This is a genomic window from Paenibacillus lupini (genome assembly GCF_011761355.1).
Lineage (GTDB): Bacteria > Bacillota > Bacilli > Paenibacillales > Paenibacillaceae > Pristimantibacillus > Pristimantibacillus lupini.
The window spans coordinates 346,029-403,699 of the sequence record NZ_JAASRW010000005.1; the positions used below are offsets into that span (position 1 = coordinate 346,029).

Sequence of the window (57,671 nt, forward strand, 5' to 3'; positions counted from 1 at the left end):
CTCCTCTGCCTGTACCGGCTGGCTGCCGAATCAAGGAACTTATGCCTGGTCGGAAGAGTTGACCGGCCGATGGTCTCCTTTGCAGCATCTGGGGGATGCGACTACGTATGATTCCCAGCCTGCATTTATTGTTCCGATTACAGGAACGGAAAGTGGACAAACCTCTTATTTGTATGTAGGGGACCGCTGGGATCCTTTACATTATCATACCTCTTCCTATGTGTTCCTCCCGCTTAGTTTTCCTTCAGATCTGGAGATGAGGCTTGATTGGGCGGATCAGATCGATATCGATTTAAAGTCGGGTAATTTGAAGGCAGAACAAGGAGCTAGCAGCAATCGTATTCGGATCAAGAGTATCGGGACAGGACAATATCTTGCTGCGGGAGAGCAATTGGAGATTCGTAAATTGGCTTATGGAGATCCAGAGCAGCAATGGACGGTGGAATATGACTCTACTGGGATGGCGAGACTGCGGAGCGCTGATAAGGTGTTGAAGGTGGATGCCGAAGGTATACTGATCCTTGAAGCAGCAGGTGCAGCAGGTAATGATGAATTCCCTTGGCGGTTTACTGCTGCTGATGAAGAGGGATTGTTGATTGGCTGTGGCGAGATTGTTCTAACAGCCTCTTCTGAGCAGAGAAGCAGCAATGGAGAAATAACGCTGGAATCCAAGGTTGTTCATGATCCGCGTAGGGGAGCGAACAAACAGCTCTTTCAACTCATACCAGTAAGATAATCCTTGGAAGGAAAGAGGCATAGCGATGAAGGATTCACTATCAGTGCCTGCTGGATGGTTCCAAGCTGATGAACAAACGCAGCTTGATGCTAATCCTACAGGAGGCTGTCGGATGACAACACCGCCAATTGGTGGTGGTATGACGCTGACACCCGGACATCTTGCTGCTGAAGCATGGGTTAATTATCATTTTGTAAATCTGGAAGTGTATCACGAATGCCATGATGTGCTGGTGTTGTTGTTCAGCTTTTACGATCAAGACAATCGTTCCATTACTTATCATGTAGGTACTCTTCCAGGTGTAAGCACAGTGATCTGCATGCCGCTTGTCCATCTTAATGGAGAGAAGCTGTTTCTTCCACGTTTTCCAGGCGTCATGCAAACGGTACTGCGAGGGGATGCGCAGATTGACCGGGAAAGGATTAGTGGATTCTCAATTTCTACAATTCCATCAACAACAGACAGAAGTGTGGAAATCCGAAGTATATGCTTAAGCAAGATGGAACCGATACCAGATTATAAGGCTGATCCTTATATCGATGAGCTGGGCCAATTAAGAAACAGGGATTGGCAGGGTAAAACGAAACATTCAAAAGAGCTTATGGATGATTTGCAGGCAGAGCGAAAGCAAGTGGTTGATGGTGAAGCAGATAAGTTAGACAACAGAATTAGCCGTTATGGAGGCTGGAGAGGGCTTCAGTTTGAAGCAACAGGTTATTTCCGTACAGAAAATGATGGGAGCAACTGGTGGTTTGTTGATCCTGATGGTTTTGCATTGTTTAGTACAGGGATGGACTGCGTTGGCCCGTCCTCCTCTATGCGAGTAACCGGCATGGAACATCTGCTGCCATCGCTGCCAGATAAGGAAGGAACCTATCGGGATGCATGGTCGAAGGATGGGAAGGAGTTCAGCTTTCAAATTGCCAATCTTATTAGGGCATTTGGTGAAGAGTGGCGTCCAGCTTGGACAACGTTAACCGATTACCGGTTGAGACATTGGGGCTTCAACACGATTGGCAATTGGTCTGACCCCTCTTTTATCCGGAGCACCCAGCTTCCTTATGTATTTCCGATGTCGGATTTTCCGCAAACAGAACAGACAATCTTTCGGGATTTTCCAGATGTATTTAGTGCAGAATATGAGCAGAATGCAAAACGATTCGCTGAACAGCTGCTTCCCTTGCTGGATGATCGCCGTATGATTGGTTATTTTCTGCGCAATGAACCACATTGGGCGTTCGTAGATGGTCTTAACCTGACTGAGCAAATGTTGAAATCGCCAGTGCGATTTGCCAGCAAGGAACGATTTGCCCAGTGGCTGCGAGATAAGTATATGGATGTGGAGAAATTAAATGCAGCTTGGGGAAGTGCATACAGCAGCTTTGAGCAGCTGTTTCAATCTGAGAATAGCATAGTTGATTCTCAACCTGCGCGTAATGCGGATTATGCCTCGTTTAACCGTTTGCTGATTCGCCGTTATGTAGAGATACCTGCAGGGCTGTGCAAGCAAATAGATCCTAACCATCTTAACTTAGGCATGCGATATGCCTGGGTAGGCAGCGATGAAGTGCTCGAAGGCTGCGAATGGTTTGACGTCTTCTCCCTTAACTGTTATCAGTTTTCTCCTGACAGGGACCAAATTATCCAGATAAGCAGTAAACTGAACAGGCCAGTGATGATTGGCGAATTTCACTTTGGCGCAGCAGACAGCGGTATGCTGGCTTATGGGATCCGAGCAGTAGCAACGCAAGAGGAGCGTGGACATGCTTACCGATATTTTGTGGAACAGGCAGCAGCTATTCCGGAGTTGATTGGTGTTCATTATTTTCAATGGAATGATCAGCCTGTACTTGGGCGGTTTGATGGAGAGAATTATCAGATAGGTGTAGTAGATGTATGCAACCGGCCTTATGCCCCTTTTATAAAAGGAGTTAAGCTAGCTCATGATCGGATGTATGATGTACGTACAGGATCAAACCAGCCCTATGACGTAGCACCAGTCGAGATACCTAAAACAGGCTTTTAGTTCCTAATAGAAACCACACTTCATCATGAAGTGTGGTTTCTTACTTTCCGTTTAAATTCGGTTTAAGTAGGCAGGTTATTATAGCTCTATAGCAACGACAAACTAATATAGGAGCTGATTATTATGACAACAATTAACTCACAGAAAAGAATCGCCATTATCGGTGGAGGACCTGGTGGACTTACACTCGCTTTAATTTTGCAGAAGCATGGCATTGCAGCAACGATTTATGAGCGTGGCGGTGTGGAGGGCAATGCTGAGCGTGGTGGTTCACTCGATATTCATGAGGATTCCGGACAGTTCGCATTGAAGGAAGCGGGGCTTCTTGAACAATTTCAGGCCATTGCCCGTTATGAAGGTGAGGATTTCCGGTTGTTTGATAAGTCTGGCAAGGTGTATATGGATGAAGTGGCAGAGGAGGACGGAGGAAGCGGCCGCCCAGAGATTGACCGCGGCGATCTTTGTGATCTGCTGCTGAAGGATCTGAATCCGGAAACGATCCGTTACGGCTACAAGCTGACAGAAGCGATTCCGCTGACTGACGGCAGGCATGAGCTTCATTTTGACAATGGTGAAAAAGAGATTGCCAATCTTGTTATTGGGGCGGATGGTGCTTTCTCTCGTATTCGACCACTACTAACGGATGCCAAGGCAACCTATACCGGGCTTACTATGGTAGAGCTCCATGTGGATACAAATGCACATCCGGATCTTGCTGCCTTTAACGCGAGAGGTAAAGTCTTTGCACTGGACGATCGTAAGGGGATATTGGCTCAGTTAAACGGGGACGGCAAAATCAAAGTGTACTTAACCTTTACGGCTGAGCAGGAATGGATCGATACTTGCGGTATTCCGTTCGAACAGCCTGTAGAAGCAAAGAATCAGCTATTAACGCATTTCGAAGATTGGGACGACATGCTCAAAAATTATATTCGGTATGCCGATGATACGGTTCTGCCTAGACGGATCTATATGCTGCCGCTTGGTTTGCGGTGGGAACGGAAACCAGGGGTCACACTGATTGGAGATGCTGCCCATCTGATGTCTCCATTCGCAGGGGAAGGCGTGAATCTTGCTATGTTTGATGCAGCGACTTTGGCACTTGCCATAGTTGAGCACGAAGATATGGAGCAAGCTATCCAAACTTATGAAGCGAAAATGTATGATTACTCTTCACAATCCGCTCAGGGATCAGATGACAACTTGAAGCTGATGTTCTCGGATAACGCCGCAGCTAATCTTAAGGGTCTGTTTGATGATCTGCATGCTCAGTTTGCTGAGCAATGAAGGTATTATAAAAACGGTCGCGGGGACTAATCCTACACGGCCGCTTTTGCTTTAGTCATGGTGAGTGATTCCTATTTAAGCGATAACATCGTTTACAGTACGAGTGAGATGATTTTTTGTGGGAAATCTTCTTTTGAATCTATTTGTTTATAGGTTTATCTGCAAACGGAGCAATTCGAATGATTCTGTAGAAGCGCTAGCGTTCGCTTTTGCTAGGGGATTCCTACCTTATTTACTGATTCAAGGGAATCCCCTAGCAATGGCGATCGGAAGAACATTCGAATGCGCAGTTGCTGTATAACCCAACTAAATATGTTTCGTTACGAAGAAATATGTTTTTCTCGGTACTGCCCCGGAGTAATCCCCTCCAGCTTGCGGAACGAACGAATGAAGTTTTGCGGATTATTGTAGCAAAGACGTGCGGCAATGTCTTTGATCGAAATATCCGTCTCTCGCAGCCATTTCTTGGCCATGCTGAACCGGTAAGTCGCCAGATATTCGCTGAACGAGCTGTTTGTTTCTTTACGGAAAACACTGCTTAAGTAGTTGGCATTATAATTAAGCCTCGACGCACATTCCTCAAGCGAAAGATCAGTATCGTAATGATGATGAATCAGATCGATAATTTTCTCCGATATATTGTGGTATTGAGCATCCTGCCGATCCCGGAAGATTTGTATCATCGGATGAATCACTCTCGTCCAGAACCACTCCTCGATTTCCGGCACCGTATTCAAATGAAGAAGATCCTCAAATAAAGAGCTTTTGCCGGGATGAATCTGATTAAGGCTAATCCCTGATTCTTGTTTCACAATCAATAAACTATTCAATAATCGAACTAGCGGAAGATGATATTCCTGCGGCGACATCTGATCCGAGAAGACGGGTCCAAGGAAGGAACGGAGCAGCTCCTTCGATTTATCCTTATCTGCTAATTTGATTGCATCAATCAGCTCGTTCTCCAGATGGCTCGGATAGCTGATATTCAAATAATGCTTGCCTTGGTTGACGTTCTCGTACTGAATGACGATGCCTTCCCCTAATTTGAGACGATGCTTCAGTGCGTCCAAGCCTTCTTGATAGGCGAGTGAGATATGCGCTATTGAATCGAAAGGCAAGCTGATCCCGATGCTGACTTTCAGCTCAAGCAGTGTTTGTATTTGCTGCTGCAAATGCTCGGTTAATTCAAATAAGGCGGTCTTGAAGTCGTTTATCTCTACCGTTGCACTGCCAAATAAAGTCGCTACGGTATGATCAATCGTAACTGAGCCAAGCCTGTTGTTTGCAGGAATAAGTTCTTCAATCATATTATGAATGGCGAATAACAGCAGTTCTGTATCGCGTTTCTCATAGCGGGTCCCATCCAGTGAATCGATCTGGAAAGTGACAACAGCCAGCGATTCCCACGCCTGAAGCTGCGTACTGTAACCAAACCTCTCCAGCTGTTCAGTAAGATCGTTGTTTTTAACCTGACCTTGGAACGCCTTGGCTAGGAATAACGTACGAACCTGCTTAAGATGCTGCTGCAGCTCACTCTCGAGCTGGGTTTTAGATTGAAAGAGCTGTTGAATTTGCTCGCCTATTGCTTGGAATTCATTCTTACGGTTCTGACGAATCTCTGGGGTTCGAACGTCCATCTGCTTCAGCAGCATTTGAATAGGGGAATACATCCGCCTTGAACCAATCCATGCAAGCAGCATCGTAACAAGAAGCATAAATAAGCAGACAACAAGCGTGTAAATGCCAATCTTTTGCGATTCTTTCGTCAAGCTGGCAATAGAGGTGAAGGACAGATAGATCCAACCGTTGGTTGGTGATTTATAATAAGTGACCGAGTACTTCTGATCGTTAATGAGTGACATGAATTGCCCGGATTGCTCGTTTAGTTTCTCTGTATCAGTAAATCCGGTAACTGATATGGATTGACCAATCACAGAATGGTCGGGGTGAAGCAGGATATGATGCTTGTCGTCCAAAACCATTGTTGTATCCGATTGCTCGGGATCGTATTGCAGTAAGGTCTGCAGGCTGCAGGAAGGTATGTTAGCCATGATGAGCCCGTACGGATTACGTTCCGTGACTGGCAGTTTTTTGATCAGGCTAATGTTATATTCACACTTGGCGCTGTCTGCGCTTTCTTCGCTATAGAACCAGACGGATGGATTCATAGACCAAGCTGTATCCTCGTTGGATTGAATAAGGCTTGTTAGCTGTTCATGGTAAGCGTATTGATCAAACCGATATAGACCGGAATTTTTGATCATCCAGTTATGGCGGCTGTTGATTAGCACGACGTCCTCCAGCTTCGTATCAAAGGATTGCATATGTAGAAGCTCATCACGCAAGTTGTCATAAAGTGTGAAATCGCTTACATTTAAAGGGCTGTTCATCGCTTTTTTTAAGACGTTGGAGTTGATGACCTGATTTAAAGTATGGTTGACAGTTGTTAGGATTTGATCTACATTGGCATTAATTTGAACAAGTAGTTGGTATTTTCCTTTATTTACATCTTTTTGGATTTCGTTTGATGAAGTGACGTATGAAAAGATGCCGATGAATAATACGGGCAATGTGCTTAACAAGAAACCGAAGACGGTCATTTTGGTTAGGAAACTAAAAGAGCGCATCAATTACCAACACCTTATCCTCTTTATATGTCTATATTGTAGGTCATTTACCATCGATTGGACAATAATCATTAGAGCCTAGAGTAATCATTATTGCAGATTCAGGGGGGATTTCGATGTTTCTAAAGGATGTAATCAGCAGAAAGAAGCGAATCTGCGGAATTGTGATGGCAGCGATTTTCCTTAGTTCATGCAGCAATCAGACCGGATCAGAAGTATTCGAGAAGAGTCAATCACGGCCTGTCATCACGATAATGGCTCCGCTTCATTTTCCGCAGGGTCCAGATTCTTCGCTTGTTCAGCAGCTTGAAGAAATGACGGGTACCACGCTCATGATCGACTGGGTTCCCGACGAAATTTATACGGATAAAATGAATGCGGCATTAACGATGAATTCACTCAAGAAAGCGACGTTCGTCAAATATACGGATTACATATTTCTAAAGAGCGCGATCCGCTCCGGCATGTTCTGGGAGGTTGGGCCATACTTGGATGAATACCCTAATTTGAGGCGGTTAAATGATAACATCTTAAGCCAAACAGCTGTTGACGGTAAAATATACGGCTTGTATACGGAACGTCCATCTTCTCGGCAAGGTGTTATTCTAAGGGAGGATTGGCTGGAAAATCTCCAGCTTGAAGCTCCAAAAACAGTTGACCAGCTCTATAACGTATTAAAGCAGTTTACAGTCAAAGATCCGGACCAGAACGGAAAAGATGATACTTTTGGGTTAACGGACCGGAATGATCTTGTATTTGGGGCCTTTAAGACACTTAGTTCCTATTTTGGCACCCCTAATAACTGGATTGCTCAAGATCATCAAATTATTCCTGAGTTCGAGACAACGCAGTATAGAGATACGATGAACTTTATGAAGAAGCTGTATGATGAGAAGCTCATTAACCAGGATTTTGTCGTGACCAGTAAGGATATCCAGCGAAATATGCTCATCAGTGGAAAAGCTGGTGTTTATATCGGCAGTATGACGGATGTACAGCGGCTATCGAATGAAGCAAAGCAGTTTAATCCTGAGGCGCGCTTTACAGTCGTAAACCGGATTGAAGGACCTGAAGGCTACAAGGTATGGTCAATTCCGAATTTCAATGGGCTGTTCCTGTTCTCGAAGAGCGCGATTAAGACGGAGAATGAGCTGAAGCAGGTTCTTAATTTTTTTGACCGAACGATGGAAGCAGATGCCGCAAACTTGATGAAATATGGAATAGAAGGAAGGCACTATACACTGGCAGGCAAAGAAGTGCAGCTTCCCGTAAAGAATGAACAGCTTCGTATTGACGAAGTTAGTCCGTTGTATTCTCTGATGATTGCCGATTTGAGCAATCCCAATCTGATGCAGGTCGCACAGGAGGATCCGCTGCTGGCGTTAGCTGAGAAGCTGAGCGTCGATAACGAGAAGTTTATCGTTAAAGATCCAACTGTGAACCTCGAATCCGTTGCTTTTGATGAGCATAGTGAGGATTTGAACCAGATTATCAGCGATGCTACCTATCAATATATTCTTGGTCAAATGGATGAAGCAGGATTTAATCAAGAGATCGAGAAATGGCGGCGCAGCGGCGGCGAGCAGATTATTGAGGAATATACGAAATCCTATTTTGAATAGAAGGGTAAGAAATCCGCCTCGTGTTTGCGAGGCGGATTTCTTTTGTTGTCATTCGAGAGGATCATAATCATTTCTTCAGATCAGCCCAGATGAGCGGTTAAAGTGTACGAATGATTGTATCCGTAATGAATGGGTCGGAGGTATGGTTGATCTGCAGCACATCCAATATCGAGGTGGAGGCCAATGAGCATGAACAAAAAGGGGTTTGCTTTTCTATTAGGTACGGTAATGAGCCTCAGCATGGTTCTTACTGCATGCAGCAGTAATAATAACAGTCCAGCGAATAACGGAGGCAATCAAGCAACACCAACCACAAGTACGGAAGCGTCACCGGAGGCATCGGAACCAGCAGCGGAGGAGCCAACAGAGATTACGATTATGCTCCCGCTTAACGTTGCACAGACACCACCTGACACGATTAAAAATGAGATCGAGAAACTGACGAATACGAAGCTGACGTATCAATTTTTCCCGGCGGACACCTATGAAGATAAACTGAACACGACCTTGGCTACCGGTGGTCTTCCGCAAGTTACGTATTTGAAAAACCAAGCGACCTTCGTTCAAATGAAAGGTGCGATTCGTGATGGTCAGTTCTGGGAGATCGGACCTCTGTTAAGCGAATTCCCGAATCTAAACAAGCTGAAGCCTCTCATCTTGAACAATACGAAGGTAGATGGCAAGCTGTATTCGCTGTATATCGGCAGACCACTTGCCCGCCAAGGCATTATTTACCGTAAGGACTGGGCGGACTCTCTTGGACTGAAGACGCCTGAGACGGTAGATGAAGTGATCGCGATGGCCAAAGCTTTTACCGAACAGGATCCGGATGGGGACAAAAAAGCAAATACGATTGGACTCGCCGACCGGAATGACTTGGTCTATGGTGCATTTAAGACGATTGCCTCCTGGTATGCTACGCCAAATAACTGGGGCGAAAAGGATGGAAAGCTGGAGCCAGACTTCACCTTCCCACAATATACAGCAGCTATGGACGCGATGAAGCAAATCCGTGATGCTGGCGCTATGAACAAAGATTTTGCAGCAACATCCAAAACCGATCAAATCAGCTTGTTTACAAGCGGCAAGGCTGGCCTTTACATCGGCTCCATGTCGGATATCGATTCTTTGAATAAAGACCTGATCAAAAACGTACCAACAGCAGTTGTGGATACATTAGCTCTTATTAAAGGGCCAAACGGAGAGCAAGCTACTTGGGCGATTCCAGGCTACAACAACGTTGTCTTGTTCCCGAAATCAGCAATTAAAGATGAAGAGGCATTAAAGAAAGTACTGGCATTCTATGACAAATTAATGACGCCTGAAGTCGCTAACACCATGTTCTGGGGAATTGAAGGAACGCATTATACCGTTGAAGAAGGCAAGGCAAAGGTGACAGAGGATGGCGATCTGATTGAACGTGAGGTTAAAGGGTTCAAAGATAGTCTGATAGGTGAAGCAGAGACGAATGGCATGTATGAAGGGTTCTATACATTGCCAGGACGTATTAACGCAGAAGCATTTACGAAAGAGAATGAGAAAATTGCCATCATGGATCCTACAGCAGCACTTGATTCCCCGACATATACAGAAAAAGGGGTAGAGCTGCAAACTCTCATTACTGATGCGACTTACAAGTATATTTACGGTGAAATCGATAAAGTCGGCTTTGATAAAGCGGTCGAAGAGTGGAAAAAACGCGGCGGCGACAAAATTATTGAAGAGTTTAATGCGGTGTACAAAAAATAATTCATTCCAAGCAGGGAAAGCCGAAGAGGCTGGCTGATCCGTCAACCGCCTCTTCGATCTACACATGAAGAGAGGAAGAAGCAGGATGCGGGAAGTGATCGTTCACCCGGAGCAAGTGCAGGCGCCTAGAACAGGAAGCGGGATCACGAGGCGTCTTCGCCGCAATATATGGCTGTATGTCATGGTGCTGCCAGGACTCCTCTATTTTTTGATTTTCAAGTATGCGCCAATGTTCGGTTTGATTATTGCGTTTCAGGACTTTAAACCGTTCAAGGGGATAAAGGGAAGTGAATGGGTAGGCTTTGAGCATTTTAACCGTTTATTTACCGAACCCGATTTTCTGAACATTTTGAGTAACACGTTAATCTTGTTTGGCTTTAATTTATTGTTTTATTTTCCAATTCCGATTGTGCTGGCTTTAATGCTGAATGAGCTAAGGATGAATTCATTCAAACGATTGTTCCAAACCCTTATCTATTTACCGCATTTTATGTCATGGGTCATTATCGTGTCGATCAGCTATGTGATGCTGACGATGGATGGAGGGATCGTAAATGCGGTCCTTGAACAGTTCGGATTGGAAAAAATCAATTTTCTGCTTAGCCCGGAATGGTTCCGTCCAACTTATATTCTTCAGGTCATCTGGCGGGAAGCTGGCTGGGGAACCATTATCTATTTGGCGGCTATGGCAGCGATCGACCCGCAGCTGTATGAAGCAGCACGTATGGACGGCGCGGGACGAGTCCAACAAATCTGGCATATTACGCTTCCAGCCATCCGCAGCGTTATCATCGTACTGCTCATTCTGAAGATTGGCGATGTATTGGAGCTTGGCTTCGAGCATGTCTATTTGCTGCTTAATGCGATGAACCGGGATGTGGCGGAAATTATTGATACGTATGTATACACGGCGGGATTAAAGCAAGGGAAGTTCAGCTATAGTACAGCGATCGGACTGTTTAAATCCGTTATTGGGCTTGTCATGGTCATTTCTGCGAACAAGCTTTCCAAGAAATTCGGATCAGAAGGAATCTATTAAGCTATGACCAGGAGGAATCAGCATGATACAGGATCGCACATTAGGAAGCCGGCTGTTTGGCATCGTGAATTTTACGCTGCTCGCGATCTTTTCGCTAGCCACCGTTCTCCCGTTCATCCATGTCGTAGCCGGCTCTTTAACGACAAGCGCGGAGATGGCGGTCAAGAAATTTATTATTTTCCCGACAGATATAAGCTTTGAAGCTTATCGCTTCGTCTTCTCGACGAATACGATATTCCGCTCCATAGCGGTATCGATCGGAATAACCTTAATTGGTACAGCCTTCAGTATGCTTGTTACTTCGATGATGGCATACGGCTTGTCCCGCAAAGATCTGGATGGCCGCAAGGGCTTGATGTTTATGGTCGTATTCACCATGTTGTTTAATGGGGGACTTATACCTACCTTTCTTGTTGTAAAAGAGCTTCATTTAATCGATACGTACGCGGCGCTTATCTTACCGCTCACGATTAGTGCGTTCAACATGATCATTCTCCGCAATTTCTTCCAGAACATCCCGGAAGGGCTGGAGGAATCGGCTAAGATTGACGGCTGCAGCGATTTTGGTATCCTGTTCCGAATCGTGCTTCCGCTGTCAATGCCGGCTATTGCGACCATTTCGCTTTTCTATGCTGTAACCTATTGGAACACGTACTTAAATGCGATTTTATACTTGAACGACAGCAAAATGTGGCCGATTCAGGTGCTTCTGCGTCAGATCGTTGTTCTCGCAAGCGGATTTGATTACAGCTCCAGCCTAGACGGTGCCGTGCCACCACCAGATCAGGCGGTGAAGATGGCGGTTATCGTAGTCGCTACACTTCCGATTCTGGCCGTATATCCGTTCTTGCAGAAGCATTTTGCCAAAGGCGCACTGCTTGGTTCGATTAAAGGGTAACTGAGCCTGAGTATAGAAAGCGAAAAACCTCACTAATAGTGAGGTTTTTCGTGCGTAAGCAAATATATAAGGTACGAGGTAGGGTTCAGTAGTAGTGTGCAGAATTGGCTAATTGTGGTAAAGTCAGCATGTAGCGGCGAATCCCATGAACATGGAGGGATCATTTGAACAAGATAGGCTGTATTCTTTTATTGGTTATCGTTGTTCTTACTGGATGCAATCGTTCCTCATCCTCATTGGAGGAAGTACACTTCAACCATCTGAATAAAGAGGTTAGGGCATTTGTTGATCAGTTCAAAGACCGGAATGGGATCTTCTTATATTCTCGAGTAGGTGAAGATGAGTACTTTATCGTGAACTATGCAACAATTCAGCAAGGTGAGCCGGCGAAATTCCTGAAAGATATTCATGCGGAGATCCGCGGTCAAGTCTTTACGATTATAATGAATGAACAGGACACATCTGATCTTCAGGACCAACGATTGAAGAAATTTTCTATTTATAAGCTTAATAAGAACCATAAGATTGACAGCATACAGGTCATTAAGAATGGGAAAGAAATACCAATTGATATAGTTGGCAGTTGATGATCGTAGGAGGGTTACAACATGGAAGGCAATAATGAGGTAGTCAGCAATGAAAATACAGGTTCAAGCATTTGTGAAGTTCTGCAGATTTTAGGGGCGAAATGGGCTTTCCTCGTGCTTGAGGAGTTGATGAATGGACCACTTCGCTTTAATCAGCTTCAACGGAATATATCGGTCGTGAAGACCCAATCGTTAACGAATACGGTTCGTCATCTGGAGAACAATGGACTTGTTTTCCGCCAAGTGTTCCCGACGGTACCCGTATCCGTGGAATACTCGTTGACGGAGAAGGGCAGAGATTTTCAAGCAGCACTCAGAGAGATGGAGAAATGGGTTCAAAAATGGGGCGACTCACCTCATCCAAGGCTTAGTCGTACTTAAATAAAAGGTTCCTTAAAACCGCAAGAGCTTCGTGCTCTTGCGGTTTTTTGTGTTACAGTCACTTACCAAATGGTTAGTTACTCCAAATAGATGGATTATAGCAAAACAAATTGCGTTCTTACTAAAAGTAAGTTGCTTCGTTATAATCCGAATATAGCAAGCAAATGAAGAGGAAGAAAGGAAGTGCAGTTATGAATCGAATGGTCATTTATGTCTTAATGATAGCGGTATTCTTTACGGCAACCTCGGAGCTCGTGATCGCTGGAATCTTAAATGTATTAGCGGATCAAATGCAAATATCGGTGAGCCTTGCTGGACAGCTTATAACGGCTTATTCGCTCGCTTTTGCTATTGGAACGCCAATTATTATCACACTTACAGCCAACTTTCCGAGGAAAAAGCTAATGCTTATGGCAATCGCCGTTTTTATATTAGGCAATTTGGTTTCAATTGTAAGCACCAGTTTTATTATATTAATGGCTGGACGGATGATTCTTGGAGTGAGCTCAGGTGTATTTATGGTGGCAGCTTTCAGCGCAGCAGCAAAGCTCGTGCCGGTTGAAAAAATCGGCAGTGCAATGGGGACGATCATTCTCGGATTCAGCAGCGCTATGATTCTTGGTGTACCGCTTGGAGTTGCTTTAACCAATATGTTTAACTGGCAGATGATCTTTCTGGTCCTCGGAGCAGGAGGGATTGTGATTCTGATTGGCCTCACTCTTCTGCTGCCGCAGATTGAAGGTGACTCCCCGGTTCCTTTCAAGCAGCAGTTAAGTGTATTAGCTAATCCTGTCATCTTCTTCGCACTGCTGCTTGTTCTATTTAGAGAAGCTGGCAACTCCGTTATGTTTACGTATATCGCTTCATTCCTTAGTTCAATTCTTCATAGAAGTACAACTGAAATTGGCATGATGATGCTGCTGTTTGGTATTGCAGGTGCAGTTGGTGCACGGATTGGTGGCTCGGCTGTAGACAAATGGGGCAGTGCCAAATTAATTCTGATTGGAGTCATGGTCCATGTTTTAGCGCTGTTTCTTCTGCCATTAGCCGTCGATTCCTTCCCGCTCGCCCTTACACTTCTATCCTTGTGGATCATGTCGATGTTTACATTAGGTCCAGCTACTCAAACCTATTTCATCGAGAGAGCACCTCAATCCTCGAATCTCATCATCAGCTTGAATATTTCAGTCACACAGGTAGGAATTGCTGCCGGCGCAGGTGTTGGTGGAATGGTTGTAGATTGGAACGAAACAGTCCTATACAATCCATTAGTAGCAGGCATTGTACTCGTTCTCGCCTTGGTCGCAGCGACAGTGTCCATTAGAAAGAGTGAGCAAAACTTACCCAAATTAAAGCGAAGCAGCCTCTAATGTTTATAAACAAATGGCCGTGCAGGTTTAAACTGCACGGCCACTTCTTTATTCCCCTCTCAAAAAAGACGGTTTAAGCAAGCGGAGCATTTGAATGATTCTGGAGAAGTGTAACGTTCGCTTTTGTGAGGGGATTCCAATCCTATTGGAATTGTTCCAAGGAATCCCCGAGCAATGGCGATCGGAAGAACATTCGAATGCGCAGTTAGCACCTATACCGTCGACCTCATTCGAATGCGCAGCTTGCACCTATACCGTTCACTATCCTCTCCCGTGCAAAGCCTTATACTCCGAAGGCGTACATTTTTTATACGTTTTGAACACGCGATTAAAGGTCGGCAGGCTGCCAAAGCCGGATCTCATAGCCACTTCCATAATGGACAGATTAGGATCAGTAAGCAGCTTCTCGGCATGCATGATACGGTGCTGAATCAGATAGTCGTAATAGGATAATCCCATGTACTGCTTAAACATACGGGTAAAGTGATATTTGCTGAAGCCTGACAACTCGGCAAGCTCATCAACGTGAATATCTTCCGTGCAATGCTCGTTCATATAGTTGCATACCTGCAAAAACTTATCGATGTATTTATGCTGCTTATGACTTTTTGTACGTGGAAAACGACGTTCCTCATGCATGAAGTTACGTCCCAGTGTAACAAAAAAGGAGATAAGCTTTGCGTAGGCAGATGCCTCTTTCAACATCGTATGGCTGTAATATTCGTTCACAAGCTCTAAAAGCATAGGTCGTAACAGGCCATGAAGCACCTTATTCTGTTCAGCAGTAATGAGCAGGTAAGGACGAAGCAAATGGAAGGTGGAATCAAAGCCATTTAACGCATAAAGCATCGAACTGTCAAATTGCAGGATCAGCCTAGTTCCGGAATCCGGTGCAAAAATCTCATGAAGCTCTCCTGGTGGCAGTACTAGAATATCGTTTGGATAGAGGACATGCTTTGTTTCATCAACGATTACCGTGTAGATGTTTTCCAGCGGCATGATGACTTCCACGGCGGTGTGCCAATGAATGGGATAATTCTCGACTTCCTTGTTGAGGAAAACTCGAATTCCGGAATGTTCACCGTATGAGACTGTTTCTTTGGCACCGTTAAGGACTGGGATCATCAATCATTCTTCCTCTCGTTAGTCAGATTGCTACCTATCAGATAATGGCATCCTGTGAACCGAAAAGCAATAAGTCTATCAAAAAAGGCAATATATGAGAAGTGAAAAGCTATATTTACGAAGAGGGAGAAATCAAATAGGGATATAATGAATCCAATGAAAGCGAATACATTTGTCGAAGTATGACATTAAAATGGCATGTATTCATAGTATAGTCCGTTATTCGCTGCAACTTAAATAGTTAAATATAGCTATATTTAAGGGCGGCGTAGACAAAATGGACTAGAGGAGAGTGGAGATAAATGGAAGGCACGAACAAGGCATTGGACGCATCCCCTCTTTGGAGGCATGTCAGAAAAGAATGGAAGCTGTATTCATTCCTTATTATTCCTCTGATCTATTTCATCATCTTCAAATATGCGCCTATGATCGGAAATGTAATCGCTTTCCGTAAGTATCGCGGCGGACCTAACTTCATGGGCTCTGAGTGGGTTGGATTGCAATATTTCAAAATGTTTATGAAAGATCCTACCTTCTGGCGGGCCTTCACAAACAATCTGGTGTTAAGTATTTCCTATCTAATTATCCGTTTTCCGCTAACTTTAATTTTTGCCTTGCTGATTAATGAAATTCGGCGGCTTAAGCTGAAGAAGTTCGTTCAGACCATTTCGTATTTGCCGCATTTTATTTCGATGGTTATTTTGGCAGGTATGGTAAAGGAAATACTATCCGCATCTGGTCCGATTAACGCTCTGCTAGGCCATTTCGGAGTCGAGCCGATTGCGTTTATTTCTCTGCCGCAGTGGTTCCCTAGCATATATGTGACCTCCGGTATTTGGCAAGGTCTTGGATGGGGCACAATTCTATACCTTGCAGCGATGACAGGTGTCAATACCGAGCTGTATGAAGCAGCTCGAATTGACGGAGCCACTCGGTTCAGACAGGCATGGCATGTTACGATTCCAGGTATTCTGCCTACCATTATGACGCTTCTTGTCTTGGATATCGGTGGCATAATGGGCTCTAATTTTGAGAAAATCTTGCTCTTGTACAATCCGCTTACCTATGAAACGGCTGACGTTATATCTACCTATGTATACCGGATGGGGATTACGAATGCTAACTTCAGCTATGCAACAGCTGTCGGCCTGTTCGAAGGGGTTATCGGCTTGATCCTGGTAACGATGGCAAATACGATCTCGAAAAAAACAACGAAATCAAGTTTGTGGTAGGAAGGAGTGCTATAGCGTGAAAGCAACTTCAGGTTCTCGATTATTTAATGGCATCAATGCCTTGATTATGACGCTGGTCGTGCTCTTTACCTTGTATCCGTTTGTTTATCTTATTGCGCAGTCCTTTAGTTCCGAGGCTGCTGTCTATGGGGGAAAGGTATCGTTCTATCCTGTAGATTTCACTACACTTACTTATCAAGTTATCTTGAGTAAGCCGGATTTCTTCCGATACTACGGCAATACGATCTTGTATGCAGCAGTTGGTACTCTTATTTCTGTATCGGCAACGGCTATAATGGCGTATCCGCTCTCGAAAGAAAAACTTCGTCTAAATAAGTTTTTCATCCCATTTGTGCTATTCACAATGTATTTCGGCGGCGGCCTAATCCCGAACTACATTCTAGTGGCCAAAACAATGGATATGCGCAACACGATTTGGGCTCTTGTTATTCCCGGTGCAATTAGCGCCTTTAACGTTATATTGATGAAAACCTTTTTCTCTAGTCTGCCTAACGAGCTGGAGGAATCGGCGAAGGTTGATGGGCTTGATGTATTCGGGATTTTCCTTCGCATTACGCTTCCTTTATCCAAGCCGATTCTGGCAACGATGATCTTGTTTGCTATCGTAGGATATTGGAACAGTTGGTTTGATGCTTCCCTATACCTGCAGTCGAAAGAGAAATGGCCGGTAGCCCTTTATTTACGGCAAGTTATTGAAACGGCTATTAGTCCGGCTGAGCTTGGAGCAAGCGCTGAACAGACGACACAGATTGCCGCTACTGTTAAATCAACTGCGATGGTATTAACTTCATTGCCTATCATCTGTATCTATCCATTTGTACAGAAGTACTTCGTTCAAGGGATGATGATTGGTGCAGTGAAAGGGTAAAAGCGATATTAACGGAGACTGCTACCAAGCAACTTCTGTTATATATAAATAGTAAAAGGGAGGCACGGCATGAAAAGATTCAGTAGAGCAATGGGATTGATATTATCGGTCATCATGGTCATGTTCGTAATGGCAGCATGTAGTGGGAACAACAATGGGAAGTCTGGCAATAACGAGGCTTCACCAACAGCGGGTAATGGTGCAGCTTCACCTGCAGCATCGGATAAACCTGCCGAGGATTACACATTTGGCGAAGACGTAATGTTCCATGCCAATGAGCCGGTTAAGTACTCCATGATGTTCAGTGATAACGAAGGCTATCCTTACAAAGAAGACTGGAGAATCTGGAGCGCAATCAAAGAGAAAACAAACGTTTCGTTTGACCTGTCGGTTGTAGCAAGAACGGAATATGAGAACCAGAAATCGCTCCTAGTAAACAGTGGCGATGCTCCATACATCATCCCTAAAACTTATGATGAAACAGCATTTGTTGCAGGCGGACAAATCGTTCCGATCAGCGACTATGTACAATACATGCCTAACTACCAAAAAGCTGTAAAAACTTGGGGCATGGAAAATGACCTGAAGGTAAAAATGCAAGCTGACGGTAAATACTATGTTCTTCCTGGTATGTGGGAAGCACCAGGCGGCGGTTACTCTTTTGTCATCCGCAAAGATATTTTCGAAAAAGCAGGCGTAGATCTGTCCAAAGAAACGAGCTGGACCTATGAAGATTTCTACGCGGCAATGAAAAAAGTTAAAGAATTCACAGGCAAAAAATATGTATTCTCTGATCAATCCAAAGGCGAATCGACTTTGAATATTGCAGCTGTAGAATACGGCGTAACGGCTGGCTGGGGTAAAGCAAACGGCATGCGCTTCAACCAAGATTCGAAACAATTCGAATTTGCCGATAATACACAAGACTTCAAGGATTATGTTTCGTACTTTAATAAACTGGTAACAGAAGGTCTTATGGACCCTGAATCGTTCACACAAGAAGATGATGCAGCTAAAGCGAAATTCTACAAAGGCGATACCTATGTGATCAACGCCAACTACCAAGTATTTACTGACTTCCAAACAAAGATGGAAGATCCTGGTGCAGAGCTTATGATGATCACGCCTCCAGGTGGTCCTAAAGGCCAGCTGCAAGTTGAAAACTCCCGTCTTGAGAACGGCATTATGATCAGCAAGAACGCACTGAAGGATCTGGGCGAAGAGAAATTTATTGAGATGCTTCGTTTTGTCGACTGGCTCTGGTACTCTGATGAAGGTCAAACACTCAGCCTGTGGGGTGTAGAAGGCGAGACTTATACGAAGGACGCAAGCGGTAAAATTACGCTTAATTCAGATATCACGTACAACGGTATGAACCCTACAGCAACGAAGAAATTAAACGCAGACTACGGCTTTGGCGGCGGCGTATTCGCATACGGCGGTACTACAAAGCTGAGACAGTCGAAGATGACAGAAGGCGAAATCGACTTCAATAACCGCATTCTGAACAACCGTCAAGCTCGCCCTGTTTCACCGCCAATTATGGCAACAGCAGACGAAAGCGAACAGTTGAACCTGATCTCGAAGCCGCTTATGGACTATGTAAGCACGATGACGCTTAAATTCATCACAGGCCAAGAGAAGATGGATAACTTCGACAGCTATGTAAAACAAACACAAGCAAACGGCAGTGACCGTTACTCGCAAATGGCTAACGAAATCTTCGGAAAAACGAAGAGTATCCTCGGTTACTAATAAATGAAAAACAGGGACGCCTCATTAGTCATTTAAATGACAATGGAGTGTCCCTGTTTTACTTATCCGAAACGACCTGTTATATAATCGTTTGTTCTTTGATGAGTCGGATTAGTGAAGATTGTTTCCGTTTTATCGTATTCAACCACATGACCATTTAAGAAGAAGGCTGTCTTCTCCGATACACGTGCTGCCTGATGCATGTTATGTGTCACGATAACGATACTGTAGTCTTGTTTCAGCTCGGAGATCAGCTCCTCGATCTTCGAGGTTGAGATTGGGTCAAGGGCAGAAGCTGGTTCATCCATCAGAATAACATCTGGTTTAACCGCGACTGTGCGGGCAATACATAGACGCTGCTGCTGGCCGCCGGATAAGGCAAGCGCTGATTTGTGAAGACGGTCCTTCGTTTCTTCCCAGATCGCAGCTTTCCGAAGTGATTGCTCAACAATTTCATCGAGCTGTTTTTTATTTTTTATGCCATGGTAACGTGGTCCAAAAGCGATATTCTCATAAATCGATTTGTGAAATGGGTTAGGACGCTGCCATACCATGCCGATTTTTTTGCGAAGCGCAACGACATCTGTATCCGTGCCGTTAATATTGCGGTCATCAATCAAGATTTCACCAGTAACCTTGCAAGATGGAATGAGATCATTCATTCGGTTCAAGCTTCTTAGGAACGTCGATTTTCCACAGCCGGAAGGTCCGATCAGTGCAGTGACTTCCTTTTCTGCAAAATCAAGCGAGACATCATGTACGGCATGCTTCTCACCATAGTAGACATTTAATTTCTTAGCGGATAAGGCGATTTCTCCCATGTTATTGGACCTCCTAAAAAGAATTACCACCCAAATGCCAAGTCTAGGCCATTTGTGGTGATTCTTGCTTCGTAAGCATCAGCTTATTTGGATGCGGTAAATTTATTGTGCATATAACGTCCAAGCGCTCTAGCGCCTAAGTTGAAGAGTAGTACAGTAATAATAAGTACAGCCGAAGCGCCTGCAGCAATTTGTGTTGCATCCGGTGCTAGACCTTCCGAGTTGACCTTCCAGATATGAACAGCTAATGTCTCAGCCGGACGCATCGGATTAAGTGGTGAGTCAGAGTGCAATGGGTTCCAGTCGGAAAAATCAAGGCGTGGGCTGCTCATGCCGGCGGTGAACAGAAGAGCTGCTGCTTCACCGAAGATCCGGCCTGCTGCCAGAATCGAGCCGGAAAGCACGATTGGCAATGCGATCGGCAATTGTACCGAACGAATCGTTTTCCATTTGGAAATACCAAGCGCAAGGCTGGCTTCTTTCTGCTGAACCGGAACACTGCGGAGACCCTGCTCCGTAATACGGACCATCAGAGGCAGATTGAAGATGGTGAGAGCTAATGCACCTGAGAGTAAGGAGAAGCCAAGGTTAAATTTATTAACGATAACAAGAAGGCCAAACAAACCAACGATAATCGAGGGGAAGGAAGACAATACTTCAACGACGAGACGAATAGCGGAAGTAATTTTGCCAGCCTTAGCGTATTCACTCATATAGATACCTGCACCGATACCAAGCGGTACCGTAATAACCATCGTTAAGACGAGCAGGAACAACGAGTTGAACAGCTGCGGTCCAATACCGCCGCCTTTACGGATGGTTTCCGGTGGAGAGGTAAGGAAATGCCAGCTAATATGACCAAGCCCACGGAACAAAATGTAGCCTAGCAAGCCAATTAAGGCGAGCGCGATCAGGCCAGTTATGAAAACAATAACACCGGTTGCGATTTTATCTGCCGTTTTGGCGCTCATAGCTTTTTCCTTCCTTCCAGCCAGCGTATGATAAAGACGAATACAAAGGTCATCATCATGAGAATTAATGCGAGTGACCATAATGCGTTATTTTGAACCGAACCCATTGCCGTATTGCCCATGCTGAGCGTAATGGCACTCGTAAGGGTAGAAGTTGATTCGAACAAGGAATGAGGGATATGCGGAGCATTGCCGATCACCATCTGTACGGCCAGCGCTTCACCAAATGCCCTTGCAATACCTAGAACGATACCTGTCATCTGCGCAGGAAGCGTAGTTGGCAGAACGATGCGATATATAGTTTGCCAACGGGTAGCACCTAGTGCGTAAGAGCCTTCTTTCAGGCCCGACGGCAGAGAGGCTAGCGCATCCGTTGCTATTGTCGTAATGGTAGGTAAAATCATGAAGGCAAGTACAAGCGAGCCTGCTGCTATTCCGACACCTTGACCGGGGAAAATATCGCGGAACAACGGAACGATAACACTGAGACCAACAAATCCGTATACTACGGATGGAATGCCGGCAAGCAGTTCGATCACGGGCTGCATAAACGTACGGCCGATTTTTGGAGAAAGCTCAACCATAAATACTGCTGCACAAAAACCAAGCGGGGCAGCGATAATAGCTGCAAGAATGGATGTGCTGAACGATCCGAAAATAAATGGCAATGCACCAAACAATGGCGTATCGCTGTCTGGTTTCCATTTTAATCCTGTTAACAAATCTTTTACACTTACGCCGTTTACGATAAAGGTGCTAAGTCCTTTTGAAGCGACGAAGTAAACCATCGAAAAAATGGTGATGATAAGAAACAAGATGCAGATGAATGTATATACTTTGCCAACCCATTCTTCCGCAAGATGCGGCGTGGCTACTTCTCGATCATTAGACTTCTTCATCGTGACCACCCTTTACTTAGTTTACATATAGGCATGAAGTCAAGAGACGAGCTCGCCCGTCTCTTGACTTTGCCTTTATTTATATCTGATCCGTTATTTCGTTACAGCACCTGCAGCATCACGTTTAACTTCCATTTTGCTTGCTGGGATGTAGCCCAATTCTACAACGTCACCGTTCTGAACTTCTTCAGAAACCATGTAGTCGAGGAATGCTTTAGTAGCTGCATCAGGCTCGCCTTTTGTATACATGTGCTCGTAAGCCCATACCGGATAAGTGCCTTTTGCTACGTTATCTTCATTAGCGTCAACGCCTTCGTATTTCAGGGATGTTACCGAATCATCCAGGTAGGACAGAGCCAGGTAACCGATTGCGCCAGGAGTTTCGCTTACGAGTTTCTTAACTGTACCGGAAGCATCCTCTTGGATCGAACCTGCAAGATCTTCTGTTTTCGTACCAAGTGCGAATTTCTCGAATGTTGCGCGAGTACCGGAGCTCGATGGACGGTTAACGATTTGGATTTTCTCGTCTTTGCCGCCAACATCTTTCCAGTTCGTAATTTTACCAGTGAAGATATCAACCAGTTGTTGTTTCGTCAGGTTGTCTACGCCTACGTCTTTATTTGTAACAGCAGCCATTGCTACAACAGCTACTTGATGGTCAACCAGTTCAGCTGCTTTTGCAGCGTCAAGCTTCTCTTCAGCAAATACGTCGGAGTTACCGATTTGTGCTTGGCCTTCGGATACTTGCGTCAAGCCAGTACCACTGCCGCCGCCTTGTACTTGAATCGATACACCGCTGTTTTTGTCCATGAATTCTTTCGATACTTGGTCAACAAGTGGTTGAAGCGCTGTAGAGCCAGATGCCAGAATCGAACCGGACAGATCAGCGGATGCAGTGTTATTTGTTGAAGCATTGTTCGTAGCAGCTGCGTTTCCGTTATTAGCACCGTTATTTGTGTTATTGCCGCATGCTGCGAGCGAGAGCGACAATGTTAGTGCCATAGTGACGATCAGAGACTTTTTCATTTTGAGTAGGTTCCCCTTCCAAACTTTCATATTTGTTTTTTCCTTACAAGAGTCATTGTAGTAGAGCTACGTAAACAGAAAACCCGAATCATGTTAACGCAATGTAAATTTTTTTGAGCGTTGTAAAAATTGCTCCATGGGGATCAAATCCTCTATAGTAGGAATGAAAGTTCCTATTGAAATGAGGGATCTAATAGATGAAGGAATTCCAGTTGAAGCATGTATGGGATCAAGTGGAGGAACGGCAGGATGAATTGCTTGCTTTGCTGGCCGATCTGGTCGCATTTCCGACTGTAAGCCCGCCAGCGCGCAATACGATGCAGGCGCAGCAGTTTATGGAGGAGCAGCTAAGCAGTCTTGGCTTTGAGACTGAACTGTGGGAGGTATATCCGGGTGATCCCAATGTGACGGCTGTTCGTAAAGGAACTAACAATGGGGCTTACCGGAGTCTGCTGCTGAACGGACATATGGATGTTGCAGAAGTAGGCGACAGCTCGGAATGGTCGGTTGATCCGTTTCGCTTATCCGTTCTTGATGGACGAGCTTATGGCCGCGGGACAGCGGATATGAAGGGCGGCCTCGCTGCCATGCTGTTTGCAGTCAAGCTTCTATTAGAAGCAGAAATTGAGCTGAAAGGGGATTTGCTTTTCCAATCCGTTATCGGAGAAGAGGCCGGAGAGGCAGGGACAAGAGCTTGTATGGAGCGGGGCTGTACGGCGGATTTCGCGATTGTGGCGGATACAAGTCATATGGCCGTTCAGGGCCAAGGAGGGGTTATTACCGGCTGGGTGACGGTGCAAAGTCCGGTAACCCATCATGACGCAATGCGTTCCCGCATGATTCATGCAGGAGGCGGACTGCATGGGGCAAGTGCGATTGAGAAGATGGCGAAGCTGATTACCGGGCTTCAGGAGCTCGAACGGCATTGGGCGGTAACGAAGTCGTATCCAGGCTTCCTTCCGGGGTCCAATACCATTAACCCCGCAGTTATTGAAGGGGGACGCCATGCGGCCTTTATTGCGGACCGGTGCTCGTTATGGATAACGGTTCATTTTTACCCGGATGAAGATTATGAATCTGTAGCTGCAGAGATCGAGGAGCATTTGCTGCGTGTAGCGCAAGGTGATCCGTGGCTTCGACATAATCCGCCTGAGTTCCGTTGGGGCGGCAGGTCGATGATCGAGGAGCGGGGAGAAATTTTTCCTTCATTAAAGCTTGATCAGGATGATGATGGGGTTAAGGCATTGTTAACGAATCATGAGAAGGTACTGAAGCGTGAAGCCGAAGTCGGGATGACTCCAACCGTTACGGACGCTGGCTGGATCGGAAGGGCAGGGATTCCAACGGTCATTTACGGCCCCGGGGAACTGGGTAAGGCTCATGCTGTTGACGAAAGCTTGGATATAAGGGAGCTTGTAGATTATACGAAGGTTATGATTGCTTTTATCGCGGATTGGTGCAACCGGGAAAAGGCATAAAAGATGAAATTGAAAGTTTCAGCCATTATAATGAATAGTGATAATAATGAACCAGAGGAGAGATCATAAGATGACTAACATCAATGAGTTTATTGCGGGCTGGAAGAGCCATCGCAACGTATTGCATGACATGCTGGCAGAGGTAACAACAGAGCAATTGTCCTTTAAGCCTTGGGAAAAAGGCATGACGGTCGCGGAGCTTGTCCTACATATTACCGGTGCGATGGAGATGTTCGCAAAAACTGTACAACATGGCGTTTACACGCCAGGCAGCAAGCAGACGTTTGCAAATGCAGAGGAACTGAGAGCTGGTGTAGCTGCAGCTACAGAACAAACAGAAGCGATTCTTCGTTCGCTTACTCCAGAGCAGCTTGCGCAATCGATTGACTTCTTTGGCAATCCGGTTCCGGGCTTTGCTTTGCTCCAAAATGCAAAAGATCATGAGATTCATCATAAAGGTCAACTGTTTACTTATTTGCGTCTGGCAGGCATCGAGAAGCTTCCCTTCTTCGTAAGCCGTGGATAGGACTGTTAAAGTATAGCACTGGACGGTGCAAAGCGCCGAATGATATGATGCTTGAGGGTGATTACACGATGAATAATGAAATGACGAATACGGATAATAATGATAATACGGATAATAATGATAATACGGAAGTATGGGACTCCCTGATGAAGACGATCTTTCAGAAGGGTCTCGCAACTTTAAGACCGTTTTTCCCGAATGTGGAAGGTCTTATTGTAAACGATGAGAAATTCGGTCAAATCTTCATTTACCGCGTGACAAATGATTTCAAGCAGTCGTATGACTGCGGCTTCTTCCTTCGCGAGCTGGCTGAGCAATTCCAGGATGGCGGCCAGGATGCAGGGGAATGGATGGCATCCTTCTTCTATGAGCTGATGAAGACGACGAAGGGCGGCAAGGAACTGCCTGCACCACATGAGAGCGAACAGAAGGAAGAGGAATTTATTGATCATGTTCTGTTCCCACATTGCCTTGGTGCGGTCAGCGAGGAGTTTGCTCCTCTCAGGATAACGGGAAAAAGAGGACTAGATGATAACCATACGCCAGTTCTGGAGCTCGGTTTTGTGGACATTCCTTCGGAGAAATGCGTCTTCCCGATTCACTACCTTTACAAGATGATGCAATTGAACCGCGATCCTTCCGATACCCTTCTAATTGCACTAACCAAGCTTCGTCAGAAGCATGGTGTTAACTAATTATGGTAGTAAAGCCGTCCCTTGAGGCGGCTTTCTTTTGTTGGAAATGGACTAGACTGATTAATTAGTGGAATGATATGATGAATACGGGTGAAGCGAATGAATAACGAGACGACAAACGAAGAAATTAAAGGCAGTCAAGAAGAAGAAGCGAAGCAATTCGCTGAGCTGGTCAATGCGGTCCAGCATAACGGTTTTGTCGCTTTGAGACAGCATTTTGAAGACGTCCAAGGCCAAGTATTAAATCAAGAGCTTTATGGTCCCGTATTTGTTTACAAAGTGAAGGATGAATCGGGCAGCGACTACGTATGCGGTTTCTTCCTTCGTGAGTTAATTGCGAATTTCCAGGCAGGCAACGAAGAAGCAACAGAATGGATGGCTTCATTTTTCTATGAATTAATGAAAGTCGAAGGGGGCAAACCGCTTCCACAACCTCCTGCAAGCGAAGACGATGCCAAAGCATTAATTGATAAGGTATTAATCCCGCACTGCATTAAGGCTGTTGAAGAGGAATTCCCTGAGGAGAAGGTTCATGCAGGACTTGCCTGGAATGAAGAGTTGAAAGGTCCAGTGTTTGAAACGGGCTTCCCAGCTATTTCTGATGGCAATAATGTTTGCGCTTTCTCTCTTCATCTGTTGTATACGCATCTGCTGATCAATCGTGATCCGGCAGAATTGCTCCTGAAAGGTTTGTACAAAATTCGGACAGAGCATGGTATGGATTAAAGAAAAACGGCCTCGTGATGAGGCCGTTTTTTTATTTGATTGTGTTATACTGTATACATAGTAAACAATTATATTCGAGGTCGGGCATGGAGGTAAGTTAGGATGCAAAATGAAGATGAGATTGAGGTTTTAAAAAGCCTGCCTCGCGGAGTGGCGTTAGCATGGGGCCTCGTGAAAGAACCACAAAGAGGACCAAAGCGGGAATTGACGATTGACCAAATCGTTGAGAAGGCAGTCGCTATCGCGGATAACGAAGGTCTTGCTGCAGTATCCATGAGCAAGGTTGCTGCTTCTTTAGGCTTTACGGCAATGTCTCTTTATCGATATGTTGAAAGTAAAGATGATCTATTGCTGCTGATGCAGGAGGCCGTCTGCAAATCCGCTGTGCAAATGAATGGAGACATAACGGATTGGCGTGAAGGCATCCGTCAGTATGTACGTGGATGTATTAAAGTTTTCGTCGAGCATCCATGGTATGGAGAGGTTCCGATTGCAGGTGTACCCGTAACTCCTAATAACCTGCTATATGTGGATTTGGCACTACGTCCGATGCGGGGTTTCCCGCTAAATGACTATGAGAAAATGTCAATGGTCCTGCTGATCAGCAGCTACGCGCGGTCAGTCGGTATGGTGCAAAGGGATATGGTACGGGCGATTAAAGGGGGGGCCACCCCGGGGGCATTCAGCGGTCAAAATTATAGCAAGGCGCTCAAGCTGCTTGTTAAAGCTGAGGATTATCCAGATTTACAACCGATTGTAGCATCAGGTGTCTATACGGAGGAGAATCCAGCGGATAATCCGATTGGTGATGATTTTGATTTTGGACTTGAGCGGATTATGGATGGGATTGAGTATTATCTTGCGTCCAAAGCACAGAAATAAAAAAGACAGCTGCTCGATTGATTTCTGATATGCTCCCCTTTAAGTAGACAGGTTTAAAAAATAAACCGTCTTCTTGAAGGGGAGTTTTTCTTTTGGCAAAAATAAATCAATATAATGCGACGGATAAATTGGGGATTTTGAGTGAGCTTCAAATAGGTGAAGGTACTTGGGAGGAGATTGCCCGAAAATACAACATTAATGTAAGTACACTGGTAAGATGGCGACATCGGTATGAGTTGTATGGGATGGAAGGATTGGAAATACGGTCTCAAAATCGCAAGTATACGCCAGAATTAAAGCTTCAAGCAGTGCAGGACTATCTGTCAGGCAAGTACTCGCAAAATGAACTCATCGACAAATACAAAATAGCAAGCCGAACTCAACTTCAAACATGGGTCAACAAGTATAATAGTCATAGCAGCTTCAAATCGGTTAACAAAGGAGCAATAGCTATGACAAAGGGTCGGTCTACCACATGGCAGGAAAGAAACGAAATCGTTCTTTACTGTATTGCAAATGAGCGCGACTACGGAAAAACAGCAACACAATTTAAAGTTTCCTACAACCAGGTGTACCAATGGGTCAAGAAGTACGAAAATGGCGGGCAGGATGCGCTTCAGGACGGTCGTGGGCGGAACAAGGCTCCTGAGGAACTAACAGAGACTGAGCGCCACAAGCTGGAGCTAAAGAAGCTGGAGTACGAAAACGAACGGCTCAAGGCGGAGATTGCGTTCCTAAAAAAGTTGAGGGAATTGAGAGGAGGGCGAGGCTGAGTCGTCACCGGCAAAGCCATATATATCTGGCCATAAAATACGTACATAACGAGCAGCAGTTTAGCTTGAAACTGCTCTGTGAGATTGCTGGCATCGAGCGGTCCGGCTACTACAAGTGGGTAAACCACAAGCCTAGCACACAGGAGCAAGAAAACGAGCGGCTGATACAAGAAATGCTCGAGCTCCACGCGCAAGTGCGAGGGATCTACGGCTACCGAAGACACACCGTGAAGCTTAGAAGAGACACGGACAAGCCCATTAACCACAAACGGATCCTGCGGCTCATGCGGCTCGCGGGGATTCAGTCTGTGATCCGCAGGAAGAAGAAGTCATACAAGCGTTCCACTCCCCAGCACATCGCCGGGAATCTGCTGAATCGCAAGTTCCATGCTGATTTGCCTAATGAGAAGTGGCTGACAGACGTTACGGAATTCAAGTATGGAAGTGGTCAGAAAGCATATCTCAGCGCCATCCTGGACCTTCATGGCAACACCATTATTTCCAGTGTGCTGGGGCATTCAAACAATAACAATCTTGTATTCAAGACGCTGGACAGAGCGCTGAAGGCTGCGCCCGGCGCTAAGCCCATGCTACATAGCGATCGGGGATTCCAATACACTTCAAAGAAGTTTAAGAGGAAACTGGATAAAGCAAAAATGACCCAGAGCATGTCACGAGTGGGACGGTGTATTGATAATGGACCAATGGAAGCCTTCTGGGGAACCTTGAAATGCGAGATGTATTACTTGAATACATACAGCACGTTTGAAGAACTCAAAAAGGACATTGAATCCTATATCCACTTCTACAACCATGAGCGTTTACAAGCAAAATTAAACGGCCTCAGTCCCGTGGAATTCAGGGCTAAGGCCGCCTAGTTGGTTTTATTTATTTGTAGTGTCTACTTGACGGGGTGCAGTTCATTTCAACGAGCAGCTGTCTTTTTTTAACGGAATTACCGGCGGCCGGCTTTTTTTCGGAAGGAGGATATACTCCATATGAAGGCTACGGCTAGAATGAGCAGGCACCAGCCGACAGCCCACCATGGACTATTATCAAGTGGCGTACCTGTTAGCAGCCCCCGAATTGTTTCGATGACAGGTGTTATCGGCTGATGGTTCGCAACGCCTCGCAGCCATGTAGGCATCGTGTCCGTCGGAACGAAGGCACTGGATAAATAGGGGAGGAACAAGAGGGCAAAGCCATATCCACTTGCTGCGGAGGGACTGCCGGCAACTAATCCGATAGCCGCGAAGAGCCAAGTGAAGGTAAGAATGAACAACGTAATAACAGCAATGGCAAGGATCCAGTCCACCAGGCTTCCTGTTGGCCGGAAACCGACCAGCAAAGCAACACCTAAGACAACTCCTGTGGCGAATAAATTACGGATAAGACTTGCAACAACGTGGCCGGTTACAACACTAAGACTTGCAATGGGCATTGTCCGAAATCGGTCGATAATACCGTTGGTCATATCATTAGATACATCTACGGCTGTACTTGAAGAACCAAATCCTGCGCATAATAAAATAATGCCGGGAACGACGTAATTGACATAGTCACCGCTTGAATCGATAGCTCCTCCAAATACATAAGTAAAGAGCAGCATAAGCATAACAGGAAGCATGATGGCCATAAGCAGCGCCTCTGTATTACGCAGGCTGTGACGGATGCTTCGGCCAATAAAAACAAGGTTCGTAACAGCAAGTGATGCCGGCTTAACCGGCTTGTTAGTTGTGATCATGCGTGCATAGTCTCCTTTGCATTAGAAGTAAAGGCAACAAATACATCGTCCATACTTGGTCTGCGAATATTGACACGCGTTCCAACTGGCACCGAGCGGACCAGTTCATTTAAGGTACGGCTGATATCCTCAATGCTGCCGCTCGTCGGGATGGTATGAATGACCTCATCATCGGCATTCAGCAATTCAATAACTTCACCACCGACATGTGACTTCAGCTCTTCCGAGCTTCCGACCGCAACGATCCGCCCACCGTTAATAACTCCAATTCTGTCTGCAAGCTGATCCGCTTCTTCTAAATATTGTGTAGTAAGGAAGACTGTCATGCCATTCTTGGCAAGCTGCTTAATAATCTCCCATAAGGCGCGCCGGCTAATGGTATCGAGTCCAGTAGTCGGTTCATCCAGGAAAATAACAGGGCGGCTGACAACAAGGCTTATCGCAAGATCGAGTCTTCGCCGCATACCTCCGGAATAGGTTTTTACCTTTTTCTTAGCTGCGTCCACAAGATCAAATGCCTTGAGAAGCTCAACCGTACGCTGCCGGGACTCTGCAGTTGTTAGGCCAGAAAGCCTGCCGATCATGATTAAATTCTCTTCCGCAGATAAGACTTCGTCGACGGCGGCGAATTGACCAGTAAGGCTAATGGTTTGTTTCACCTGATCCTGCTGCGTTAGGACATCGTACCCGCCTACACGGACCTTTCCTTCATCCGGCGTAATTAAGGTAGATAAAATATGAATAAGGGTTGTTTTTCCAGCACCGTTTGGACCAAGCAGGGCAAAGACGGTTCCGGCTGGTACCGAAAGGTTGATACCATTAAGCACAATCTGCTTGCCAAAGTTCTTTCGCAAATTGGATACTTCAATCGCCATTTGATTCACAAGATTCCTCATTTCTGTGTATGGTGTACACTGATTATTATATAAACAGTATATGACATAAACAATAATAGACGCAACGACTTTTTTTACATATCTGCATACAATTTTTATGGGACATGGTTAATTTAATGTATGATGGGCTTGCTCGAATAATTGAAGCGATAGATAATATCCTGCTTTTTATAAATGATGCGTTTCAGAATAACCGGATTGGTGTAATAGATAATACGAGATCGAAAATGGTTTCGAATATAACTGCTGAATAAAGGAGAGATATCTATGCCAAAGGAAAACTCAGGTAACGGAATGCTTGTAGGTACAATTGTCGGGACTGCTGTAGGTGCGGTTGGGGCACTGCTGCTTGCTCCAAAATCAGGTGAGAAGCTGAGGGAGGATATCTCGAATAAATTCCAAGCCTTCAGCCAAAGGACACAGGATCTTGCTTCCACAGCCCGCGATAAAACGAAGGATGTATTATCCGGTGTGAAGGAAGAAACCTCGGATTTGGCTAATCACGCGAGAAAATCCAATGAGCATGTGATGGATGCTTTAAGCTCTGCAAAAGATGATATGAAAGATAAGCTCAGATCTTCCACCAATTAGATTGTTATCATAAGAAAGAGCTGTCCTGCGGGACAGCTTTTTTCTGTGTGTTGAAAAATGAAAAAAGGGTGTTTGGAATGTAGCGGATTACCTCGTTGATTCAAGGAATCCCCGAGCAATGGCGATTGGAAGAACATTTTAATGCGTAGTTTGTTGTTGAACTCAATAAAAACCCATCGTCATTTTCATGACTTATGGGATACCCCTTTGTCTGTGTGTGTATTATAGAAAAAGAAAAACACCTGTCTCATTATTGAGACAGGCGTTAGATCAGCCTCCTTCGCTTTGCGGCGGTTGAAACAGCTGCCTTAGCTTATCGAGGGCTCTCTTTTGGAATCGGGAAACGCTCATTTGTGATACTCCAAGCTGATCTGCAATTTCACGCTGGGATTGTCCATGCTGGTATACGAGGAGAAGCACCTTGCGCTCCTCCTCCTTCAGCTGTTCCAAGGCTTCATTCAAAGCCATTCGATTATCGACATGGCGGTATTCATCCGTTTGATCGCTGATGACATCTCCAATGGTGGCACTGTCAGCTTCACTCGAGAGAGGAGTATCAAGGGAAACATACTGATATGATTCCCTTGAAGATAACACTTCGATCGTTTCCTCTATCGTTAATCCCAGATGCTCCGCAATTTCATCCATCTTAGGTGAACGCTCAAGCTTAGTTGTTAGTTCATCAATGGTCTTCTGAACGAGCAAGCCTTTTTCTTTCATGTTACGAGGTACTTGTATATACCAAGATTTGTCGCGCAAATAGTTTTTAAGCTGACCGATGACGCTTTTCATGGCATAACCTTCGAAAGGTATACCTTTGTCGCTGTCAAATTGCTTAAATAACCGCAGCATCGACATTTGACCAACCTGGAATAGATCTTCATATAAATCAGGGCGGTTCCGTGATATTTTGGATACGGCCATACGAACAAGTGGTTCATAATGCTGCAACAATGCCGTTGCGGCATCATTGCAGCTCATTTCTTTATATCGCTGAAGCAGCTCTGCTGCTTGCTCTTGATTTAGGAAGGATGAATGTGATTTCATGCCATCTCCTCTTTCCTACCAAGTCGCTTGGTGAGACGCACCTCTGTACCCATCTCTGAGCGGACCTCCACATTGTCCATCAAAGCCTGCATCAGAAATAGGCCGAGTCCTCCCACATTTGCATCGCTTAATGGTTTGTGATGCAGGGAAGCATTGGCAATAAGGGTTGGTTCAAACAGAAAGCTGTTGCCAGAATCTTTCACCCGGATTTGAAGGAAGTCCTGCTCCATTTCAAATACGATTTCCATAATGCCGAAATCGTTGCCGTTGTAAGCATGAAGCACAACGTTGCTGCATGCTTCTGTAACGGCTACTTTCATATCTTCAATTGCCTCGTAGGAAAAGCCTTCTTTGGCAGCTAACCCTGATAAGGTCAGCCTTACGACATCGATATATTCGGCTTTTGCGGGAATGGTTAAGCTTACCCATGGTTTCATCATTATCCTCTTTCCTCTCTGCTAATCCTATTATAACTTAATTATTCTTGAGCTTTCGCCAAATTCTTATGGAAGACATAATACCGTCTGTTACTGCGCTGATCTTTTTGGTTTTGTGCGAATGGACGGATTCGGAATCGTATACCTCATGCTGCTCCTTGCCTTTTATGGTTGTAACCAAGCTGGCAGCGGATTCCTTCATGACGTGTGTGAAGCTATGCACAGCTTGTCCGACGTCATTGACGGTTGCGAACAGGACATCCAGCGATCTTAGTTTTGTGCGAACATCAAGTGTCATTTCATTCGTGTTATGAATCATTTCTTTAACATCAACTGAAATTTGCGAGACATCGCTTCTTAATTCACCAACGGTTAATCGAACTTCTTCCAAGGCGGCTTTTAGTACTTTCATCGTCTGAATGAGGAAGTACATGAGAACGACAATAGCAACGGTAATGACAATAATACTGATCTGAATGTAGAGATCCATGGAATTCACATCCTCTTTTGTTTCATAAATACCCTGAATTTATAGCATTGAAACAGCAGTCTGAGTGAAGAGATAATGGTATACTTAATAGAAGAGAAAAGAAGAGAAGGAGAATTGATATGCTTCGAGCGTTTAAATTTAATATCCGAAGCAAGATTGTAATCGGGTATTTCCTAATTCTCATCTGCCTAGGAGTTTCAATTGTGACGGTTACGGACCGTATTGAAGCACTGCAAAACGAAGTGGAGACAATTACGACCCGGGATGTCGAAATTCATAATTTGATTGCTTCCATTCAATATGATGCAATCAGTATGGAGACTGCCCAGCGCGGTTTTCTGCTGACTGGAGATGAGAGTTATCTAGCACCTTACAATAAAGGGGTATCCCAGTGGGAAGCTAATTACAACAGTTTATATGCCTATATTTCTGATAATCCCAGCACGAAGAAGGAGCTTGAAGAAATTAAGGTCACGATTCAGGATTGGATCATCAAGGCAGGAGAGCCTACGATTGCGATGAAAAAGCAAGGTATGGAAGATGATATTATTGCCTTTTTCCAAAATGATGTCGGCAAACAGCAGATGGATGACCTGCGTACGAAGTTTGACGCTATCGGTAATCAAGAGGTGCAATCCACGAAGCTGCACATTATTGATTTGGAAAATAAGAACAGATTACTCACCATCGGCATTTACGTTTTGCTGCTGATTGCATCAATTATTTCGTTTATGATCGTTTCTTTTGTTTCACGCTCTATTGTGAAGACAATTAAACAGGTTGTCAGCACGATTACGGAAATTGCTTCATCCGGCGGTAGTCTTGCAACAAGAATTCATGTGAATACCAAAGATGAAATCAAAGAGCTTGGTGATGCAACTAATCAGTTATTAGCAAGCCTTGAGGCACAAAGCTGGATTCAATCCAATGTGGCAGAAATGGCTACTATGACGCAAGGTATAAACAATATTGAATTGTTGGCACAATCCTTCCTTACGAAGGTAGCTCCGATGGTGAATGCCACATATGGGGTATTTTATATTCGCAGAGGGACGGGGGATCAGCAGCGACTGGAGAAATTAGCCTCTTATGCGGGCTCCGGAGAGGAGACTGGTAAAGTCTCTATTCGGTTTGGAGAAGGGCTGGTTGGTCAATGTGCGCTGGAAAAACGAGTGTTCCTTATTAATCAGCCGAAGGAGCAAGCACCTCTTATTACCACAGGGCTTGTAGATTTCGAGCCACGCAGTGTCCTCATGGTGCCGATTGAATATGAAGACCGGTTAGAAGCAGTCATCGAGTTTGCTTCCTTAGAATCATTCACTTCATTGCATTTGAAGCTGTTGGAGGAGATTGAAAAAGATTTCGGGATTGCCGTCAACAATGTAGCAGGCCGAATGGAAGTAGAGCGGCTGCTTAGTGAATCGCAGGTGCTGACGGAAGAACTCCAAATGCAGCAAGAGGAAATGCGGATGACTACCGAACATCTCGAGGAGCAGTATTTGATCGCTGAGCAGAAAACAAAGGAACTGGAGAAAGCTAAAGAAGAGCTGGAGGATTATTCCGAACAATTGCAGAAAAGCTCGCAATACAAAACGAATTTTCTTGCGAATATGTCTCATGAGCTTCGCACGCCGCTTAACAGCATTCTAATTTTGTCTCAACTGCTCGCTGAGAATGAGAACCAAACTTTAAATGAGGACGAAGCAGGTTTTGCAAAAGTTATTCATACGTCCGGTACGGATCTATTGAAGCTGATTGACGATATTCTCGATCTGTCGAAGATAGAAGCTGGGAAAGTGATTCTTACCGTAGACGAGGTTAATCTGACCGAGATCCCAGAACTCATGAAGCTGACGTTTAACCCAATAGCGGAGAAAAAGGATATTGCGTTTGTTATAGAGATGGATGCGAATCTGCCGAATGTTTGGTATACGGATGGGCAGAGATTGCAGCAGATTCTAAAAAATCTGTTGTCCAATGCTTTCAAGTTTACGGATAAAGGCTCCGTTCAATTGCGGTTTGAGCATACTAGTCAAGACATGCTGGCCATATCGGTAACCGATACAGGAATTGGCATACCGAAGGATAAGCAAAAGCTGATCTTTGAGGCCTTCCAACAGGTTGACGGCAATACAAATCGGCTATATGGCGGAACAGGGCTAGGTTTATCCATCTGCAGTGAATTTGTGAAGCTGCTAGGCGGCTCGATTGAGCTGAACAGTACAATAGATAAAGGAAGCTGCTTCACGGTATATTTGCCGCAGCTTAGTCAAGAGAAGCTTGATTCTATTCTTCTTGCACAGCAAGAAGCAGCTGCGGCCGCGGAGCTGATGGCTGCTGAATCTGAAGTTCTTGAACAAGAAATGATACAGCAGATTACGGAGAATGCCAGAACTTCCGAGTTTGCCGGTAAAAAAGTGCTGCTGGTAGAAGATGATGCTCGTAATGTGTTCGCTCTTGTGCATGCGCTTGAGAGCAAGAACATGCAAGTGACCGTGGCTGGAAACGGCAAGCGATGTCTGGAGATTTTACGCAGTGAAAGTGATTTTGACCTTGTACTGATGGATATTATGATGCCGCTTATGGACGGCTATGAGACGATGAGAGAGATGCGTAAGGATTCGCAGCTGCAATCGCTGCCGATTATTGCACTAACTGCGAAAGCGATGAAGGCTGACCGTGATAAATGCCTGGAAGCAGGGGCTTCCGACTATATAAGCAAGCCGTTACAGATGGACCAGCTGTTCTCATTGATGCGGGTATGGTTGACGAAGCAGGTGGGGAATTAATGGATCATGATGCATTGGATATGTCGACGGATGAACTTCCGGTCAGTGAATGGGAAAGTATTGAGATAGAGTTGTTAATTGAAGGGTTATATCGTGCGTATGGCCAAGATTTTCGCCATTATTTACGCTCCTCGATTCGCCGTCGTATCCGAAACAGGATGTGTATGGATGGTGTTGCTACAGTAACCGAGTTGCTTGGGAAGGTGCTTCATGAGCCTGATTATGTGAATAAGCTGGTGAATGACTTCTCCATTAAGGTAACGGAGATGTTCCGTGATCCAAGCTTCTTCCATGCTTTTCGCGAAAAGGCTGTTCCAATGCTTAGGAAGCTGCCGGAGATTCGAATATGGCATGCTGGCTGTTCGACAGGCGAAGAGGTTTATTCCATGGCGATCTTACTACATGAGGAAGACCTCTTGGATAAAGCCAGAATATACGCAACTGATATGAGTGAGTGGGCTATTGATCAGGCGAAGTCAGGGAAATTTCCTCTGAAGCGGATGCAGGCTTTTACGAAAAATTATTTGCATGCCGGCGGTTCAAAGGAATTTTCAGGTTATTATTCGACGGACAGTGATTATGCGATCTTCAATAGCTCTTTGGCGGATCAAATGATATTCGCGCAGCATAATTTGGCTACGGACAGTACCTTTAACGAATTTCATGTGATCTTATGCCGTAATGTGATGATCTACTTTGACCCTGAGCTGCAAAATCGTGTCCATAAGTTGTTCCATGACAGTTTATCGGCAGACGGCATTCTGGCTTTGGGCAGCATGGAATACCTCATTGCTCCTTGGAAGCAGCATTATGAGGAGCTAGCGGACGGCGAACGTCTTTTTAAGAAAAAAGCTTTAGAAAGATAGTAAAAATACAAGGTCCTGCCTATTGTCGATGACAGTAAGGCAGGATTTTGCTATTCTAATGAATGATTGCCATTTAATGTTTTGTGTTTTATTCTGGAAAATGCTTGCATATAGAGTTGTTAATGAAAAAAGCAAAAGGCCAGCGAGTATTCGCCGGCCTTTTGTTATTGACTGATATATTTGGTCATGATGACTTCCGTTCCGCTGTCCGTGGATTGAACCGTTACTTCATCCATAAGAGCCTCCATTAAATAGATGCCCAGCCCGCCAACAGGAAGTTCGCTAATCTCGATACCTTGAAGAGGTGGAGTATTCTCATCAGCTATGCTTTCGGAATGCTCGAATGGTTCTCCTTCATTTTTCACAATGACGGTCATACCAGCCTCAGAGGGTTGAAAGCAAACATCAATTAAGCTGCCTCCATCATCCTGAGTGCGGCCATGAAGCACCGCATTGGTACAAGCTTCTGAGACGGCTACTTTCATATCCTCAATGTCCTCATAGGAGAAGGACAGCTTAGATGCAATACCATAAAGACATACTCTGACGATCTCGATATAGTCGGCATGGGAAGGGATTTGTAATCTTATCATGTTTGTTGTTCTGTCCCTTCCGTTAAATATCCGGAAATGCCAGTTAGATCAAATAATCGTTGAATGGTAGGCGGGATTTCCTGCACGGATAAAGAGGCGTTAATCCCGTCACGGTATTTCAGTACGGATACAATAATACCTATTCCTGTACTGTCGATATATTTTAAGTCTCTAAGATTCAGCACCAAAGCGCGATCTGTACGCTCCATAACAGGCTCCAAAGCGGCTCTTAACTGAGTTACGACCGATAGGTCAAGTTCACCGCTAAGGGATAAAATATAGCTGTCGTTTGTTTCTGTTTGTTCGATCTGAAAATGCTGCTGCTTCATTAGATTCACTCCGATCATAATTTTAGGTTATACAGAAGATATGTGGTAATAAGCGATGGAATCGAGCGTTCCTGTATCATAGTCAATGAACAGCTTCAGCACGTTCTCCTGTCGTTGATAGACAATCCCATCATCTGCCTTATAATCAGGCTCGCCAAGCGTCTTAATTAACGCTTCAATCGAAACCGGGATTTCTTGGTCATCAATCCAAATGGTGTTTGCGCTGCCGCTCACCTTAATTTCCTCCATGATGCCATCGGAGAAGACGATGTTCATATTTGGATATTCATAAGTCTCAAATTCCGTAAACAGCGTATCTTTGGAAACCTGTACAGGATCGCCGAGCAAACGCTGTACTGTTGTTTTATCATCATAAAGTGATAGTCCGTTTACGGATTCCAGCTTGATCGCTGATTCTGATAAGTCATAGTCAGCATGCGAGACGGTGGTTAATCCAGTCTCTGTTGAATCGGTTTGCAGTTCTTGTACGTGATGAGGCTGAGATGTATATGCAAGTGGTACTACGCCAAGGAGGATCCCTCCTACAAGATAACAAAGAACAAATGTATTCTTCATGCGCTATCCCTCCAACCTTTATCATTGGCCATGTTATTGATTACCCATTAAGGCAATGATTGAAACAAGGAAGGAGAAATTTTATTTGGTGTGAAGGGTGACAAGACAGATATCGTCCTTCTGAATGCAGTTGTTAGTTGGAAGAATGGAGGCTACTAGATCACTTGGTTCCAGCTGTTGTTCGTTTCTCATGAGGTCAATTAACGTAAGGCTGGATATTTCCTGGCCATTCGCCATACCATCCGTTAACCCGTCCGTATACAGAGTGATTGCAGCATCTTGCTCATAATAAAGCTTGCCTTTGCTGACTTTCAGCTTATTAAATAAGCCGATAGCACTGCAGCATGGTTCGAGTAAGGCGGGCTTACCATCGAGGAAAGCAATACCTGGCGGGTGGCCGGCATTTACGTACTCGATCGTTTTTTCCTCTACATCAAGCACCAAGTAAATGGCAGTAAAATAGTAGTTCATTAATTCATCTTGCATATGTAATTGATTCATATAGCGGTTAAGCTCATGCATCACCTGCTCCATATCGGAAATACGAGTAATCGTATCACGCAGCACGGAAGAAATGTACATGCAAACAAGGGAAGATGAAATGCCATGACCCATCATATCGAGTAAAATGATGCCGTAACGATGCTTATCAATCCGATACCAGTTATAAAAATCGCCGGCAAGCTCGGAGGAGGGCTGGTAAGCCGCATTGATTCGAATGTTCTCGTCATCAATGGCTGTGCTAAGCACACTAAGCTGTACTTGCTTGGCTAGTTCCAAATTGTAACGCATGTTCTCGTCCCGTTCTTTATGACGATCGATTTCTTGCTTTAGTCTCAAGGCAGAACGGATACGGGCAAGAAGCTCCATACGGTTGATCGGCTTCATTACATAGTCACTGGCTCCGGCGTCAAGCGCTTCAGCCATTTTGTTGGAATCGCCAACGGCTGTTACAAAGATGACTGGAATATCTTTATAACGTTGGTCCTGCAGCACCGTTTTGCATGCTTCGATGCCGTCAATATCAGGCATCATCAGATCCATTAGAATTAACTCAACATCTGTATCCGAAGACGGTGCTGAGTCGCCAATACCAAGCATATCGTACAGCTCGACAGCAGAAGACGCCGTCAGTAAGTTTCGGTAGCCGGCTTTATTTAGTATAGTTTGCACAATTAACTGATTGGTCGTGTTATCGTCAACAATGATGATACTCATCCTAAGCGCTCCTTTCGTCAGCAGCTTCTTTTACTATACCATAGATCAAAGACCTACCCGTACGGATAGGTCTTCGTTTGTTAGGTGCTATGGAATAGGATGATTGCTATTTAAATCCGATATTCTGGGTAGTAATAGACGGAGGAGTCAAATTCATCATCTTTATATTCCTTGCCGCCCCAGGCGATGACCAGGATTTTATCCCTGTCCATCTGTTCTTCCAGATGTTCGGCATATTGTTTCGAAATCCCAAGCGATCTCATCTTAGCGCGAAGCTCATCGCCTGTGGAACGGAAGATGTTAGCAATAGCTGTTCCGACTCCTTCGGCGGAGACCCCGATTTGCTCGGCATCAGTTCTGTTAGCAATGCGTGCTGTACGGTCTTTATCGTGAGTTAGTACAAAGATGTTCTCTCTCTCGTAGCCGTCACGTTGGAAACGATGAACCTGTTCCTGTACTTCCAGCATGTTTTTAACCGTGTGTACTCTTGTCGTCATGGTTTGAGTTGTCATTTGTAATTCCTCCTCGATTTTTAATTAATAGTTTGTAATGTGGTTATGCTCGTCTTCGTCCTCCAAAAATAAGAGATGCAATGAAGAGAACAATGAAGACTACGAATAGAATTTTCGCTATGCCGGCAAGCGCTGATGCGATACCAAGAAATCCAAATATACCGGCTAAGATTGCGAAGATAAAAAATACTAAAGCCCATCCTAACATCGGAATCACCTTTCTTTCAGTTGGCTTGTTTATTTGTTTGCTTGTCTTGCTTGATAGATACTTAACCAGCATGCACGGAGATGAAACAGTTTTATATGCAAAAAGTCTAATTTACTAGGAAAAGAAATTTTTCTTCATTAATATAATAAGTAATAAAAGGGATAAGCTAAAAAGTTATCAAATATGTTCAGAATTATCTGATAAATTGTGTTTCATCGGTTCGATGGCTGGTTAAGTAATAACATGATAGCAATTCCAAATCGAAAAGGATGTGGGATCGATGGAGAAGCATAAAGTACATGTTAACGGCATCGATATGGTATATGAAGAATGTGGTCAAGAAAATGAAAAAACGATTATTCTGATTCACGGTTTTTGCGGCTCCTCCCATTACTGGCATAATGTTTGTCCACTATTGACTGACCATTATCGTATAATCATGCCGCAGCTGCGGGGTCATGGCGAGACATCGGTACCAGACAATATATATACAATGGAAGCGATGGCAGATGATATAAATGGATTAGTAGAAAAGCTGGGAATAGATAAAACAGTTGTGTTTGGCCATTCCCTTGGCGGCTATGTCACATTGGCATTTGCGGATAAATATCCAGACAAGCTGTCCGGTTTTGGTCTTATTCATTCTACTGCTCTCCCGGATACGGAAGAAATGAAGCGGAAAAGGTATCAGGATATTTCCTTCATTATGAAGGATGGAATCGAGCCGTATGTGCACGATCTGATTCCAAAGCTGTTTAAGGAGTCGAAGCGTGAGGATATGCCGGATGAAGTTGAGCGGGTTAAGGAGGCAGGTTTAAGGATGTCTGCCAAAGGAGCTATTCATACGCTGGAAGGCATGATGATGCGGCCGGACCGAAGTGCGATGCTGCATGAAGCAACTTTCCCGGTTCTACTAGTAGCTGGTGCGGATGATGAAGTGATCTCACCAGATGATACATTCTCTGTCAATGAGAGGCAGATGCCAAAGTCGACTTATGATTACCCGCATATTCAGGAAAATACATTTGAAGGCGTCGCTCATATGAGTCTTGTGGAAGCACCTGAGCAGCTGGCCAGGGTCATTGCCAACTACTTAAGAACCCTTGGTGAAAAGGAGCCGGTAAGGGTATTGTAAAATAGTAATGAGCTAATAATGCCCGAGTGGAGTAAATCCATTCGGGCATTATTTTTTTAAGAGGATGCAATTATAGGGTTCAAGCAGTATGATTAAAGCGTATAGCAAGAAAAGTAGGTGAAGAGATGACCGAAATAAGTGAAGCCCGTTGTCCAATCTGCAAGGAAGAGAATAATTGTGGTAATCTGGCTCGACTACCGGCGGGAGCATGCTGGTGCAGCAAGGAAACCTTTCCACAGGCGGTCTTTGAACGGATACCGCCTGAACTAGCAGGTAAGGCATGTGTATGCCAAGCCTGTCTTTATAAGTTGAAGCACGAATCGATAGAAGAGTCCGGGGGAAACAAGTGATGAGACCGATTATTCAATCAGAAGTAGAAGAGCTGCTTCGGGTTTTCATTGGCGAAGACATTTACGTCCATAGCGAGGCAACCTCTTATGTATTTGTACGCAATTTCAAGGTGAAGCTGTCGCAGGCCTTTGTAGCAGGAGACGGTCCGTACCGGGTGGCTTTCCGATTTGATCAAATTGGCTGGCTGCGTATGGAAGCACTCACGCATTATGAGCTTGACGAAGAAAGCCGTCTATTACTTGCCGGGTACGATGACAGAGGGCGGATGAATGTCGCTTTACATATCGGAAAGGAGCCGTTTGCCGAATGAGCTCAGAAACAAGAAAGCTTCTTGCTGTATTTGCTCATCCCGATGATGAGTCTTTTATTTGTGGGGGTACCTTGGCTAAGTATGCAAGTGCTGGAGTTGAGATCACGCTTGTCAGCGCAACAAGGGGTGAGATGGGACGGAGAATGGGCAATCCGCCCTATTTAAACCGTGAGACGATGGCGGCGGCACGTGAGCTGGAGCTGCGCGAAGCCTGCGAGCGCCTCGGCATTCAACATCTTCATTTCTTCAATATCCGTGATAAAACCGTTGAATTTGCCGATCCTGATCAATTAGCTGATCGTATTGCAGGCTTGATTAGAGAAGTAGATCCTGATGTTATTCTGACCTTCCATGAACAGTGGGGCGGGCATCCCGATCATTGTGCGATCGGCAAAGCGACGATCGAAGCTTTGGATCGTACGGAGCTTGAGAAAGCTTTGTACTTCATTTCATTCGGAGATGCAATGGAATACCCTGAAGTGTATGGATACTTCAAAAAGGACATTGCCAAAATCAACGTCAGCGGGCAGAAGAAAGCGAAGCTTGCAGCGTTCCGAGCACATCGCTGTCAGACGGAGATTGATGAGTGGGTGTGGCTGTCAGATCAGCAGGCGATGAGGCGTTTAGGGAACTATGAATATTTTATAAAAGGAAATGAAGAAGCGCTAAAACGCGACCACGATGATCTGTTCTAGCGCCTCTACATCAACCTATTTTACGAATTCGCCTAAAGCCGCGGCAGCGAGATTCTGAATCACAGCATTGTCCATCGGAGGGTTATGTAATCCAGCCCGGACATCTCGGTAATAGCGCTCGAGCGGCAGCTGCCGGGATAAGCTGGTGCCGCCAACAATCCGCATGGCGATATCTACCACTTTTATGGCATTATTCGTTACGACATATTTGGCAAGGCCGAGGTCCGCTTTCAAAGCGGGCCTTTCTATTTCCTGATCCCAGCGGTCGGCGATCGAATAGAGCATCGTATGAGCGGTTCGAAGCTCAACTTCCATCTCACCAATCGAGTGTTGAACAGATGGGATAGCAGAGATGGGTTTCTCCATATTGTTTGGCCGGTACCTGTTTGCAAACTCTAAGGCAAAATCTCTTGCAGCTAATGCGATTCCCAAATAGCAGGCTGGAATATGCAGCAGCCAGCCGCCTCCGTCATCTGTTCCTTGGCTGATAAGCCGGTTAGCAGCAGGGACAAATACTTGATCAAGTACAACATCATGGCTTCCGGTAGCACGCATGCCAAGCGTATCCCAGGTTTCAATGAGCTTTATTTGCTCCCCGCGTGTGACTAGGAAATCACTGGCACAGTCTTCAGTAGGGATATAAGCCGTTACAACAAAACGGTCGAGGATCGGCGACAACGTACTAAAGGTTTTGCGTCCAGAAATGAGCCACCCGCCATCAACCGCAACTGCTGTTGTCTCGGGTTTGCCTCCCCGGCTTGGACTGCCTGAAGCAGCTTCGCTGGCGAAGGTGTTAATCATTGCGCCTTCATTCACAATAGCCTTACATAATTCTGCGAAAATAGGCTTCGGCCATTTTTGCGTCGTCCGAAGATGAAGAATCTGTCCCATATGCCAGCCAACAGCCAAAGCTGTTGATCCGTCACCATAAGCAAGCCGTTCCTGCAGCGTTACGAGGTCATAGAGAGAAATTTCATCCCCGCCATAAGCTTTAGGGACTGTTAATTTCAAGTATCCCGCCTCACGCAAATCCGCGAAGTTATCGAAGGGGAAAGAGCCTTCACGATCATGCGTTGACGCTCTCTCCGCAAAACAAGCCGCTAATTTATCCATTTCCGTAACCCGGGTTCTTTGTTCCTCACTGCGAATATATTGATCTACCCATCTAGTCATCCGATTCCACTCCTCTCTTCCTTATTATATCAATTAGAGGGAATAGGAATCTATTAGCATTCCATGCTTATATGGGCATTGGAAGCAAATTCGAACAAGCCTTTGTCCGTTATCTTAAGCTCTGGAATAACCGGGAGCGCCAGGAACGATAAAGTTAGAAAAGGATTAAAGGTATCAAGGGCGCCAATCTCGCGAAGTGCTGCATATAGACCGAGCATCTGCTCATTTACTTCGCTGTAGCTTTGTTCGGACAGGAGACCACAGACAGGCAATGGTAAGGAAGCCAGCACCTCGCCATCGGCAACTACCGCTAAGCCGCCGTTCATCGTAACGACATGCTCAATTGCTAAAAGCATATCTTCATCCGTAACCCCGGCACAAATGATGTTATGCGAGTCATGGGCAACAGACGAAACAATGGCGCCTTTGCGAAATTGGAGCCCTTTTACGATGCCAAGTCCAATATTACCTGTTGCATGATGGCGCTCCACTACAGCAAGTTTTAACTGATCCTGCTTTGTTGATGTTACAAAAAGCTGTTCATGATCTCTCTCTACCGCTTCCTTCAAATGACGGGTTACCAAAGAATTTGGAATGATCCCAATGACATTGGCAAACTCGGACTGAAGAGGGAGGTGGAGAGCATTTGGCTGAAGCGGTTTTATCCCGTTTCGAAGCGAAGTAACGTTCTGATTGCTGATAGAAGCAGGTGTCAGAGAGGGAAAAGCTTCTTCATCAAGTTTGCCATTCGCATAGACTCTTACCCCTTGCTTGAATACTTGATTAATGACCAGCTGCTGCAAATCATCAAGAATGACAAGATCGGCTTTATAACCAGGTGCAATTGCGCCTTGATCACGAAGGCCAAAGCATTCTGCCGTATTAATAGTAGCCATCTGAACAGCAGTTATTGGGTCAAGACCTTTACTAATAGCCAGACGGATGCTGTAATCGACACTACCTTCAGTAAGGAGATCATCAATTAACTTGTCATCGGTTACGAATAGGCATCTCCGGCTGTTCCTCGTCGTCACGACAGGAAGGATGGCTTCCAGATCCTTCGCGACAGTTCCTTCACGTATCATCAAATACATACCTAAGTCCAGACGGTGTTTGGCTTCTTCAGCATTAATGCATTCATGGTCTGTACGAATGCCTGCTGTCATATACAGATTTAATTGCTCGCGTGTTATGCCGGCCGCATGTCCGTCGATATGGGCTTGATGATCAATAGCATCAGACAATTTATTGATTAGACTAGGGCTGCCTGAAGCTAGGGCTGGAAAATCCATCACCTCGGCTAGTCCCAGCACTTTAGGGTGCTGGTAGAAAGGTTGAAGATCCGCAGCTTCCAGCTGTGCGCCGCTTGTTTCAAACGGAGTTGCCGGGACGCAGGACGGCAGATTGACATAGATGTCGAGTGGCAGCCCTTCCGACTGGTCAAGCATATATTGAATACCAACACTGCCCATCACATTGGCGATTTCATGCGGATCGGTTACGACTGCTGTTACTCCATGCTGCAGAACAACTTTGGCAAATTCCCGAGGAGCAAGCATCGAGCTTTCAATATGCACATGTCCGTCAATTAAGCCGGGAATGATCCATTGACCCGTTGCGTCAACGATTGTTGCACCATCCGTATACTCGCCAATCCCCGCAATAACACCATCAACAATCGCGATATCGCCTGTCATAATCTCACCTGTAAATACATTAACGATGCTGCCATTTTGGATGATAACATCCGCGGCGCCGCGCTTGCTCGCAACCTCGATGCGCTTCTTAAGCCGTTCATTTGTTTTCATGTTTCTAGTCTTCTCCTTTTTTCCAAAAAATAAAAAAACTCCCGATCACCATCGATGCTGAAATAAGCATGCTGGTAATCGGGAGTTTACGGTTCCCGGTAGACACCCTCGGCCCGTATTGCCGAGGTTATACGCAATATTAGTACCTATTGTAGGGGAAGAATAACGGAAATTCAAAGCATTATTTTTCCAAAGCCGCTTTTTCTACATGTTCATCGATCTTGCGAAGCATTTCAGGGTCTTCGTACCAATCCAGCTTCTTATCGATCAGCTCAAGGTTTTTGTTCAGCTCTTCGATCTGCTTCAGCACCTCGCTGCGGTGGTCCGCAAGCATTTTTTTACGCTCATCAATCGTTTCGCGTCCCTCTTTGCACCAATCGCTGTACAGCTTGATTTCCTTAATTGGCATGCCTGTATCCTTCAGACAACAGATCAGAGCGACCCAATCCAGATCCATCTCCGTAAAAGTGCGGTTGCCGGATTTGGTTCTTGTGATGAAGGGAAGAAGGCCTTCTTTATCGTAAAAACGGAGCGTGTGGGCAGACAGCCCAAACTTGGCTGCGACCTCATTAATCGTATAATTCATTTTTTTTCACCCTTTAGCTTGACTTAGAGTTAACTCGAAGGAGTAATCTCACTTTAGAACAACTGGTTACAATAATCAAGGGTTCAAATTTCGGGATAAAAGGAGAGACTACAATCATGGAAACTAATCATAAAATCGCACTTGTCACAGGAGGAAGCCGAGGTCTTGGGCGCAATTCGGCTATCGCATTATCGAAGAAAGGGATCGACGTGATCGTTACGTATCTTTCTCGGAAGGAAGAAGCGGAAGAGGTTGTACAACAAATTGAAGCAAATGGCTGTAAAGCGGCGGCACTTCAGCTTGATGCGGGCAATGTGTCTACCTTTGACAGCTTTGCCGAGCGATTAGGCGATCTGCTGAAAGAGAAGTGGAATCGTGACCAATTCGACTTCCTGATCAATAATGCAGGCTTTGGCATCAATGCGCCAATTGCAAGTACAACAGAAGAACAGTTCGACTCTCTAATGAATGTTCATTTCAAAGGAGTCTTTTTCTTAACGCAGAAGCTGCTTTCTCGTATCGCCGATCATGGCGGAGTTGTCAATCTGTCTACCGGATTAACGCGATTTACAACAGACGGCTATGGCGCTTATGCCGCTATGAAAGGTGCAATTGAAGTACTGACGAAATATATGGCGAAGGAGTTTGGCAAACGCGGCATTCGTGTGAATATGGTTGCACCCGGCGCCATTGCGACAGACTTTGGAGGAGGAGTTGTGAGAGATAATCAGGACATTCGTGATCATCTCGGCTCGCTGACGGCACTTGGCCGCGTTGGTGAAGTTGATGATATCGGCGGAATTGTAGCCTCATTATGTACGCCAGAGCTCGGCTGGGTGAATGCGCAGCGTATCGAAGCGTCAGGTGGTATGAACCTGTAAGCTGTTCGTGGGAAGGTAATAGCATAATTCTCATATTCGGGTAATATAATTGGAGCCGGCTTGCTGCCGGCTCCAATTATAGTTAATGGGTCATATGCGCTGGAATCTGGCCCTCAGGATAGGGACCTTCCCAGCCTAAATAATAATGGCGGATCGGTTTTAATTCATCATCTAATTCATAGACAAGTGGAATGCCTGTTGGAATGTTCAGGTCTGCTATACCGTCAGGCGGAATTTGATCAAGGTATTTCACTAATGCCCGGAGCGTGTTGCCGTGAGCAGAAATAATAACTCTTCCTCCTGCGGAAATAACAGGAGCTATCTCTGCATTCCAGTATCTCAGCACACGTGCCTCCGTATCCTCCAGATTTTCGGTTAAAGGAACTTCTCCGTCCTTCAGGTCCTTATAACGTGGATCGGCTGCCTCGTATCGCTCATCGGATTTGTCCAATTCGGGAGGGCGAATATCAACCGATCTGCGCCATAGATATACCTGGTCTTCTCCGTATTTTGCAGCTGTCTCGGCTTTGTTCAGCCCCTGCAGGGCGCCGTAATGCCGTTCATTTAACATCCAGGTCTTATGCTCCGGAATCCATAACAGGTCCATCTCATGAAGGATAATCCATAAAGTCCGAATGGCGCGTTTTAGGACGGAAGTATAGGCAGTGTCGAAGACGTAGCCATGTTTTTTTAATATTTTCCCGGCCTCTCTTGCTTCATCCAGCCCTTGAGCGGATAAGTCTACATCGGTCCAACCTGTAAATCGGTTCTCGACGTTCCAATTGCTTTGTCCGTGACGGATCAGAACGATCTTTTTCAATAGGTAACCTCTATTCCATGTGATGTCATATTTCTATATTGTAGCCAATCAGATAAAAAAACAAGCTGGCTCTGATAATAGAGCCAGCTTGTATGTTATTTGTTCTTAATGTCCTTCAACATCATCGACATGCTTCAGATGCTTATGGTTAACCGCAATGAGGATAACCGCAAGCATGACGAAGCCGCCGCCAATGTAGAATGGAGCGTGGAAATCGAACCATTCTGCAAATTTTACGGCATAATAAGGAGCAAGTGCACCACCAATGAACCGGAGGAAGCTGTAAGCAGCAGATGCGGTTGGACGCTCAACAGGTGCAGCGTTCATTACAGCAGTTGTAATCAGTGTATTGTTGTTGCCAAGGAATGCCCCTGCAAGAATAACCATGCTAATGACAACGGCTTTTTCCGTCGTCCAGTAGCCCATTGCAAACAAAGTGCAAGCAAAGAGTGTAAGCTGGATACACATCGATTTGATTGTACCCGAACGTTTCTGCAATTTAGGTGCCATAAAGACGGAAGTAAAGGCAAGGAGCAGCCCCCAGCCAAGGAATACATAACCTAGTCCATGAACGTCCACATGGTGGATATGGCCAAGAACAAGCGCAGCATATACAAGTAAGGTGAAGAAGCCGAAATTGTACAAGGCAGCAGATAAGCCAAAGATGAGCAGGGCACGATGCTTTAACGCCCGGAACGGATCAAGAATAGACGCTTTCTTTTTCACAGCAGCGACTGCCGGTACCTTAGGTTTAGGCATCATGAAGGCAATAAGACAGAAAGCGAGAACCATAAGGCATGCAACACCGTAGAACGGGCTGCGCCACGAGATTGCGCCAAGCTCACCGCCTAGCAAAGGACCAACGGAGATGCCAAGACCTACAGCAACCTCGAACAAAATAATCGATTTGGCAACACCAACACGGGATAAAGAAACGATGGCCGACAATGCCGTTGCAACGAAGAAAGCATTACCTAGACCCCAGCCTGCTCGAAGCCATACGATTGACATGACATTATCCACGCTGCCTGCGAGAGCGGAGAATATGGCAATGATGACGATACCGGTGAGCAGCATCTTTTTCGTGCCAAGCTTGGAGGATATAACACCGGTAACGAGCATGGCAATGGCCATAACGGCATTGTAGCTGGTGAAGAGCAAGGTGAGATCACTGTCTGAGGCATGAAGCTGATCCTTCATCATTGGCAGGATAGGATCGACCAGGCCAAGACCCATAAAGGCGATAATACTGGCGAACGCAATGGCCCAAACGGCAATTGGTTGATTAAACATAGATTCAGACTTCTGTAATGGTTCATGAGCAATTGCTTTTGCTGGTGAAGACATGTTAGTCATTCTCCCTTTCGATGATTGTTGTACTTGTTTTGCAAACTTCACTAATGTAATATGGGTTAATCTTTACGTCAACGTTAACTTTGTGCTAGTAAATGTAATTTCAGATATCGACTGTCACAAAAAGCAGCCTCTTCTCGTTACATGTGCAAACGCATTTAAGGGAGAGGTTATTTATGAAAGAATTGACCTGCATAGTTGTTGGGGGAGGATTCGCTGGTATTCATGCGATGAAGGCGATTCAGAAAGCTCATAGAGCAATTGGAGGTGAGCAAAAGCTTAATCTGATCTTGCTTGATCAGCAGTCGCATCATGTACGGAAGGTATTATTATTTCGGCCTGCCGTTAGCAGCAGCAATATTACTGTTCCTTGGGAGCAGCTGCTGCCGGTGGATTCTGTATTTATCCAGGGTTCGGTAGAGCAAGTAGAGCCGAAGGACAAAATTCTTTTATATACCGACTTTGAAGGGAACCAGCATTGGCTTGCTTATGATGTTCTTGTTATGGCAATCGGGAGTGTTGCGCGCAGGCTGGAAGCGGAACATGGGGGAATTACGTTAACCGGTGTAAGCACTGCTTCACAGATTTACGACCTATGGCAGGATAATATGAGAAGAGCGGCTGAAGAGAAAAGCAAGGAAGAACGGCAGCGATTACTAACAGCAGCGGTTGCAGGAGCGGGCATATCTGGTGTTGAGACAGCTGCTGAGCTTGCTTTTGCTATGAGGTCGGAAGCTGGAAAATATGGAATCCATCCCTCAGAGGTCAATGTTCATCTCATTAATGCGCAAGAACGGTTGTTTCTGGAGGGGCCATCCAAAGTCAGCCAAAAGCTGGAGCAGGATCTTGCGGAATGCGGAGTTACGGTGCACCATAAGCGGAAAGCACTTCGGGAGGAGGAGGGCAGCCTTCTTTTATCCGATGGTGATGCATTGCCGGTGGGCCTCACCGTATGGACGCTTGGTCTTATGCCAAATCCTGCTCTTCGTACAATGGGACTGCCTCTAGCAGACAACGGACGTGTAATTGTAGATGAGTGCTACAGGGTTCCAGACGCGGACGGAGTGTATGCCATTGGCGATAATGCTTATATTGTGGAGCGGGTGAGCGGTAAGGTGAGTCAAATGACTTGTAAAGAGGCGATTCCGCAAGCACAGCGTTTGGGTAAAATTGTTGCGGCAGATTTAATAGGAGGCGAAGCGCCTAAGCATAAAGCGGTGATGGATGCTTTTACGATTGGGCTTGGTCCGGGACGAGGGCTGCTGTGGACGCACAAATGGGGGCTTGATATAATCATCACGGGTAAGCTTGCTTACAAAATTAAATGCTTTACCTGGGATCTTGCCAGTATGCTGAAATCGTAAGGAGCTATGACATGGTAGAACTGTATAAGCAGTATCAAAAGCTGCTGTTCCGCCTTGCTTATCAATTAACGGGCTCGGCTGCTGATGCGGAAGACGCCGTGCAGGATGTATTCGTTAAAGTGCAGAATATGAGTATGGAGCGGCTGCATGAGCCAAAAGCTTACCTGTGTAAAATGATGACGAATCATTGTATTGACCAGCTGCGATCTGCACGTAAAAGACGGGAGTTATATATCGGACCATGGCTTCCGGAACCGGTATATGATGATAGCAGCTTTGAAGCAGCTGAGCATCACGAAACGCTTTCTTATGCGATGCTGGTGCTGCTTGAGAGACTAACGCCTGCTGAACGGGCCGTCTTTGTTCTACGCGAAGCGCTGTGCTTCGACTATCCTGCAATCGCTGAGCTGACTGACAAGAGCGAACAAAATTGCCGCAAGATCATGAGTAGGGCAAAAGCAAAGATGGGAATAACAGAAGAAGACCTGATTGAGCATGGTGCTGTTCAGCAACAATGGATTGAGCAATTTCTTGGTGCACTATCTCAAGGCAAAGTGGATGAGGTCCTGTCCCTACTTCACGAGGATGCCATCTTATTCTCAGATGGAGGCGGAAAAGTTACTGCAGCCATTCGGCCAATTGTATCTTCTGGACGAGTGGCCCAGTTCCTGCTTGGTACTATTCGTAAAGCAGAGCAGGAGGAGGGTGGCTTTTCTGTGGAGCTCGCAACCATTGGCGGTGAAATCGGTATTCTTTTACGGCAGGATGGAATTGTAACAACTGCGACCTTCATTCAATGGAAGCAAAGCAAAGCACAGGAAATCTATATTGTCCGAAATCCGGATAAGCTTGAGAAGCTGCAAACAAAATGACGATTAAAGGAGTTTGAGCCAAATGAAGTCTGTAAGTTCATTCCTCATGTTTCAAGGAAATGATGCAGAAGAAGCAATAACATTTTACACTTCTTTAATTGAAGATTCGGAGATTACAAGCATTACACGTTACGGCGCCGATGGGCCTGGTAAAGAAGGCAGTGTTATACAAGCCAGCTTCTCACTGAAAGGCCAGTCTTTTATGTGCATCGACAGTTATGTGAAACATGCATTTACGTTCACGCCATCATTCTCCATATTTCTAACCTGTGACTCCGAAGAAGAGGTTGATCGGTTGTTTGAAGCACTTTCAACTAGCGGCAGTGTATTAATGCCTCTTGGTGAATATCCATTCGCCAAACGATTCGGCTGGCTGAACGACCGGTTCGGTATATCGTGGCAATTGAGTTTGCCAAATGCATAAGCATAGGGCTTAAAAGAGTGAATCATACAAAAAACACGCCCGTTACCGGACGTGTTTTTTTATATTATTTATTTCGCTACTTTTTCGCGATTGAGATAGACGGTCTCGCCTGTACGAGCGGATTCGTAAATCGCTTCCAAAATCTCCGTTACAACAAGTGCTTGCTCAGCCTTAACAACCAGATCTGTGTCGTTCAGGATCGCATTAATCCAAGCTGCACATTCAACATCGATATCGCGCTCCGATGCGCCGTCGTAGAATGCAACGCCACCAGCGGAGAGGTCAACTTCTTTCACAAACAAGCGGCTGTTTTCTTCACCATTGATGCGGAGACCATTTTTCATGTCTGCTCCGCCTTCTGTACCGCAAAGCGTACATTTTGCTTCATCGATATCAAGTGTATTCAGCGCCCAGCTTGCTTCAAGCGTGATTGTTGCGCCGTTCTCCATTTTGATGAAGCCTACAGCTGAATCTTCAACTGTAAATTTCGCTGGATCCCATGGGCCCCAAGCGTTAGCTGCATTTTCTTTGGAACCAAGCTTGTGGAACACGGAGCCTGTTACCGATACCGGCTTATAGTTATCCATCATCCAAAGCGTCAGATCAAGAGCGTGTGTACCGATATCGATAAGTGGTCCGCCGCCTTGTTTCTCTTCGTCAAGGAATACGCCCCAAGTTGGAACTGCGCGGCGACGAATCGCATGAGCACGTGCATAGTAAATTTCACCAAGATCGCCTTGCTCACATACTTTTTTCAGGTATTGGCTGTCCGGACGGAAACGGTTGTTGTAACCTATCGTCAGCTTTTTGCCAGTACGTTTGGCAGCATCCAGCATCGCTCTTGCTTCAGCCGCTGTCTTCGCCATTGGCTTCTCGCACATAACATGCTTGCCAGCTTCCAGCGAATCGATCGCAATAAAGGAATGGGAGTCGTTTGGTGTTAATACATGAACAACATCAATAGATGGGTCTGCAATCAGCTCGCGGTAATCGGAATATACTTTCGAACCTTCTTTGCCGTATTTTTGCTGTGCTTCTGCAGCGCGTTCTTCCACGATGTCACAGAAAGCAACGATTTCTACGTTCTTGTTTTTGCTAAGAGCAGGAAGATGTTTGCCGTTAGCGATACCGCCGCAGCCAATAATACCAATTTTCAATAATTTACTCATGTTCAGCCTCCGTTATAAGTAAAATATGTTTATGCCATTACTATAGGTTTGACCGATATTTGGAGTCAATAAGTCTAGAGAAATGTTCTTGTCTATGTCGTATTATTATAGTCAGATTGTCTTTATGTTCTAGTTTTCCTTTAGGGAATGGTGTGCTACCTTAGAAATAAGTCGCGAATATGAAGTGATCGCAATCATTTAATTTAAGGAGTGGACGTTATATGATTAGAGTCGCAATGTTGAGCTATTGGCATGTACATGCATGGGATTATACGAGAGAGGCACAAGCACATCCGAATACGGAAATTGTAGCAGTATGGGATGAAATCCCTACAAGAGGCGAAGAAGCTGCGACTAAATTAGGTGTTCCTTTTATTGCAAACCTGGATGAACTGCTTGCTAGAGAAGATATTGACGGCGTAATCGTGGATACACCAACAAACATCCACCGTGACGTAATGGTGAAGGCTGCTCAGGCGGGCAAGCATATTTTCACTGAAAAAGTGCTTGCGCTTACAACAAAAGAAGTGAACGAAATTGTAAACGCTGTAGAAGAAGCAGGTGTGAAGCTGACCGTTTCGCTGCCAAGATTAAATGATTGGTATACAACAACTATTCAGAAGGTACTGGAGTCAGGTGATATCGGAACCGTTACTATGGTCCGGGTTCGTTTGTCACATAACGGTGCAACTGCTAACTGGCTTCCTGAGCACTTCTACAATCTCGAGCAATGCGGTGGCGGCGCTCTGATTGATCTGGGATGCCACCCGATGTATTTGACAAGATTGTTCCTGGGCGAATTGCCTGTACAGGTTCAAGCTTCATTCGGCTATGTAACTGGTAAAAAAGTAGAGGACAACGCGGTATCCATTCTTACAACGGCAAATGGTGCGCTTGGTATTGTAGAAGCGGGCTTTGTTAATGCGCATTCTCCATTTACAATTGAGGTGCATGGTACAGAAGGCTCGCTGCTGTACGGTACACCAGATTCCAAAGTACTGGTTCGCAGCAATAAAAACGGCGAATCAGAGTGGATCGCAGTTGAGCAGGAAAGCGGTCGTAACAAAGCTTTCGAGCAATGGGCATCGCATATTCAAAGCAATACAGTTGCTGTAGATAACATTCGTATGGCACAAGAGCTGACGATGCTTATGGAAGCTTCTAACCGTTCGGTTGCAGAGAAGAGAGCTGTACGTCTTGAAGAGCTCAACTGAAATCATGTCTAGTGGGGATGAACGGGAGCAGGCAGCAGAGTCAGACAGCAAAGTGAATGCGAGACCGTATCCTTATGCAATCATGAAAGATAAGATGGATGCGCTTGAACGGCTTGATCTGCATTTTAGATGGGGACGTTACGGCATTCGCGTATTGAAATGGCATTTAACCACCTTCAAACCGGGGCATGTCATCAAATTTCATAAACATTCGGAGTTTGAATTTCATTTTATACCTCGAGGCAAGGGAACTGTTACCCTTATCGACCATATCTATAAGCTGAACAGCGGCATGTTCTATTTGACAGGTCCCGGTGTTGTCCATCAACAGACAGCCGATGCTCGTTCTGGAATGGAAGAGTTATGCCTGCATGTTGATATTACTCATCTTTCAGATGAGCCAGGTACAGAAGAATGGGGAGCGGAGTGGGAGAATAAGGAATCGGAAGCCTGCATGCAGGCGCTGATTGATTTTCCTCTTCGTCCGTTTATGGATCAGCATGATGCGATGACATGTTTCCTGCAGGCGTATATAGCTTGGCGATCTGGAGAACTTGGCGCTTATACCACGATACGACAGGCCCTAATTCAGATTCTGCTTCGTGCGGCAAAAGCGACTGTTGATCGGGAAGGGCAGCAGATGCTGCCTTCCCGAGATATTCAGGCGCATCGCTTCGAGATGGCCCAGCAGTATATTTACGACAATTACGCAAGGCCGCTTACTTTGCAGGAGGTTGCGGACCGCATTCAGATCAGCACAAGACAGCTCCAGCGGGTATTTCACCGTTATGGGGTAAGCTCCTTCAGCAGTTATTTGGAGGATTTCCGGCTGCAGCGTATTTGCGAAGAACTGGTGGAGACGTCGAATACGGTAGAATCAATTGCGGTCAACCACGGCTTTACGAACACCAACTATTTGTTCCAAGTATTCAAGAGAAAGATGGGAATGACCCCTTTGGCTTATCGTCAGAGTCATGCCCCTCAAGTAACGAATTCTCAAGGGACGCAATAGAAGATGAGGCAAGGGGCCGATCCTTGCTTCATCTTTTTTTGTGTTATACTAAACAAAGTAAAGTAACTTCGTAAGGAAACTAGGTGAACAACTTGAATGACAGAATTGTAATGCCCGTATGGATGCTGGGCTTGTTTGTCGTTGTCATGAATACGACAATGTTTAACGTCTCAGTACCAAGTATTATTAACGATTTGAGTATTTCATCCGATCTCGGATCATGGATTGTATCCAGTTATTCGATTGGATATGCTTTATCAACCGTCATCTACAGCCGCTTGTCGGACATTGCCCCGATCCGCAGGCTTGTTGCGATAGGCCTGCTCATATTAGGATTATCATCCGTTCTAGGTATTTTTGCACATAGTTTCGCTCTGCTGCTGACAGCAAGAATTTTGCAATCGGCTGGAGCAGGTGCGATGGCGGGGCTTGGACTTGTATTGGCAAGCCGATATATCCCGATCGAGAGAAGAGGCAAGGCGATTTCGATGATAGCAGCCGGTAGTGCGATGGCGTTTGGACTTGGGCCAATCGTTGGTGGTGTGATCAGCGAATACTTTGGATGGAATGGCTTGTTTGTTGTTACTTGCCTTGTGTTAGTTATCCTGCCGATCCTGCTGAAGCTGCTGCCTAAAGAAAATCCAAAACCTGCAAAATTTGATTACTTCGGGGCGGCATGGATAGTTATCAACGCGACGACATTATTACTTGCCGTAACCCAGCAGTCTTTAATTTGGTTTGCAGTAAGTGTAGTGACGATCGTCCTGCATGTGCTTCATATTCGTAAGTCGAAAGGTGAAGGGACTTTTGTTAATCCAGAAGTATTCCGACAGCCTGGTTATAACCGCCTGCTTGTTGTCGGATTCTGTCTGCTGATTATTAACCTGGGCAATTTGTTCCTGATGCCGCTAGTTCTTGCGAATTTGTTCCACAAATCAGAGCTGTTGATTGGTTTCCTCATTGCACCAGGAGCAATCCTGTCTGCGATGCTTACACCATTTGTTGGGCGCTGGCTTGACCGTTACGGCAATATCCGGTTCCTGTTTATTGGAACAGTGATCCTGACAGCTGTCGTTGCCTTATTCATGACCTTTGTAGGACGATCGCCGTTTGTCATTATGTGCGGGTACTTGCTCTTCTCTCCTGCCTTCTCGGCAACGCTGGCTTCGCTGAATAATCAGACGTCCAGCATTTTGCCGAGGCATCTGATTGGTTCAGGTATGGGGATGATGCAGCTAATTCAATTTTTCGGGGGATCATTGTCGGTGGCGATCTGTGGATTGCTGCTCCATAAGATGAGCAATACCTCTCTGGAGCATGCGTATAACCATGTGTACCAGCTGCTATTCTTATGTCCGGTTATTGCGATTGTGATGCTGGGCTGGTATTACTCGTCTTATCGTAAAAGAGTACAAGCTCATAAGCTTGTTTAAGGTGGGTAGTATTACCCGGGTAATTAACATAATTAAACAAAGGACGCAGCCATCATGGCTGCGTCCTTTGTTATTATTAGAAGTATTTCTCCATCAGAATGGATAACATTTGGATGCCAACTTCATTTTTTCCGCCTTCGGGAATGATGATGTCGGCGTATTTTTTGGACGGTTCGATAAAAGCTTCATGCATCGGTTTGACCGTCTTAAGGTATTGGTCATGTATGGATTGAATCGAGCGTCCGCGTTCTTCGATATCCCGCAATACACGGCGCAAGATTCGGACATCGGGATCGGTGTCCACGAATACTTTAATGTCGAGCATCGCCCGTAAATTCTCATCGGAGAGGACATGTAGACCTTCAATGACCACGATCTTGCATGGCTTTAGCTCTACCGTCTTATCCTTAAAGCGGGAATGTGACGCGAAATCGTAAATAGGCGCCTCGGCAGCTTCTCCAGCTTTCAGTTGTTTCAAATGCTCGACCAACAAATCATTGTCGAAGACAAGCGGGTGATCATAGTTCAGCCCTTCGCGCTCAGCGAATGTCAAATGGGGATGATCCTTGTAATAATTATCTTGCGAGATGAAGGTCACCTTGTCTGCGCCAAGGCGTTCTATAACAGAGCGTGCCACTGAGGTTTTCCCCGAACC

At 45.4% G+C, this 57,671-nt stretch carries 57 protein-coding genes and 1 riboswitch (2 of these 58 cut by a window edge); of the genes, 33 read left to right on the forward strand and 24 right to left on the reverse strand.

Features of this window, described 5'->3' with window-relative positions; genetic code table 11:
- From FHS17_RS18000 to FHS17_RS18010, 3 genes are all read left to right on the forward strand, one after another.
- Positions 1–736: the 3' portion of a family 43 glycosylhydrolase gene (locus tag FHS17_RS18000; RefSeq protein WP_167279809.1), read on the forward strand. The gene continues 647 nt to the left of window position 1, outside the view; only the last 736 of its 1,383 coding nucleotides appear in the window; the start codon falls outside the window, past its left edge; the stop codon is at positions 734–736.
- A 25-nt stretch (positions 737–761) separates the two neighbouring features.
- Entirely contained in the window at positions 762–2,762 is a 2,001-nt protein-coding gene (locus tag FHS17_RS18005) for a beta-galactosidase (protein WP_167279810.1), read from the forward strand.
- A 123-nt stretch (positions 2,763–2,885) separates the two neighbouring features.
- Entirely contained in the window at positions 2,886–4,049 is a 1,164-nt protein-coding gene (locus tag FHS17_RS18010; protein WP_167279811.1) for an FAD-dependent oxidoreductase, read from the forward strand.
- Positions 4,050–4,369: 320 nt separating this feature from the next.
- Here FHS17_RS18010 and FHS17_RS18015 read toward each other — a convergent pair whose 3' ends face one another.
- Positions 4,370–6,676 (reverse strand): helix-turn-helix domain-containing protein, encoded by a 2,307-nt coding sequence (locus FHS17_RS18015; RefSeq protein WP_167279812.1) that lies wholly within the window; start codon positions 6,674–6,676, stop codon positions 4,370–4,372.
- A 116-nt stretch (positions 6,677–6,792) separates the two neighbouring features.
- On the opposite strand from FHS17_RS18015, the gene FHS17_RS18020 reads away from it, so the two are divergent.
- The 7 genes from FHS17_RS18020 to FHS17_RS18050 all read left to right on the forward strand — a co-directional run bounded on the left by FHS17_RS18020 (position 6,793) and on the right by FHS17_RS18050 (position 14,322).
- Positions 6,793–8,298, forward strand: a complete 1,506-nt coding sequence (locus FHS17_RS18020; RefSeq protein ID WP_167279813.1) for an extracellular solute-binding protein — start codon at positions 6,793–6,795, stop codon at positions 8,296–8,298.
- A gap of 189 nt (positions 8,299–8,487) precedes the next feature.
- Entirely contained in the window at positions 8,488–10,047 is a 1,560-nt protein-coding gene (locus FHS17_RS18025) for an extracellular solute-binding protein (RefSeq protein ID WP_167280067.1), read from the forward strand.
- A gap of 85 nt (positions 10,048–10,132) precedes the next feature.
- Positions 10,133–11,086, forward strand: coding sequence for an ABC transporter permease (locus FHS17_RS18030; protein WP_167279814.1), 954 nt, complete (start codon positions 10,133–10,135; stop codon positions 11,084–11,086).
- Positions 11,087–11,108: 22 nt separating this feature from the next.
- A complete protein-coding gene (locus FHS17_RS18035; RefSeq protein WP_167279815.1) occupies positions 11,109–11,984 on the forward strand; it encodes a carbohydrate ABC transporter permease in 876 nt (291 codons plus the stop codon).
- A 164-nt stretch (positions 11,985–12,148) separates the two neighbouring features.
- Entirely contained in the window at positions 12,149–12,571 is a 423-nt protein-coding gene (locus FHS17_RS18040) for a hypothetical protein (protein WP_167279816.1), read from the forward strand.
- Positions 12,572–12,592: 21 nt separating this feature from the next.
- Positions 12,593–12,952, forward strand: coding sequence for a winged helix-turn-helix transcriptional regulator (locus FHS17_RS18045; protein WP_167279817.1), 360 nt, complete (start codon positions 12,593–12,595; stop codon positions 12,950–12,952).
- A 191-nt stretch (positions 12,953–13,143) separates the two neighbouring features.
- Positions 13,144–14,322: an MFS transporter gene (locus FHS17_RS18050; RefSeq protein ID WP_167279818.1), complete on the forward strand. Its 1,179-nt coding sequence runs from the start codon at positions 13,144–13,146 to the stop codon at positions 14,320–14,322.
- A 261-nt stretch (positions 14,323–14,583) separates the two neighbouring features.
- Here the strand turns inward: FHS17_RS18050 and FHS17_RS18055 are convergent, their stop codons facing one another.
- Positions 14,584–15,447, reverse strand: coding sequence for a helix-turn-helix transcriptional regulator (locus FHS17_RS18055; RefSeq protein ID WP_167280068.1), 864 nt, complete (start codon positions 15,445–15,447; stop codon positions 14,584–14,586).
- Between the two features lie 302 nt (positions 15,448–15,749).
- Between FHS17_RS18055 and FHS17_RS18060 the strand changes: the two genes are divergently transcribed.
- From FHS17_RS18060 to FHS17_RS18070, 3 genes are all read left to right on the forward strand, one after another.
- Positions 15,750–16,679 (forward strand): ABC transporter permease, encoded by a 930-nt coding sequence (locus tag FHS17_RS18060; RefSeq protein ID WP_167279819.1) that lies wholly within the window; start codon positions 15,750–15,752, stop codon positions 16,677–16,679.
- Between the two features lie 67 nt (positions 16,680–16,746).
- The gene (locus tag FHS17_RS18065) at positions 16,747–17,568 is read left to right on the forward strand and encodes a carbohydrate ABC transporter permease (protein WP_208420464.1); all 822 of its coding nucleotides are present in this window, start codon (positions 16,747–16,749) and stop codon (positions 17,566–17,568) included.
- A 69-nt stretch (positions 17,569–17,637) separates the two neighbouring features.
- Complete coding sequence (locus FHS17_RS18070) at positions 17,638–19,323, forward strand: ABC transporter substrate-binding protein (RefSeq protein WP_167279821.1); 1,686 nt, start codon at positions 17,638–17,640, stop codon at positions 19,321–19,323.
- A 62-nt stretch (positions 19,324–19,385) separates the two neighbouring features.
- Here FHS17_RS18070 and pstB read toward each other — a convergent pair whose 3' ends face one another.
- The 4 genes from pstB to FHS17_RS18090 all read right to left on the reverse strand — a co-directional run bounded on the left by pstB (position 19,386) and on the right by FHS17_RS18090 (position 23,040).
- The gene (pstB, locus tag FHS17_RS18075) at positions 19,386–20,144 is read right to left on the reverse strand and encodes a phosphate ABC transporter ATP-binding protein PstB (protein ID WP_167279822.1); all 759 of its coding nucleotides are present in this window, start codon (positions 20,142–20,144) and stop codon (positions 19,386–19,388) included.
- An 83-nt stretch (positions 20,145–20,227) separates the two neighbouring features.
- Complete coding sequence (pstA, locus tag FHS17_RS18080) at positions 20,228–21,115, reverse strand: phosphate ABC transporter permease PstA (RefSeq protein WP_167279823.1); 888 nt, start codon at positions 21,113–21,115, stop codon at positions 20,228–20,230.
- Positions 21,112–22,014 carry a phosphate ABC transporter permease subunit PstC gene (gene pstC, locus FHS17_RS18085; RefSeq protein ID WP_167279824.1) on the reverse strand — a complete coding sequence of 301 codons (903 nt, stop codon included), beginning with the start codon at positions 22,012–22,014 and terminating at the stop codon, positions 21,112–21,114. The genes pstA and pstC overlap by 4 nt, the downstream gene beginning before the upstream one ends.
- Positions 22,015–22,107: 93 nt before the next feature.
- Positions 22,108–23,040, reverse strand: coding sequence for a phosphate ABC transporter substrate-binding protein (locus FHS17_RS18090; RefSeq protein ID WP_167279825.1), 933 nt, complete (start codon positions 23,038–23,040; stop codon positions 22,108–22,110).
- 197 nt (positions 23,041–23,237) lie between these two features.
- On the opposite strand from FHS17_RS18090, the gene FHS17_RS18095 reads away from it, so the two are divergent.
- The 6 genes from FHS17_RS18095 to FHS17_RS31250 all read left to right on the forward strand — a co-directional run bounded on the left by FHS17_RS18095 (position 23,238) and on the right by FHS17_RS31250 (position 28,998).
- A complete protein-coding gene (locus FHS17_RS18095; RefSeq protein WP_167279826.1) occupies positions 23,238–24,518 on the forward strand; it encodes an acetylornithine deacetylase in 1,281 nt (426 codons plus the stop codon).
- A 70-nt stretch (positions 24,519–24,588) separates the two neighbouring features.
- Positions 24,589–25,044 (forward strand): DinB family protein, encoded by a 456-nt coding sequence (locus FHS17_RS18100; RefSeq protein ID WP_167279827.1) that lies wholly within the window; start codon positions 24,589–24,591, stop codon positions 25,042–25,044.
- 68 nt (positions 25,045–25,112) lie between these two features.
- On the forward strand, positions 25,113–25,739 hold the full coding sequence (locus FHS17_RS18105; RefSeq protein WP_167279828.1) for a hypothetical protein: 627 nt from the start codon (positions 25,113–25,115) through the stop codon (positions 25,737–25,739).
- Positions 25,740–25,838: 99 nt separating this feature from the next.
- Entirely contained in the window at positions 25,839–26,465 is a 627-nt protein-coding gene (locus FHS17_RS18110; RefSeq protein WP_167279829.1) for a hypothetical protein, read from the forward strand.
- A gap of 102 nt (positions 26,466–26,567) precedes the next feature.
- Entirely contained in the window at positions 26,568–27,347 is a 780-nt protein-coding gene (locus tag FHS17_RS18115; RefSeq protein WP_167279830.1) for a TetR/AcrR family transcriptional regulator, read from the forward strand.
- A 92-nt stretch (positions 27,348–27,439) separates the two neighbouring features.
- A protein-coding gene (locus FHS17_RS31250) for an IS3 family transposase (protein WP_415639872.1) occupies positions 27,440–28,998 on the forward strand; the annotation gives its coding sequence in 2 pieces (ribosomal slippage) (positions 27,440–28,106 and positions 28,106–28,998; 1,560 coding nt in all).
- A 77-nt stretch (positions 28,999–29,075) separates the two neighbouring features.
- On the opposite strand, the gene FHS17_RS18130 is transcribed toward FHS17_RS31250, so the two are convergent.
- Both FHS17_RS18130 and FHS17_RS18135 read right to left on the reverse strand, forming a co-directional pair.
- Positions 29,076–29,864, reverse strand: a complete 789-nt coding sequence (locus FHS17_RS18130; RefSeq protein WP_167279832.1) for an ABC transporter permease — start codon at positions 29,862–29,864, stop codon at positions 29,076–29,078.
- Positions 29,861–30,748 carry an ATP-binding cassette domain-containing protein gene (locus FHS17_RS18135; protein WP_167279833.1) on the reverse strand — a complete coding sequence of 296 codons (888 nt, stop codon included), beginning with the start codon at positions 30,746–30,748 and terminating at the stop codon, positions 29,861–29,863. Before FHS17_RS18135 ends, FHS17_RS18130 begins: the two co-directional genes overlap by 4 nt.
- 279 nt (positions 30,749–31,027) lie before the next feature.
- Here FHS17_RS18135 and FHS17_RS18140 point away from each other — a divergent pair, with 279 nt between their 5' ends.
- A complete protein-coding gene (locus FHS17_RS18140; RefSeq protein ID WP_167279834.1) occupies positions 31,028–31,351 on the forward strand; it encodes a YtxH domain-containing protein in 324 nt (107 codons plus the stop codon).
- A 270-nt stretch (positions 31,352–31,621) separates the two neighbouring features.
- On the opposite strand, the gene FHS17_RS18145 is transcribed toward FHS17_RS18140, so the two are convergent.
- The 3 genes from FHS17_RS18145 to FHS17_RS18155 are packed head-to-tail and all read right to left on the reverse strand — an operon-like array spanning position 31,622 to position 33,325.
- Positions 31,622–32,398: a sigma-70 family RNA polymerase sigma factor gene (locus FHS17_RS18145; protein ID WP_167279835.1), complete on the reverse strand. Its 777-nt coding sequence runs from the start codon at positions 32,396–32,398 to the stop codon at positions 31,622–31,624.
- Positions 32,395–32,835 carry an anti-sigma B factor RsbW gene (gene rsbW, locus FHS17_RS18150; protein WP_167280070.1) on the reverse strand — a complete coding sequence of 147 codons (441 nt, stop codon included), beginning with the start codon at positions 32,833–32,835 and terminating at the stop codon, positions 32,395–32,397. Before rsbW (FHS17_RS18150) ends, FHS17_RS18145 begins: the two co-directional genes overlap by 4 nt.
- Before the next feature lie 37 nt (positions 32,836–32,872).
- Positions 32,873–33,325: a DUF948 domain-containing protein gene (locus tag FHS17_RS18155; protein WP_167279836.1), complete on the reverse strand. Its 453-nt coding sequence runs from the start codon at positions 33,323–33,325 to the stop codon at positions 32,873–32,875.
- Between the two features lie 119 nt (positions 33,326–33,444).
- Between FHS17_RS18155 and FHS17_RS18160 the strand changes: the two genes are divergently transcribed.
- Both FHS17_RS18160 and FHS17_RS18165 read left to right on the forward strand, forming a co-directional pair.
- Entirely contained in the window at positions 33,445–36,114 is a 2,670-nt protein-coding gene (locus tag FHS17_RS18160) for a CHASE3 domain-containing protein (protein ID WP_167279837.1), read from the forward strand.
- Positions 36,114–36,980, forward strand: coding sequence for a CheR family methyltransferase (locus tag FHS17_RS18165; protein WP_167279838.1), 867 nt, complete (start codon positions 36,114–36,116; stop codon positions 36,978–36,980). Before FHS17_RS18160 ends, FHS17_RS18165 begins: the two co-directional genes overlap by 1 nt.
- A 164-nt stretch (positions 36,981–37,144) precedes the next feature.
- Here the strand turns inward: FHS17_RS18165 and rsbW (FHS17_RS18170) are convergent, their stop codons facing one another.
- The 6 genes from rsbW (FHS17_RS18170) to FHS17_RS18195 form a co-directional block, all read right to left on the reverse strand.
- Complete coding sequence (rsbW, locus tag FHS17_RS18170) at positions 37,145–37,573, reverse strand: anti-sigma B factor RsbW (protein ID WP_167279839.1); 429 nt, start codon at positions 37,571–37,573, stop codon at positions 37,145–37,147.
- Entirely contained in the window at positions 37,570–37,902 is a 333-nt protein-coding gene (locus FHS17_RS18175; RefSeq protein WP_167279840.1) for an STAS domain-containing protein, read from the reverse strand. The genes rsbW (FHS17_RS18170) and FHS17_RS18175 overlap by 4 nt, the downstream gene beginning before the upstream one ends.
- Before the next feature lie 27 nt (positions 37,903–37,929).
- Positions 37,930–38,478, reverse strand: a complete 549-nt coding sequence (locus FHS17_RS18180) for a hypothetical protein (protein ID WP_167279841.1) — start codon at positions 38,476–38,478, stop codon at positions 37,930–37,932.
- Between the two features lie 81 nt (positions 38,479–38,559).
- On the reverse strand, positions 38,560–39,696 hold the full coding sequence (locus FHS17_RS18185) for a PP2C family protein-serine/threonine phosphatase (protein WP_167279842.1): 1,137 nt from the start codon (positions 39,694–39,696) through the stop codon (positions 38,560–38,562).
- A 110-nt stretch (positions 39,697–39,806) separates the two neighbouring features.
- Positions 39,807–40,208 (reverse strand): YflT domain-containing protein, encoded by a 402-nt coding sequence (locus FHS17_RS18190; protein WP_167279843.1) that lies wholly within the window; start codon positions 40,206–40,208, stop codon positions 39,807–39,809.
- 43 nt (positions 40,209–40,251) lie between these two features.
- Positions 40,252–40,488, reverse strand: a complete 237-nt coding sequence (locus FHS17_RS18195; RefSeq protein WP_462931746.1) for a DUF1328 domain-containing protein — start codon at positions 40,486–40,488, stop codon at positions 40,252–40,254.
- Between the two features lie 208 nt (positions 40,489–40,696).
- On the opposite strand from FHS17_RS18195, the gene FHS17_RS18200 reads away from it, so the two are divergent.
- The 4 genes from FHS17_RS18200 (at position 40,697) to FHS17_RS18215 (ending at position 42,907) form a co-directional block, all read left to right on the forward strand.
- Positions 40,697–41,551: an alpha/beta fold hydrolase gene (locus FHS17_RS18200; RefSeq protein WP_167279845.1), complete on the forward strand. Its 855-nt coding sequence runs from the start codon at positions 40,697–40,699 to the stop codon at positions 41,549–41,551.
- A 125-nt stretch (positions 41,552–41,676) separates the two neighbouring features.
- Positions 41,677–41,901: a cysteine-rich CWC family protein gene (locus tag FHS17_RS18205; RefSeq protein WP_208420446.1), complete on the forward strand. Its 225-nt coding sequence runs from the start codon at positions 41,677–41,679 to the stop codon at positions 41,899–41,901.
- Complete coding sequence (locus FHS17_RS18210) at positions 41,901–42,212, forward strand: DUF1806 family protein (protein WP_167279846.1); 312 nt, start codon at positions 41,901–41,903, stop codon at positions 42,210–42,212. The genes FHS17_RS18205 and FHS17_RS18210 overlap by 1 nt, the downstream gene beginning before the upstream one ends.
- Positions 42,209–42,907 carry a PIG-L family deacetylase gene (locus tag FHS17_RS18215; RefSeq protein WP_167279847.1) on the forward strand — a complete coding sequence of 233 codons (699 nt, stop codon included), beginning with the start codon at positions 42,209–42,211 and terminating at the stop codon, positions 42,905–42,907. Before FHS17_RS18210 ends, FHS17_RS18215 begins: the two co-directional genes overlap by 4 nt.
- Positions 42,908–42,922: 15 nt before the next feature.
- Here the strand turns inward: FHS17_RS18215 and FHS17_RS18220 are convergent, their stop codons facing one another.
- The 3 genes from FHS17_RS18220 to FHS17_RS18230 form a co-directional block, all read right to left on the reverse strand.
- Entirely contained in the window at positions 42,923–44,080 is a 1,158-nt protein-coding gene (locus FHS17_RS18220) for an acyl-CoA dehydrogenase family protein (protein ID WP_167279848.1), read from the reverse strand.
- Between the two features lie 53 nt (positions 44,081–44,133).
- A complete protein-coding gene (gene ade / locus FHS17_RS18225) occupies positions 44,134–45,888 on the reverse strand; it encodes an adenine deaminase (protein ID WP_167279849.1) in 1,755 nt (584 codons plus the stop codon).
- Between the two features lie 55 nt (positions 45,889–45,943).
- Positions 45,944–46,041: riboswitch (purine riboswitch) on the reverse strand.
- A 28-nt stretch (positions 46,042–46,069) separates the two neighbouring features.
- Positions 46,070–46,474: a MerR family transcriptional regulator gene (locus FHS17_RS18230; protein WP_167279850.1), complete on the reverse strand. Its 405-nt coding sequence runs from the start codon at positions 46,472–46,474 to the stop codon at positions 46,070–46,072.
- 116 nt (positions 46,475–46,590) lie between these two features.
- On the opposite strand from FHS17_RS18230, the gene FHS17_RS18235 reads away from it, so the two are divergent.
- Positions 46,591–47,355 carry an SDR family oxidoreductase gene (locus tag FHS17_RS18235; protein WP_167279851.1) on the forward strand — a complete coding sequence of 255 codons (765 nt, stop codon included), beginning with the start codon at positions 46,591–46,593 and terminating at the stop codon, positions 47,353–47,355.
- 82 nt (positions 47,356–47,437) lie between these two features.
- Here FHS17_RS18235 and gpmA read toward each other — a convergent pair whose 3' ends face one another.
- Together gpmA and FHS17_RS18245 are read right to left on the reverse strand one after the other, a co-directional pair.
- Complete coding sequence (gene gpmA / locus FHS17_RS18240; protein WP_167279852.1) at positions 47,438–48,175, reverse strand: 2,3-diphosphoglycerate-dependent phosphoglycerate mutase; 738 nt, start codon at positions 48,173–48,175, stop codon at positions 47,438–47,440.
- Positions 48,176–48,280: 105 nt separating this feature from the next.
- The gene (locus FHS17_RS18245; protein WP_167279853.1) at positions 48,281–49,522 is read right to left on the reverse strand and encodes an MFS transporter; all 1,242 of its coding nucleotides are present in this window, start codon (positions 49,520–49,522) and stop codon (positions 48,281–48,283) included.
- Positions 49,523–49,704: 182 nt separating this feature from the next.
- On the opposite strand from FHS17_RS18245, the gene FHS17_RS18250 reads away from it, so the two are divergent.
- From FHS17_RS18250 to FHS17_RS18260, 3 genes are read left to right on the forward strand one after another with little or no spacing between them, the layout of a single operon-like run.
- Entirely contained in the window at positions 49,705–50,892 is a 1,188-nt protein-coding gene (locus tag FHS17_RS18250; RefSeq protein ID WP_167279854.1) for an NAD(P)/FAD-dependent oxidoreductase, read from the forward strand.
- Between the two features lie 11 nt (positions 50,893–50,903).
- Entirely contained in the window at positions 50,904–51,764 is an 861-nt protein-coding gene (locus FHS17_RS18255; protein WP_167279855.1) for an RNA polymerase sigma-70 factor, read from the forward strand.
- 22 nt (positions 51,765–51,786) lie between these two features.
- Positions 51,787–52,188 (forward strand): VOC family protein, encoded by a 402-nt coding sequence (locus tag FHS17_RS18260; protein WP_167279856.1) that lies wholly within the window; start codon positions 51,787–51,789, stop codon positions 52,186–52,188.
- Positions 52,189–52,256: 68 nt separating this feature from the next.
- On the opposite strand, the gene FHS17_RS18265 is transcribed toward FHS17_RS18260, so the two are convergent.
- A complete protein-coding gene (locus FHS17_RS18265; RefSeq protein ID WP_167279857.1) occupies positions 52,257–53,357 on the reverse strand; it encodes a Gfo/Idh/MocA family protein in 1,101 nt (366 codons plus the stop codon).
- Between the two features lie 221 nt (positions 53,358–53,578).
- Here FHS17_RS18265 and FHS17_RS18270 point away from each other — a divergent pair, with 221 nt between their 5' ends.
- From FHS17_RS18270 to FHS17_RS18280, 3 genes are all read left to right on the forward strand, one after another.
- The gene (locus tag FHS17_RS18270) at positions 53,579–54,571 is read left to right on the forward strand and encodes a Gfo/Idh/MocA family protein (RefSeq protein WP_167279858.1); all 993 of its coding nucleotides are present in this window, start codon (positions 53,579–53,581) and stop codon (positions 54,569–54,571) included.
- Positions 54,555–55,583, forward strand: a complete 1,029-nt coding sequence (locus FHS17_RS18275; protein ID WP_341805850.1) for a helix-turn-helix domain-containing protein — start codon at positions 54,555–54,557, stop codon at positions 55,581–55,583. Before FHS17_RS18270 ends, FHS17_RS18275 begins: the two co-directional genes overlap by 17 nt.
- Positions 55,584–55,666: 83 nt before the next feature.
- Positions 55,667–57,016, forward strand: a complete 1,350-nt coding sequence (locus FHS17_RS18280) for an MFS transporter (protein ID WP_341805851.1) — start codon at positions 55,667–55,669, stop codon at positions 57,014–57,016.
- A 76-nt stretch (positions 57,017–57,092) separates the two neighbouring features.
- Here FHS17_RS18280 and udk read toward each other — a convergent pair whose 3' ends face one another.
- Positions 57,093–57,671, reverse strand: partial view of a uridine kinase gene (gene udk / locus FHS17_RS18285; protein ID WP_167279860.1) — the 3' portion only. Its footprint extends 30 nt past the window's final position; 579 of the gene's 609 nt are visible here — the last part of the coding sequence; the start codon falls outside the window, past its right edge; the stop codon is at positions 57,093–57,095.

Coding starts and splice junctions, on each gene's coding strand:
- FHS17_RS18005 (WP_167279810.1), top strand. CDS start 762: ATGAAGGATTCACTATCAGTGCCTGCTGGATGGTTCCAAGCTGATGAA.
- FHS17_RS18010 (WP_167279811.1), top strand. CDS start 2,886: ATGACAACAATTAACTCACAGAAAAGAATCGCCATTATCGGTGGAGGA.
- FHS17_RS18015 (WP_167279812.1), bottom strand. CDS start 6,676: ATGCGCTCTTTTAGTTTCCTAACCAAAATGACCGTCTTCGGTTTCTTG.
- FHS17_RS18020 (WP_167279813.1), top strand. CDS start 6,793: ATGTTTCTAAAGGATGTAATCAGCAGAAAGAAGCGAATCTGCGGAATT.
- FHS17_RS18025 (WP_167280067.1), top strand. CDS start 8,488: ATGAACAAAAAGGGGTTTGCTTTTCTATTAGGTACGGTAATGAGCCTC.
- FHS17_RS18030 (WP_167279814.1), top strand. CDS start 10,133: ATGCGGGAAGTGATCGTTCACCCGGAGCAAGTGCAGGCGCCTAGAACA.
- FHS17_RS18035 (WP_167279815.1), top strand. CDS start 11,109: ATGATACAGGATCGCACATTAGGAAGCCGGCTGTTTGGCATCGTGAAT.
- FHS17_RS18045 (WP_167279817.1), top strand. CDS start 12,593: ATGGAAGGCAATAATGAGGTAGTCAGCAATGAAAATACAGGTTCAAGC.
- FHS17_RS18050 (WP_167279818.1), top strand. CDS start 13,144: ATGAATCGAATGGTCATTTATGTCTTAATGATAGCGGTATTCTTTACG.
- FHS17_RS18055 (WP_167280068.1), bottom strand. CDS start 15,447: ATGATCCCAGTCCTTAACGGTGCCAAAGAAACAGTCTCATACGGTGAA.
- FHS17_RS18060 (WP_167279819.1), top strand. CDS start 15,750: ATGGAAGGCACGAACAAGGCATTGGACGCATCCCCTCTTTGGAGGCAT.
- FHS17_RS18065 (WP_208420464.1), top strand. CDS start 16,747: ATGACGCTGGTCGTGCTCTTTACCTTGTATCCGTTTGTTTATCTTATT.
- FHS17_RS18070 (WP_167279821.1), top strand. CDS start 17,638: ATGAAAAGATTCAGTAGAGCAATGGGATTGATATTATCGGTCATCATG.
- pstB (WP_167279822.1), bottom strand. CDS start 20,144: ATGGGAGAAATCGCCTTATCCGCTAAGAAATTAAATGTCTACTATGGT.
- pstA (WP_167279823.1), bottom strand. CDS start 21,115: ATGAGCGCCAAAACGGCAGATAAAATCGCAACCGGTGTTATTGTTTTC.
- pstC (WP_167279824.1), bottom strand. CDS start 22,014: ATGAAGAAGTCTAATGATCGAGAAGTAGCCACGCCGCATCTTGCGGAA.
- FHS17_RS18090 (WP_167279825.1), bottom strand. CDS start 23,040: ATGAAAAAGTCTCTGATCGTCACTATGGCACTAACATTGTCGCTCTCG.
- FHS17_RS18095 (WP_167279826.1), top strand. CDS start 23,238: ATGAAGGAATTCCAGTTGAAGCATGTATGGGATCAAGTGGAGGAACGG.
- FHS17_RS18100 (WP_167279827.1), top strand. CDS start 24,589: ATGACTAACATCAATGAGTTTATTGCGGGCTGGAAGAGCCATCGCAAC.
- FHS17_RS18105 (WP_167279828.1), top strand. CDS start 25,113: ATGAATAATGAAATGACGAATACGGATAATAATGATAATACGGATAAT.
- FHS17_RS18110 (WP_167279829.1), top strand. CDS start 25,839: ATGAATAACGAGACGACAAACGAAGAAATTAAAGGCAGTCAAGAAGAA.
- FHS17_RS18115 (WP_167279830.1), top strand. CDS start 26,568: ATGCAAAATGAAGATGAGATTGAGGTTTTAAAAAGCCTGCCTCGCGGA.
- FHS17_RS18130 (WP_167279832.1), bottom strand. CDS start 29,864: ATGATCACAACTAACAAGCCGGTTAAGCCGGCATCACTTGCTGTTACG.
- FHS17_RS18140 (WP_167279834.1), top strand. CDS start 31,028: ATGCCAAAGGAAAACTCAGGTAACGGAATGCTTGTAGGTACAATTGTC.
- FHS17_RS18145 (WP_167279835.1), bottom strand. CDS start 32,398: ATGAAATCACATTCATCCTTCCTAAATCAAGAGCAAGCAGCAGAGCTG.
- rsbW (WP_167280070.1), bottom strand. CDS start 32,835: ATGAAACCATGGGTAAGCTTAACCATTCCCGCAAAAGCCGAATATATC.
- FHS17_RS18155 (WP_167279836.1), bottom strand. CDS start 33,325: ATGGATCTCTACATTCAGATCAGTATTATTGTCATTACCGTTGCTATT.
- FHS17_RS18160 (WP_167279837.1), top strand. CDS start 33,445: ATGCTTCGAGCGTTTAAATTTAATATCCGAAGCAAGATTGTAATCGGG.
- FHS17_RS18165 (WP_167279838.1), top strand. CDS start 36,114: ATGGATCATGATGCATTGGATATGTCGACGGATGAACTTCCGGTCAGT.
- rsbW (WP_167279839.1), bottom strand. CDS start 37,573: ATGATAAGATTACAAATCCCTTCCCATGCCGACTATATCGAGATCGTC.
- FHS17_RS18175 (WP_167279840.1), bottom strand. CDS start 37,902: ATGAAGCAGCAGCATTTTCAGATCGAACAAACAGAAACAAACGACAGC.
- FHS17_RS18180 (WP_167279841.1), bottom strand. CDS start 38,478: ATGAAGAATACATTTGTTCTTTGTTATCTTGTAGGAGGGATCCTCCTT.
- FHS17_RS18185 (WP_167279842.1), bottom strand. CDS start 39,696: ATGAGTATCATCATTGTTGACGATAACACGACCAATCAGTTAATTGTG.
- FHS17_RS18190 (WP_167279843.1), bottom strand. CDS start 40,208: ATGACAACTCAAACCATGACGACAAGAGTACACACGGTTAAAAACATG.
- FHS17_RS18195 (WP_462931746.1), bottom strand. CDS start 40,488: ATGCTGGTTAAGTATCTATCAAGCAAGACAAGCAAACAAATAAACAAG.
- FHS17_RS18200 (WP_167279845.1), top strand. CDS start 40,697: ATGGAGAAGCATAAAGTACATGTTAACGGCATCGATATGGTATATGAA.
- FHS17_RS18205 (WP_208420446.1), top strand. CDS start 41,677: ATGACCGAAATAAGTGAAGCCCGTTGTCCAATCTGCAAGGAAGAGAAT.
- FHS17_RS18210 (WP_167279846.1), top strand. CDS start 41,901: ATGAGACCGATTATTCAATCAGAAGTAGAAGAGCTGCTTCGGGTTTTC.
- FHS17_RS18215 (WP_167279847.1), top strand. CDS start 42,209: ATGAGCTCAGAAACAAGAAAGCTTCTTGCTGTATTTGCTCATCCCGAT.
- FHS17_RS18220 (WP_167279848.1), bottom strand. CDS start 44,080: ATGACTAGATGGGTAGATCAATATATTCGCAGTGAGGAACAAAGAACC.
- ade (WP_167279849.1), bottom strand. CDS start 45,888: ATGAAAACAAATGAACGGCTTAAGAAGCGCATCGAGGTTGCGAGCAAG.
- FHS17_RS18230 (WP_167279850.1), bottom strand. CDS start 46,474: ATGAATTATACGATTAATGAGGTCGCAGCCAAGTTTGGGCTGTCTGCC.
- FHS17_RS18235 (WP_167279851.1), top strand. CDS start 46,591: ATGGAAACTAATCATAAAATCGCACTTGTCACAGGAGGAAGCCGAGGT.
- FHS17_RS18245 (WP_167279853.1), bottom strand. CDS start 49,522: ATGTCTTCACCAGCAAAAGCAATTGCTCATGAACCATTACAGAAGTCT.
- FHS17_RS18250 (WP_167279854.1), top strand. CDS start 49,705: ATGAAAGAATTGACCTGCATAGTTGTTGGGGGAGGATTCGCTGGTATT.
- FHS17_RS18255 (WP_167279855.1), top strand. CDS start 50,904: ATGGTAGAACTGTATAAGCAGTATCAAAAGCTGCTGTTCCGCCTTGCT.
- FHS17_RS18260 (WP_167279856.1), top strand. CDS start 51,787: ATGAAGTCTGTAAGTTCATTCCTCATGTTTCAAGGAAATGATGCAGAA.
- FHS17_RS18265 (WP_167279857.1), bottom strand. CDS start 53,357: ATGAGTAAATTATTGAAAATTGGTATTATTGGCTGCGGCGGTATCGCT.
- FHS17_RS18270 (WP_167279858.1), top strand. CDS start 53,579: ATGATTAGAGTCGCAATGTTGAGCTATTGGCATGTACATGCATGGGAT.